A 57,671-nucleotide genomic window follows, 5' to 3' on the forward strand; every position below is an offset into this window, starting at 1 on the left:
TCACACCCGGCCCGATGTGCTGCCATCGTAGGCGGAATCATGCTCGCGGTGGCCGCAGGGCATCTGCTGGGTGGCTGCTTTCCGCAGTTCTTCATACAGATCCATCAGCGGATGCAATAGCTCGCGGGTCCTGCATGCTGACGCCTGAGGTCTCCAGTCAGGCGTAACAGGACGCTGGAATACATCCGTTCAGGTGTTGAATGCGACAGATGGAGGAAGGCGATGCAAAGCTTGAAGTCCCGGTTTGGGCTGAACGCAGGTCCACACGCCATGGACCGGCCTGAGCTTGGGGAACGCTCGATGCTAGGTCTCATTGCGGCAACGTCGCCCCACCAGCTGCCTTCATTCACCGCAGCGTTGGACGCGGCGATATCGCAGTGGATGAGCAAGGCGAAGGACGAATCCTTCGGTGGCTTGGAGCAGGAGCTGGCGCGTCTGCATGCCTTGAAGAGCGTGACCTCGGCGTTGGGCAGCGCCGAGGTAACGCTGGCCTGCGACGCATTGAGTGACTGTCTCCGCTCGGGTACAGAAGCGTACGCTGTGCGGCGGCGGGCATGCGCGTTGGCACTGTCCGCGCAGCGTCTTCTGCATCGTGCGACGACGTATTTCCGGATGGAAGGAGGCTGACGTGCACCAGCCCCGTGTGTGCTCGCAGGCTTCCGCACCGGCAGCATTGCTGCAGGCAGCCCGTGCGCTGGAGATGCACCGCCTGGCCTGGCTTCTGTCGTGCCTTCAGGAGCCACGCGCCAGCGGGTTCCGGGTCCTGCTGCAGGTACTGGTGGTGCTGTGGTGCTGGCAGTGGGTGGATGGCCCGCAGCCGGTTCTGGCCAATGAGGCGGCCCGCGTGCTGCCGGTGGCCGTTGCACTGCTCGCGGTATCCGGGACATGGGCACTTGTTGCAAGGCTCTGCATGGAGCGCTGCCACCGCTGGTGCGATGGGGTAGGCCTTCTGCTCAGCCTGGCAATGGTTGCGATCCAGGTGGACGCGGCGTTCATCCTGCTGATGACGCTCAATGCAGCCCTGCCTTTCCTCGTGATCTCCGCGACCGCGGTGTATGGCCGCAGGGCAATTGCTCCCGCGATTGCATCGACTGCGCTGGCATTGCTGTGGGCCGCGCCTGAAGGCTACTGGGTCTCTCGGCCCGCCTACCTCGCCTACGCGCTGGCATTGACGATCCTGTTGCCGCTGGTAGCGGCGTTGCTGGTAGCCGCGATGCGTGACATAGCGCTGCGTGCCATTGCTTCGCGTGAGGCGCAGGGCCGATTCGTCAGTACGATGAGCCACGAGCTGCGGACGCCGCTGAACGCCATCATCAGTGGGATCCAGCTGCTGGAAGTGGGGACGGCAAGTACGGCCCAACGGCATGCACTGGCGACGGTCGCAACGCAGGCGCAGGCGCTCAGGCACCGCATCGATGATGTACTGGACGCAGCCAGCATCGATGGTGGCCGGCTGCAGTTGCGGCTTCATCCTTGTTCGCTGCGGTCGATCATTGAAAGCGTGCAGGCGACCTGCATGCCGGCTGCCGCCGACAAGGGCGTACTTCTGCAGCTGGATGGGAGTGAGCCCGATGTCTGGATGCTGGCAGACGGCGGACGTATCGAACAGGTGGTGACCAATCTTGTCTGCAATGCCATCAAGTTCACCCCGATGGCGGGCGAGGTGTCGGTATCCATCGTTGCGGTCCGATCGGGTGACGACTGGCAGGTTCAGATCGAGGTCTGCGATTCCGGCACGGGGATCGAAGCCGCGGACCTGGAGATGATCTTCTCGCCGTTCGTACAGCTCAGCCAAGGTGAGGCACGCTGCGAGCAGGGTGTCGGGCTGGGGCTGTACATCGTGCGGCTGATTTCCGATGCCATGGGTGGGACGATCAGCGTGAGCCGCAATGAAGCAGGCGGTGCCTCATTCGCGTGGCGCTTCACGGTGGCCTCAACCACGGAGGTGGACCCTCTTCCTTCCCTTGAAGAACTTCTTCAGTCACACGCAGCGTCGGTGCGACCGCTGCACTGCCTGCTGTTCGAGGACGTGGAAACCAACCGTGACGTGGTAGAGCGCCTGCTGCAGAGCGCCGGTCATCGCCTCAGCTCCCGCCACGATGGTCACGACGCGCGCGCAGTAATCGCGGCAGTCGAGCCTGATGTGGTGCTGCTGGATCTGCACATGCCCGGCTGCAGCGGATGGGAGGTGCTGGAGTCGCTAGCCAGGGACCCCGGCGCGCCACCGGTTCTTGTAATGAGCGCGGATACGCGGGTACAGGTGATTGAAAGAGCCCGCGCGCTGGGAGCTGCCGGTTTTCTATGCAAGCCACTGGACATCCACGACGTGCTGGATATGTTGCGCGGTGTTGCCGAGCGCTGACCGTCCGGCAGGTGCCGACCTTGGTCGGCACGGTGTTTCATCGATCGATCAGACGTCTGCGCCGACCAAGGTCGGCGTCTACCAGAGCAGTCGCGCGCCGTCGTTGGAATCAATCCCAGGCCGGGGCGATGCCTTCCGGGTTGGCCAGGCGATGGCCGCGGTCGAGCTTGGCGATCTGTGCCATGTCTTCGTCGGTCAGGCGGATCGCTGCTGCTTCCAGGTTGCTCGCCAGGTTCTCGCGCTTGGTCGAGGACGGAATGACCGAGAAACCCTGCTGCAGCGCCCAGGCCAGCGCGACCTGCGCCGGCGTGGCCTGGTGGCGTCCGGCAATGGCCTGGATCACCGGGTCCTTGATCACCTCGCCGTAGGCCAGGCTCATGTAGGCGGTGATGTGGATGCCGTTGTCCTGCAGGAACTTCACCAGCAGGCGATTCTGCAGGTAGGGGTGGATTTCGATCTGGTTGGTGGCAATGGCACCGGCGCCGAGGATGCCGATCGCCTTGCGGGTCTGCGCGATGGTGAAGTTGGAGATGCCGATCTCGCGGGCCAGGCCCTGCGCCTTGGCTTCAGCCAGTGCGGCCAGGTACTCCTCCATCGGCACGTCGACCTTGTCGTTCGGCGATGGCCAGTGGATCAGCGCCAGGTCGACGTACTCGGTTCGCAGCTTTTCCAGGCTGGTGCGCAGGCTGGCCAGCAGCGCATCGCGCTTGAACGCGGTGATCCAGACCTTGGTGGTCAGGTAGATGTCGTCGCGCGGCACGCCGGAATCGGCGATGGCCTGGCCGACCTCGGCTTCGTTGCCGTAGATCTGCGCGGTATCGATGGCGCGGTAGCCGACCGCCAGCGCGTTGCGCACGGAGTCGATCACGGTCTGGTCTTTCAGGCGGAAGGTGCCGAGACCGAAGGCGGGGACAGTCATGGGGGCTCCAGCAGAGGGGGAGGGAGGCGGGAATGTCCACGAAAGGGTAGGCCAGCGGCCGTGTGCATGCCGGCAACGGTGCATTGCATCGACGTGTACGACGGCAGGTGGTGGTGGGTGCGGACCGTTGGTCCGCACTGTTCATGCCGCCACCCATGCAGCGTTGGACGCTGCCGGCCAGCGGCCGGCACTCCCCCTGTCTGCGCTCGACGGTAGTGCCGGCCGCTGGCCGGCAACCGGATCAATCAAGCCGCGCGTGCCAGCCCGCCCTTCGCCGCCGCCGTGGTCGACAGGTCGAACACATCCACCGCATCGATCAGGCGGTTGGCCTGCTGCTCCAGGCTGCGCGCGGCGGCGCTGGCTTCTTCCACCAGCGCGGCGTTCTGCTGGGTCGTGCCGTCCATCTGGATCACGGTCTGGCTGACCTGTTCGATGCCCGCGCTCTGCTCCTGCGAGGCCGCGGAGATCTCGGCCATGATGTCGGTCACGCGCTGCACCGATGCAACGATCTCGGCCATGGTGTCGCCTGCCTCGCGCACGCGCTGTGCGCCATGGCCAACCTGTTCCACCGAGGCTTCGATCAGTGACTTGATCTCCTTCGCGGCTGCCGCCGAGCGCTGCGCCAGCGTACGCACTTCGCTGGCGACCACCGCGAAGCCGCGGCCCTGTTCGCCGGCGCGTGCCGCTTCCACCGCGGCATTCAGCGCCAGGATGTTGGTCTGGAACGCGATGCCATCGATGACGCTGATGATCTCGGCGATCTGCCGCGACGAGGTCTCGATCGCGCCCATCGTCGCCACCACCTGGCCGACCACGCTGCCACCGTGCGAGGCGACCGTATGGGCGCCGATCGCCAGCTGGTTGGCCTGGCGCGCATGTTCGGCGTTCTGGCGCACGGTGGAGGTCAGTTCCTCCATCGATGCCGCCGTCTCCTCCAGGTTGGCCGCCTGCTGCTCGGTGCGGCGCGACAGGTCATTGTTGCCGGCGGCGATCTCCGCGGCGGCGGTGTGGATGTTGCCGGAGGCGTGCTTGATGTCGGTGACGATGGTCGCCAGCTGCGTGGCGGTGGTGTTGGCATCGCCGGCGATACGGGCGAACACCCCCTGGAAATCACCGTGCATGCGCGCGCCGAGACGGCCATCGGCGATGGCGCGCAGCATCGTCGAGACTTCGCCGAGGTTCAGTTCGGTGGTCTGCATCAGGCGGTTCAGGCCATCGACCATCGCGCGGAAGTCATGCTCGAAGCGCGCGCTGTCGCCACGCTGGCTGAAGTCTCCCGCGCCGGCAGCTTCGGCCAGGCGGCGGATCTCGCCATTGATCCTGCCGAGGTTGTGCTTGGCCATGTCCAGTGCTTCGGTGATCACGGCCTTCTCGCCGGGCAGGCGTTCCATGTCCTGGCTGAGGTCGCCGACCGCGTAGCGGCCCATGATCGAGATCGCGCGCATCTTCACCCGGATGTGCGCATCGACCAGTGCGTTGCAGTCGGCCACCATGGTGCCGAACGCGCCGGGGAAGGCAGCGGCGTCCATGCGATGGCTGATGGTGCCGGCTTCGTGCGCCTGCGCCATCGCGGCCTGTGCATCCAGCACGCTGCGCAGCGTGGATTGCACCGCCTGCATGGCCTGCGCGAGGCGACCGATCTCGTCGCGGCTGCGCACCTGTACTGCGTGCTGCAGGTCACCGGCGGCCACCGCGCGCGCCGCTGCTTCCACTGCCAGCACCGGCTGCACCACCGCACGCCGCAGCCACCAGGCCAGACCGATCAGCAGCAGCACGGCGGCCAGCACGGTCAGCACCGCGCACAGCAGCAGGGTCTGCCGCGCCTGCTGCGAACGGGACGCCACCGCCGCTTCAGCCACCTGCGTGGCGTGCGTGCTCAGCGCATCCAGAGCCATCGCCACCGGGCGATCCTTGCCGCGCACCAGGTTGTCGCCGGCCGCGGGATCGTAGCCGGCCGCGGCAAATGCCTGCAGCGCCGCGTGATAGTCCTGCTGCAGCTGCGCGTGCAGGCCAACGAACGCCTGCGCCAGCTCACGCGTGCGCGGGTCCGGGCTGGTGGCCAGACCCTTGGCCAGCTGCCCGACCAGGCGGCCTTCGCTGTCGAAGCCATCCAGGTGGCGTTGGCGCAGCGCATCGTCGTGCCCGCGCAGCAGCACGTTCTTCCATTCCTGCACCTGGCCACGGAACTCACGCTGCAGGCGTTCGGCATCGCGGCTGTGCGCGACTTCGGGCGGGACCTCGGTGGACAACTTCAACCAGGCGGAGACCAGGCCTGCCAGCGCGCACAGCAGGACCACGGCCAAGCCAACAGAAACCGCGCCGAGCAGCTTGGACTGCAGGCGCGGAGCACGGACAGACGCATTCATCGGGAAGCACTCTCGGGAAGGGGCAATGCGGTATCGACCCGCTACGCTTCCGCTGAAGTGCGACGAACATCACATTAGCGTTTCGTTTAGTGATGTGAAGGAAGTGTTTCATAGGACAAATGTGTCCATATGGAACAAATACGGACCCTGGACAGGGGATATAAATGTAACTACTGTGGTTACATGAAATCCGCGAACCCGCTCTCTGACGCCCTGCACGTGATGGCGCATCTGGTCGGCCAGGATGGCCCGCGCACCTCCGGGCAGCTGGCGTCCTGCCTGCCGACCCATCCGGTGGTGATCCGCCGTCTGCTGGCGCAGCTGCACAAGGCCGGCCTGGTACGCAGCACCCGCGGTCATGGCGGTGGCAGCCAGCTGGCCCGCGACGCTGCAACGATCACCCTGCATGACATCTATCTGGCCGTGGGCGCACCGCCGCTGGTGCAGGTCGGCGCCCGCGACGCCGGCGGCGGCTGCCCGATCCAGCAGCTGGTCAACAGCGCGCTGCTGGAGGGGGCACGCGAGGCACAGCGGTTGCTGGAGGCGCGCCTGCGGGCGACCACGCTGGACCAGCTCGGCGCCGACTTCGCACGCCATCTCGCCCATCACCGTTCCCTGGAAGGTCACCATGAATCCTGATGTGCTCATCGTCGGCGGCAGCTACGCCGGCATTGCCGCCGGCCTGATCCTGGCCCGTGCCCGGCGGCCGGTCACCGTCATCGATGCCGGTTCACCACGCAACCGCTTCGCCAGCCATTCGCACGGGGTGCCAGGGCTGGATGGCATCAGTGGTGCCGAGCTGCTGAAGACCGCGCGCCAGCAGCTGCTGGACTACCCCACGGTGCGCTGGGTGCATGCCGAGGCCGTGCAGGCCAACACCAGCGCAGAGGGCGTGGAAGTACGTACCGCCGATGGCCAGGTGCTGGCCGCGCGCAAGCTGCTGCTGGCCAGCGGTATCGCCGACCAGCTGCCGGAACTGCCCGGGCTGGCCGAGCGCTGGGGCAGCACCGTGCTGCACTGCCCCTACTGCCATGGTTACGAAGTGGGTGGCGGCGCCATCGGCCTGCTTGGCGGCCATCCGATGTCCGCCGGCAAGGCGCCGCTGTTTGCCGACTGGGGCAATGTCACCTTCTTCAGCATGGGACGGGACATCACTGATGAGGAACGCGCTGCCATGCAGCAGCGCGGCGTGCAGATCGAGACCTCGCCGGTGCTGGGCGTGCAGGGCGACCAGCCGACCTGGCTGGAGGTGGAGCTGGCCGACGGCCGCCACATCGCCCAGCGTGCGCTGTTCGTACCGGCCACCCAGGCGATGGCCACGCCATTGGTGCAGCAGCTTGGCTGCGCCTTGGTCGAGAGCCCGCTGGGGGTGCTGATCGAGGTCGACATGATGAAGCAGACCTCGGTGCCCAACGTGTACGCCGCAGGCGATGCGACGACGGTCGGCAACATCACCCTGGCCATGGCCGAAGGCGTGCGCGCGGGCATCGGCGTGCATCATGCGCTGGTGGCCGAAGACAGCGTGCCGCGCTGAATGTGCCGGGGTCAGATCCCTTTCGCAGAAAGCGATCTGACCCCCGACGCGACGTGCTGCTCTGGTAGAGGCCGGCCTTGGCCGGCACCGCTCCGTTACCCCTTCACGCACAGCACCTGGCGCAGGGTGTGCACCACCTCGACCAGGTCCAGCTGCGCTGCCATCACATCGTCGATCGACTTGTACGCGGCCGGTGACTCGTCCAGCACGCCGCTGTCCTTGCGGCATTCCACGTGCGCGGTGGCCTCGCGGTGCTGGGCCAGCGTGATCTGCTGGCGCGCCGTGCCACGGCTCATCACCCGGCCGGCACCGTGGCTGCAGCTGTGGAAGCTGTCGGCGTTGCCCTTGCCGCGCACGATGTAGCTGCGCGTGCCCATGCTGCCGGGAATGATGCCCAGCTCGCCTTCGCGCGCACTCACCGCCCCCTTCCGGGTCACCAGCAGTTCCTGGCCGTGGTGCGTCTCCTTCTGCACGTAGTTGTGGTGGCAGTTCACCGCCATCGCTGCCAGCTGGAACTTCGGCAAGCGGTGGCGCATCTCGGCCAGCACGCGCGACATCATCGCCTCGCGGTTCTGCCGGGCGTAGTCCTGCGCCCACGACACGGCTTCGACGTATTCATCGAACAGCGGCTCGCCTTCCATGAAGAACGCCAGGTCCTTGTCCGGCAGGTGGAAGCCGAGCACGCGCCGGGCCAGTTCCTCGCGCGCCTTCTCGATGAAGTAGGTGCCGATCAGGTTGCCGGTGCCGCGCGATCCGCTGTGCAGCATCACCCACACCGTGTCCGTCTCGTCCAGGCACAGTTCGATGAAGTGATTGCCGCCGCCCAGCGTACCCAGCTGGCGGTCCAGCTTGTCGGTGCGGATGCGGCGGTGCTTGTCCTTGATCTTCTCCAGGCCGGCGGCCAGCCCGGACTGCACCAGCCGGGTGTGGATGCTGTCGGGCATGCGGTGATGCTCGCCGCCGCGCCCGTTGCCCACCGGAATGCTGCGCTCGATGCTGTTGCGCAGCTGCCGCAGGTCATCGGGCAGGTCATCGGCGCGCAGCGTGGTACGCACCGCCGCCATGCCGCAGCCGATGTCGACGCCGACCGCGGCCGGGATGATCGCCCCGCGGGTCGGGATCACCGAGCCGACGGTCGCGCCCTTGCCCAGGTGCACGTCCGGCATCACGGCCACCCACGGCCCGACGAACGGGATCGCAGCGATGTTGCGCAGCTGCTCATGCGCCTGCGCTTCCAGCGGCACACCGTTGACCCAGCCCTTGATCGGCGTGGTGCCCTCGGCATGCAGCCATTGATAGTTCTGTTGAGTGTCCATGTCTTCCTGAATGTCCTTGATGGGCCGGCGGCGCGTCCCTGCGCCACCGCTACCCCCTACCTGATCGTCACCAGCTGCTTCAGCACGCCATCCAGGCCGCCGAACACGGTGAGCGTGTCGATCTTCTCGGTGACCTTCTCCAGTGCCTCCAGCTCCTTCAAGCGCATCAGCACCGGGTTGTCCTCGATCAGCTTTGCGGTGTTGAGCTGCGAACGCGTGGCGTTGGCCTCCTCGCGGCGACGGATCACGCTGGCCTGGGCCTGCTTTTCGGCCAGCACCACGCCGTTGAGGATCTCCTTCATCTCGCCCGGCAGGATCACGTCCTTGATGCCGACGCCGAGCAACCGCACGCCGTGGCCTTCGATCGCCGCCTGCACATGCGCAGCGATCTCGCCGTCCAGTGCCGCCTTGTCACCCAGCAGCTCGTCCAGGCTGCGCGCGGCAATTGCCTGGCGCAGGCCGAACTGCAGCTGCCGGTAGACGAACTCATCGGCATTGCTGAGCGTGCGGTGCGCACGCACCGGGTCGACCACCTGCACGGTCGCGGCCAGGTTCACCCGCAGGGTCACCTTGTCGCGGCTGAGCAGTTCCTGGCCGGACACGTCCAGTGAACGTGCGCGCAGTTCCACACGCTCCACCGACACGTTGCCGTTGAAGTTCCAGAACGCGTGCAGGCCGGCGTCCAGCGTCTGCCGCAGCGTGCCATCGATGAACAGCAGGCCGACCGACTCGCTCGGCACCGTGCTGATCACCGCCACACGCGGCAGCACGCCCAATTGACCCAGCCGCTGCTGCACGTCGGCCGGAATGCGCGGCTCGTCACCCAACGCCATTACCTGCACCTGGGTATCGACCGAACCGCGCCAGTACAGACGGCGGCTGCCCGGCGGCAGCACTTCATCGATGCGGCCGTTGCGCAGCAACAGGCCGACCTCGCTGGCGCCGACGTTGGCCAGCACGAAGTGCGTGTCCAGCTGTGCGCCCAGCGCTTCGATCAGGCTGTCCTGGTCGCTGCCGGTGTAGGCCGCGCCCTTCGATGCGGTGTGGATGTCCACGTGCGGGCGGCCGCCGAACGGCGACAGGCGGTGCACGCCCGGCAGCAGGATCTGCTGGAAACGACGGTTGCGATACACCAGGCCGCGCTCGCCGTCGCCGATCACGACCTTGATGGTCCAGAACATGGGAGTCTCTCCTTGTATGGCTCTGGTGGTTCGACCCGTTGCGGATGAATCGCCATGACCCGGGTCGATCCGGTCGTGGCGAGGCTGCCCGCACATCACGTGCAGGCAGCGGAAGAGGGCGGCCATCGGCGGACGGTCCGCGCGCGGAGCCTTCGATGCGCCGGCAGTGCTGCCATCGTCGTTCCCGGCAGGCAGCACCGGTGCGGAACGTGGCTGGCAGTGGCGGCGGGCCGGGGCCCGGCGTGAGGTCCGTTGCCTTCCACGTTCCTGCCCGAAGGCGATGTCGGTGGACGGCGACGATGGCCGCTGGGGCTTGCGCCCCGGGTGTTGCTTCAAGTCATGACGTGACAGGTCATGTGGTTTGGAGTGGGAATCGAACCCACGACAGACGGATTACGGATCCGTTGCTCTAACCAAGCTGAGCTATCCAGTTGGGGACCGCGCGGAATTGAACCGCGTACCGGCGAACCGGTGCCTGCCTCCAGCAGGCGATCCAGGCGATGGCATGTCCGCGACCTCCGGCATACGCCACGGCAACGCCGCGCGCACCAGCCCGTGGTTGAAACGGGACCGTTGGATAATCGAGGATGCAGGCCACCGACATTATCGGCGAGCGATAATGTTCTGATGCGATGCAGATAATGTCCAGGCGCTGCCAGTCGCGCGAAGTAAATCCTTCGGCGGGGCGGGAAAAGCCTGGGTCAGTGAGCGGCGGGTCGCCGCGCGGGGTGCAGTTCTGGCATCGCGGGTCCTTGTGTCGACGCAAACGAAAACGCCCCCGGGACTTGCGTTCCGAGGGCGTCGTCAGGCCTCGGAGATCGGGGTGGCCGATCTCCGCAGGGCGGGTATCAGGCCGTTGTCAGCTGGTCTTCCTTGCCGAACGCGCGCGCCGGCCCGTCCATGCGCAGGCATGGCAGCAGTTTGGCGATGGCGACGGAATGCGCGTTCAAGGGAAGTTTCCAGTGGTTGTTGAAACGAGGTGCGAACGATAAACCACGATTTAGTCGTGCGCAACCATTTTGTTCAATTATTTTCTGCGGTATGTGTGCAATGCCGGCCAGCGGCCGGCACTACCGGCCCTCACGCTTCCGCGCTGGCGGCATCCAGCTGCGCGACATCGTGCACGCTCAGCGACACGTTGGCCGCCGCCAGCAGATCGTGCAGTTGTTCGACGCTGGTGGCGCTGACGATCGGCGCGGTGATCGACGGCCGCGCGATCTGCCATGCCAGTGCGATCTGTGCGGCGCTGGCGTTGTGCTTGCTGGCCACGTCATCCAGCGCCTGCAGGATGCGCAGGCCGCGCGGGTTCAGATAGCGCTTCACCACCGTTTCGCCACGTGCCGGGCTCTTGGCCGCATCGGCCGGTGTGCGGTACTTGCCGCTGAGGAAGCCACTGGCCAGGGCGTAGTAGCCGATCACGCCGATCTGTTCGCGCTGCACCAGCGGTTCCAGCTCCTTCTCGTAGCCGGCACGGTCGTACAGGTTGTACTCCGGCTGCAGGGTTTCGTAACGCGGCAGCTTGTAGTCGGTGGACACCTTCAGCGCATCGGCCAGGCGCGTGGCGCTGTAGTTGGAGGCACCGATGGCGCGCACCTTGCCGGCTTCGATCAGGCGGCCGAACGCGGCCAGGGTCGCTTCCAGTGGCGTCGACTCATCATCCTCGTGGGCCTGGTACAGATCGATCACGTCGGTCTGCAGGCGGCGCAGCGAATCCTCGACCGCCGCATTGATGTTGTCCGGGGTCAGGCCGGGGCGTTCGGCCCATTTGGCCACCTTGGTCGCCAGCACCACCTTGTCGCGCTTTCCGCTGCGCGCGAACCATTTGCCGATCAGCGTTTCCGATTCGCCGCCGGTGTTGCCCGGCACCCAGGCCGAATACACATCGGCGGTGTCGACCAGGTTGAAGCCGGCGTCGACGAAGGCATCGAGCAGGGCGAAGCTGGCCTTCTCATCGGCGCTCCAGCCGAACACGTTGCCACCGAAGGCGAGCGGACGTACATGCAGGCCGGAACGGCCCAGTTCGCGGGTTGCCGTCATGGGCACGGACTCCTTGGGGGAAGTGCTCCAGAATAAAACGCGTAGTGTGACCGTGCTGCGGCGGCGACCACAAAACAGTGTTCCGCGATACGCACGCGGCTAACGTTTTGTGAACACCTGGGGCGCCGCGGCTGCTAGTCTCGCCGCATCTTCCGCTGGAGTCGCTCCGATGATGCCTGCTTCGTCCCTGCGTGGTTGCCGCCTGCTGCTTGCTTCGGCCCTGCTTGCCGCTGTTCCCGCGTTTGCCGCACCGGCCACGGTCGCGCCGGCGAAGATCCAGGTGTCGCCGGCCATCGACGCGGCGGTGAAGGCGCCCACCCGCGATGCCAACAACGTCAAGCGCGACGGTTTCCGCCACCCGGCGCAGACGCTGTCGTTCTTCAAGGTGACGCCGGAAAAGACCGTCATCGAGATCACCCCCGGCAACGGCTGGTACTCGGAGATCCTGGCGCCGCTGCTGCACGACAAGGGCCACTACGTTGCTGCGGTGGTCGATCCGATGGCGGTGCCCGAAGGCCGCGGCCGTGACTACCAGCAGCGCAGCCGCGACAGCCTGGAAAAGAAGTACGCCGCTGCACCGGCACAGTTCGGCAAGACTGCCGTGGTGGCCTACGATCCGGCCAAGCCGGTGTTCGGCCCGGCCGGTTCAGCCGATGTGGTGCTGACCTTCCGCAACGTGCACAACTGGCGCAAGGCCGGCCAGGCGCAGGGCATGTTCCAGGGCTTCTTCAACGTGCTCAAGCCGGGCGGCGTGCTGGGCGTGGTCGAGCACCGCGCCAAGGCCGACGTGGCCGACGACGATGACACCGGCTATGTCGGCCAGCAGCAGGTGATCGCGATGGCCGAGGCCGCCGGCTTCAGGTTGGACGCGCGCAGCGAGGTCAACGCCAACCCGCGCGACACCAAGGACCACCCGAACGGCGTGTGGACGCTGCCGCCGACCAACCAGCACGACAAGGCCGATGATGCGAAGTACCAGACGATCGGCGAAAGCGACCGCATGACCCTGCGCTTCATCAAGCCGTAAGAGGGGTGCCGGGCTGGCGCATGCTGACTCTGTAGAGCCGAGCCCATGCTCGGCTGCTGTTGCGTTCCGCCGTGCTGTGCGCGATGAGCCGAGCATGGGCTCGGCTCTACAGCCGAGTGGCACGTGGCGCGGCATGGGACAATGCGCCACCCGCCGACTGCCGTGCCCGCAATGCTGATCGCCTTCAACAAGTCCTTCAACGTGCTCTGCCAGTTCACCGACCGCAGCGTACCGCCGCGGCCGACGCTGGCCGGGTTCGGCCTGCCGCCGCGCGTGTATGCCGCCGGTCGCCTGGACCATGACAGCGAAGGCCTGCTGCTGCTGACGGATAACGGCACGCTGGCGCACACGTTGACCGACCCGAAGCACAAGGCCGACAAGACCTACTGGGTGCAGGTGGAAGGCACGCCCAGCGATGAGCAGCTGCAACGGTTGCGCGATGGGGTGGAGCTGAATGACGGGCCGACCTTGCCGGCGAAGATCGAGCGCCTCGATCCGGCGCCGTCGCTGTGGACACGCGATCCGCCGGTGCGCTTCCGCAAGACCGTGCCCGATGCCTGGCTGGCGATCACGATCCGCGAGGGCCGCAACCGCCAGGTGCGGCGGATGACCGCGGCAGTGAACCTGCCAACGCTGCGGCTGGTGCGGGTGGCGATGGGGCCCTACCGGCTGGACGACCTGCAGCCGGGGCAGTGGCGGCAGATCGGTTGAAACAGAAAGGGCCGGATACCTCGCGGCATCCGGCCCTGGCTCGGGGTCAGATCCCTTCCGCAGGAAGGGCTCTGACCCGGTCGGTCACACTCACGCGTCGCTGCCGATATCGCTGTGCTCGTCCACCACGGTGTCGTTGCGGCGGTCGCGTGCGTTGATGCGCTGCGCCTGCCCATTCACCACGTGGCCATTGGCAGCCTTCTTCTTCTGCTGCTTGCGGTACAGCGCATAGCCCAGCAGGCCGACGCCGACGGCAGCCGCGGCAATGGTCACGGCCGGGTTGCGGCGGGCGAACTTGGTGGCGACCTTGCCGCCGGTCTTCACTGCGCCGAGGGCGGCGCCGGTCTTGATCCAGTCCGCGTTGCGCAGGCTGCCACCGGCGCTCTTCAGGCCATCGCCGGCGGTGTGGGCCAGCTCCAGGGCGCGCTCCAGAGCGCGGTCGGTGATTACGGTCAGCTTGCTCATGCGGGGGTCCTTTGCCTCGGGTCGAAGTCCAGTGTCGCGTGTTGCCCGTAAACGGTATGTCAGTCGGGGACGCACGTGGTGTGACTTTACCGCAGCCATTCAGGATCAGGCAGGCTCCGCACCCGGTAGTGCCGGCCGCTGGCCGGCAATGCTCTCCGCCTGGTGCCAGGGGGCTGCCGGCCAGCGGCCGGCACTACCAATCAGGTTCCGCGCGGCTTGGCCCGGTGCGTGGCCGTCGCCGTCCACGGATCATCCGGCCATGGGTGGCGCGGGTAACGGCCCTTCATCTCCTTTTTCACTTCGGCGTAGGTGCTTTCCCAGAAGTTGCGCAGATCCTGGGTGACCTGCAGCGGGCGGCCGCCGGGGGAGAGCAGGTGCAGGGTCAGCGGCACGCGGCCATCGGCGATGCGCGGCGTGTCGGCCAGGCCGAACAGTTCCTGCAGCTTCACCGCCAGCACCGGCGGCAGCGAATCGCCGCTCTCGCTGTCCAGCGCATAGGTGATCGGCCGCTCCAGTCCGGACGGCACGGTGATGCGGGTCGGCGCATGACGCTCGACCAACTGCCGTTGTGACCACTCCAGTGGCGATTTCAGCGCCTCGCCGAAGCTGGATTCATCCAGCGCATCCAGTCGCGTCCTGCCGGCGAACGCGGGCTGCAGCCATTGTGCGCGCGTGGCCAGCAGGGCATCGTCGCTGCAGTCGGGCAGGCCGAGCTCGGGCATCCAGCGCCGCAGCGATTCCACCCGTGCCTGCCACTGGCGCAGGCCCTCGGTCCACGGCAGCGCCTGCAGGCCGAGCTCGGCCACCGCATCGGTCAGCGCCTGCGCGGCGTGCTGCGGATCGACCCGGCCGGCCGAGCGGCTGTCCAGCACGATCCGGTCGAAACGGGTCTCGCGCAGCGCCACCAGGGCGCGTCGCTCGCTGTCCCAGCGCACCACGTCTTCGGTGACGAAGCGCTCCGGCCATGCCTTGCGCAGCTGGCCTTCGTCCACCGGTGCGGCACGCAGCAGCAGCGCATCGCGCGCCTCGAAGCGCAGTTCGCTGGCCACCAGCCACGGCTCACCGCGCAGGTCACTCAGTTCGTGCAGGCGCGCGCTGCGGCCATTGGCCAGCAGGTAGCGCAGCGGATCGCCGGGATGCTGGAAACCGATCCGGTCGGGAAAGGCGTGTGCAAGCAGATCGCCCAGTTCGTGCGCCTCGATGCTGGCCGGCGGCGTAGCCTCGCAGCGCAGGCGGCGACGCCACTGCTTGGCGGCGGCATCAATGGCGGCCAGCCCGCTGCGGTTGGCATCGCCCGGCGCGCGGCCAGTGCGGAACGCGGCCAGTGCGCGCCAGCGGGCCGCCAGCGCGTCACCGCCCTGGCGCAGCGGGTCGCGCGCTTCCAGCAGGGCGGCCAGATCGGCGGCCAGCGCCTGCGCGCGGGCATCGGGCGCTGCCAGCAGCATCGCCGCCATCCGCGGGTGCGTACCCAGCGCCAGTACACGGCGCCCGAGTGCGGTGATCGCGCCCGAGTCCGACAGTGCACCCAGGCGTTGCAGCAGTTCGCGCGCCGCACCCATCGGGCCGGCCGGTGGCGGGTCGAGGAAGCGCAGGTCGCTGCTGCCCCACGCGGCCAGTTCCAGCGCCAGTCCGGCCAGTTCCACCTGGTCGATCTCCGCGCGGCGCTGCGGCTCCAGCCGCTGCGACTGCGGCCACAGCCGCCAGGCCACGCCCTCGGCCACGCGACCGGCACGGCCCGCGCGCTGGTCGGCCGACGCCTGCGCGATGGCCACCACGTCCAGCCGGGTGAAGCCGCTGTTGGGGTCGTAGCGCGGCTCGCGCGCCTGGCCGCTGTCGATCACCACGCGCACGCCGGGCAGGGTCACCGACGACTCGGCCACGTTGGTCGCCAGCACCACGCGACGGCGGCCATCGCTGGCGGCCTGCAACACGCGCGCCTGTTGTTCGACCGGCAGCTCGCCATGCAGCGCCAGCACCTCGACGTTGCCATCGAGTGACTCCTGCAGGCCGGCCTGGACGCGCGCGATCTCGCGCTGGCCGGGCAGGAACACCAGCAGGTCACCGGGGTGCTCGGCCAGCGCCTGCTGCACCGCGCGGCGCACCTGCAGTTCCAGGGCTTCATCGCGGCGCGCCGGGAAGTGGCTGATCGCCACCGGATAACTGCGGCCCTCGCTGCTCAGCCGCGGCGCATCGAGGAAGCGTGCCAGCCGCTCGCCGTCCAGCGTGGCCGACATCACCACCAGGCGCAGGTCGTCGCGCAGCTGCGCCTGCACGTCCAGCGCCAGCGCCAGGCCCAGATCCCCACTGAGATGGCGCTCGTGGAATTCATCGAACAGGATCGCGCCGACGGTTTCCAGCATCGGATCGTCCTGCAGCATCCGGGTCAGGATGCCCTCGGTGACCACCTCGATGCGGGTGCGCGCGGATACCTTGTTCTCGAAGCGGATGCGGTAGCCGACCGTGCCGCCGACCTCCTCACCCAGCTGCCGTGCCATGAACAGCGCCGCGCTGCGCGCGGCGACCCGGCGTGGTTCCAGCAGGATGATCTTGCGGCCCTGCAGCCACGGCGCGTCGAGCAGCGCCAGCGGCACCTGGGTGGTCTTGCCGGCACCGGGCGGGGCCTCCAGCACCAGCCGTGGTTGCACGGCCAGCTGCTGCTGGATCTGCGGCAGCAGCGGGGAAATCGGGAAGAGCGGGGCGTTCATATGCAAAGGATAAGGGGCCACGGCAGGCGCAGGTACAATGCGCGGGCACTTTTCCCCCGCGATGACCATGCACCTGATCGATATCGGCGCCAACCTGACCCACGACTCCTTCGACCGCGACCGCGATGCCGTGCTGGACCGCGCGCGCCAGGCCGGCGTGGTGCAGATGGTCATCACCGGTGCCAGCCGCGAGCACTCGCCACTGGCCCTGCAGTTGGCCCAGCAGCACCCCGGCTTCCTGTACGCCACCGCCGGCGTGCACCCGCACCACGCGGTGGAATACACCGAGGAATGCGATGCCGAAATGCGCGCGCTGCATGCCCACCCGGAAGTAGTGGCGGTGGGGGAGTGCGGGCTGGACTACTTCCGCGATTTCTCGCCGCGCCCGGCCCAGCACCGCGCGTTCGAGCGCCAGCTGCAGCTGGCCGCGGACAATGGCAAGCCCCTGTTCCTGCACCAGCGCGATGCGCATGCCGATTTCATGGCACAGATGAAGAACGTCGAAGGCCGCATCGGCCCGGCGGTGGTGCATTGCTTCACCGGTGAGCGTGACGAGCTGTTCGACTACCTGGACCAGGACTGGTACATCGGCATCACCGGCTGGCTGTGCGACGAGCGCCGTGGCGCGCACCTGCGCGAACTGGTGAAGAACATCCCGGCCAACCGCCTGATGATCGAGACCGACGCACCGTACCTGCTGCCGCGCACGCTGAAGCCGATGCCGAAGGACCGCCGCAACGAACCGATGTTCCTGTCGCACATCGTGGAAGAACTGGCGCGTGACCGTGGCGAGGACGTGGCAGTGACCGCCGCGAATGCAACGGCCGCGACGCGTACGTTCTTCCGCCTGCCCGGCACTACCGGAGCAGGTCGCGCAGGCCCTCACGGTAGCTGGGGAACCGCGGCGCCCACGCCAGTGCTTCACGCGTGCCACGGCTGTCGATGCGCTTGTTGCTCTGGTAGAAGCGTCGCAGGGTCGGGCTGAGTGCAGGGTCGTCCCATGCCACGGCAGGTGGCATCGCAAACCCGCCCAGCTGCGCGGCGAAGGCCAGTACCTCCTGCGGCGGTGCCGGCTCGTCATCGGCCGGCAGATACAGGCCATCCACGCACGGCCGCTGCATCGACGCGATAACGACCGTCACCAGGTCATCCACGTGCAGCCGGTTGAATAGCAGCCCGGGACGCACTACGTGGCGGGCACGTCCCTGCGCCAGCTGCAGCAGCGCATTGCGCCCCGGCCCGTACAGGCCGGGCAGGCGGAACACTGCCGATGCGATGCCGCGTTCTCCTGCAAGCGCACGCCATTGCGCTTCGGCCCGCAGGCGCTGCACGCCGGCTGCTTCAGTGGCATCGGCTGCGCTGCGCTCGTCGACCCAGCCGCCGGCGCGGTCGGCATACACCGAGGTGGACGACAGATAGCCCACCCAGCGCAATGCCGGGCTGGCCCGCAGCGCGGACAACAGCAGGCGCAGTGCAGGATCGCCATCGGCATCGGGTGGCACGCTGCACAGTACGGCCTCGGCCTGCGCGATCTCATCGAGCAGGGCGGGCGATGGCGTGGCATCGGCACCCAGCGGATGGCGACGCAGACCATCGCGTGGTGCCGATGCGGGATCGCGTACCGTGCCGGCGACGTGTGCGCCCAATGCCTGCAGATGTCGGGCCAGCGCACAGCCACTCCAGCCCAGCCCGAGGATCAGCACCCGCGAGGGCGATGCACTGGCGGCGGAGATGATGCTCACGCGCCGCGCAGTGCCTGGTAGGCCTGCAGGCTGCTGTAGGCGACCTGCAGCAGCAGGGCTTCCTGGTCGGCCTTGCGCGCGCGGGCCAGCATGTCGCCGACGATCTGTTCGGCCTCCACCTGTTGGCCGGCTTCCAGGTCACGCAGCATCGATGCCTTCAGTGCCGAGCCGGCCTGGGTCAGGGTGCCGCGCGCGGTGTCCTGCGCGGCCTCGGGAACCGGTTCACCGGCGGCTTCGGCCACGGCCAGGCATTCGTCGTACAGGCCGCGCACGATCGCCTCGCCATCATCGGTGGCAACGATGGTGCCGATGTCGGCGCGCAGCAGGCAGGTCGCCGCCGCCAGCGCGGTAAGGAAGGTGTACTTGATCCATTGTTCCTGGCCGATGTGTTCGCTGGCCAGGTGATCAAGATGGGCCTGCGCGCAGACCGCAGCGAAGGCGCGCACGCGCGTCGAAGCCAGGCCGCCGTCGCGCTCGCCGAAGGTGAGCTTGGCCGGTTTGCCCAGGTGCAGCACCGCACCGTCGGGGGCCTTGGTGGCGCTGATGAAGCACAGGCCGCCAAGCACGGCGTCGCGGCCGAAGCGCGCGTCCAGTGCGTTGTAGTGATGCAGGCCGTTGAGGATCGGCAGCACGGTGGTGCCTGCGCCCACGGCCGGGGCAATGGCGTCGATCGAGCTGTCCAGGTCGTAGGCCTTGCAGCTGAGGATGACCAGGTCGAACGGCTTCTGCGCGGCCAATGCGGGCAGTGCATCAGCGGTGACATGCTGCACGGGGAAGCTGGCATCGCCGAGCGGGCTGCGGATGACCAGGCCGTCGCGATCCAGCTGGGCGGCGCGCGCGGGGCGCACGAGGAAGGTCACGTCCACACCGGCCTGGGCCAGGCGACCACCGAAGTAACCGCCGGTACCGCCGGCGCCGAGGATCAGGATGCGCATTGCACGTTCACCGTGTTCTGGGGAATCAGGATTTCGATTGTGCCGGAGATCGCGGCCAACGGCGGTGCCCCTCGTGGTGGTTCGCGAAAAGCACGGTTCAGCGGGGGTGGCCGGGTGCGGCCACCACGGAAAACAGATCAGGAGCGGAAGCGGGTCGCTCGCTGCGCGAGCGCGTGTAGAACCGCGCTCAGGGCAGCTGTTCGCTGAAGCCTTCGGTGTATCCCAATAGAAGCGTGGTGCGGGAGGACAGCGTTGCAGCCAGTTGTGACCAGGTGTCGTGCGTTCCGGCAGCGTAGACGCGCTGCAGGTCCGCGACCAGAGCGTCCGCTTCCGCAGGCGACGGCGCGCTGTCACGCTGGAAGCCCAGCCACGATGCGCCAAGCCCGAACAGGCGGTAGTCGTAATGCTCTTGCAGGTGCCGGATCAGGGCGTGGTTCTGGAAGATGTTCCAGTCCGCGCTGAAGTAGCCGTTGGGCAGGGCGGCGATCAGCAGGTCGTCACGATCCACGGGCACCTGTTGCACGCAGACCACCTCGTCGACGATGGGGTCCGGTGCGGCATTGGCCGCGACCAATGCCTCGATGTCTGCGTCATTGCACATCAGCGTGCCCGCCAGCGCGCTCCATTCCAGCCGATGAAAGGAATGCTCGAGCTGCGCGACCACATGCGCCAGCAACCGCCCGCGTGCCGCCAACGCATCGTCGGGGGTTGCCGGGTCTTCGTCCTCGTAGAGCGCGATGCGCGCGTCGTCTGACGCGTGCATGCTGGTGTAGCGGCACTGGCCGGCATCATCGAGCGTGCACAGGTAGCGATACCGGGGATCAGCCGCGTGCCGCGAGGCCAGGTATTCCAGCACCTCATCCAGCGTGGGTGAATCGCCCAGCAACGCATGGCTGAAGGCATCGATGGGGCCGTCCGACACGGCTTTGTCCAGCGCAATGGAAGTGATCTTCATCGCCACAGCCTGGCTGCAATCCCGAACGAGAAAAGCGGAACATCGGCTTTGCCGTGAAAGCTCCATCCACGCATGGCGTCGATCCATCGTGTCGACCAAGGTCGACACCTACCAGCAGCAGCGGAGAACGACATCCCGGCAGATCGCCGGAATTTGTCGAAGGCGGGGTGGGTCCGATTGCGGGGGTGTCCGCGGCATGGATGCCGCGGCCAAGCCCCCAGGGATGGGTTTACGGCGTCCCCCGCAATCGGACCCACCCCGCCATCCCCCGGATAGTCAGCTTTTGCCGTTGCCGTTGAAGTTGACGTTGATTCAGCGGGTGCAGGGCCGCAGGCCCTGCAGGCCACCCTTAGCTGCGCATGCCCACGCCACGGCGCAGCAGCCACAGCGCCAGCGCCGTCAGCGCCACCACGAAGCCGATCATCAACCCATAGGCCACCGGCAGCGGCACATCGCTGCTGCCCAGCAGGCCATAGCGGAAAGCATTGACCATGTAGAAGATCGGGTTCGCGTGCGTGGCCGCTTCGGCCCAGCCCGGCAGCAGCTTCACCGAATAGAACACGCCACCCAGGTAGGTCAGCGGGGTCAGGATGAAGGTCGGCACGATCGCCACGTCGTCGAACTTCTTCGCATACACCGCATTGATGAAACCGGCCAGCGAGAAGATCGTCGCGCCCAGGATCACCGTGGTCAGCATCACCAGCGGGTGCGGAATGCGCACCGGGGTGAAGAACATCGCGATGATCAGCACGATCACGCCCACCATCAGGCCGCGCAGCACGGCGCCGGCCACGTAGCCCCACAGGATCACCCAGTTCGGCATCGGGCTGACCAGCAGCTCTTCCACGTGGCGGCCGAACTTGGCACCGAAGAACGAGGAACTGATGTTGCCGTAGCTGTTCTGGATCACGCTCATCATCACCAGGCCCGGCACGATGAACTGCATGTACGTGTAGCCGCCCATGTCACCCACGCGCGACCCGATCAGATTGCCGAAGATCAGGAAGTACAGGGTCATGGTGATCGCCGGCGGCACCAGGGTCTGGCCCCAGATGCGCATGATGCGGGCGACTTCGCGGCGCACGATGGTCATCAGTGCGATGCGGTTGCGCTGGCCGTCGGTCAGCTCGGTGGTGCTCATGCAGGCTTCTCCAGGTTGCCGGTGAGGCGCACGAACAGCTCCTCCAGGCGGTTGCTCTTGGTACGCATCGAACGCACGCGGATACCGGCCTCGTTGAGCGTGGCGAACACGCGGTTGAGGTCCATTGCGCGCGGCATGTCGATGTCCAGCGTGTGCGGGTCCGGCGCGGTCAGGGTCGCGCCCTCGATCACCGGCAGCTGCGCCGGCAGGTCACCGTCGATGTCCAGCAGGAAGCCCTCCACGTCCAGCTTGGCCAGCAGGGTGCGCATCGGCCCCTGCTCGACGATCTGGCCATGGTTGATGATCGCCAGGTGGCGGCACAGGTACTCGGCTTCTTCCAGATAGTGCGTGGTGAGGATGATCGTGGTGCCGGCAGCGTTGATCTCCTTCAGCACGCGCCACATGTCGCGGCGGATCTCGATGTCCACGCCGGCGGTCGGCTCATCCAGGATCAGCAGGCGTGGGCGGGTCATCATTGCGCGGGCGATCATCAGCCGGCGCTTCATGCCGCCGGACAGCGTGCGGCTCATCACCTGCGCCTTTTCCCACAGGTGGGCCCGCTTCAGTTCCTCTTCGGCGCGCTGCTCCGCTTCCTCGCGCGGCACGCCGTAGAAGCCGGCGTAGTTCACCAGGATGTCGAAGGGCTTTTCGAACAGGTTGAAGTTGATTTCCTGCGGCACCAGCCCGATCAGGCGCATGGTGGCGCTGCGGTTGCGCACCAGGTCGCTGCCGAACACCTCCACCTGGCCCTCGCTGAGGTTGACCAGGGAGCTGATGATGCCGATCAGGGTCGACTTGCCGGCACCGTTGGGGCCCAGCAGGGCGAAGAAGTCGCCCGGGGCCACTTCCAGGGAAACCCCCTTCAGGGCCTGGGTGCCGTTGTCGTAGGTCTTGCGCAGGTCGCGCACGCGCAGGGCGGGCGCCGTATCGTTCTGGGATGCCAAGCTCGAAGCCTTCGCGCCCATGGGCTGGCGCTGGAGAGGGGCGGGGAGGGGCTATTATAGAAGACCCCGAGGGCTTGCCCCGGCTACACACTGTCCCGAAAAGTCGTGCCTGTTCAATTCCCCCTCAAGCTGGTCGGCCGCCGCATGCTGGCCCCGACCGTCGGCCACTACCAGTTCGTGCGTGACGATGGGCAGCCGCTGGATTTCCAGCCCGGCCAGTTCATCCAGGTCCATTTCAGCTACGCCGATGGCACCGAAACCAAGCGCAGCTACTCGCTGGCGACCATTCACGACCACGCACTGGGCCCGGGCGAGGCGGTGGATATCGCGGTCAGCTTCGTGCCCGGTGGCGCCGCCACCGCGCTGTTCGAGGCGCTGGAGCACGGCGGCCAGATCAGTGCGTCCGGCCCCTACGGCCGCTTCTGCCTGAATCCCGGTGACCACAATGCCCGCTACCTGCTGATCGCCACCGGTACCGGCGTTACCCCGTACCGCTCGATGCTGCCGCTGCTGGAAAAGGCCATGGCCGAACGTGGTGCGCAGATCGTGCTGCTGCAGGGCGCGCGCAGCCCGGGCGAGCTGCTGTACAGCGAGGACTTCTACAGCTTCGCCGAAAAACACCCGAACTTCCGCTATGTTCCGTGCCTGTCGCGCGAACTGCCCGCCGATCCGCATCCGGACGTGCAGCACGGTTACGTGCAGCAGGCGCTGGCCGGTTTCACGCCGGACCCGGCCACGGACATCGCCTACCTGTGCGGCAACCCGGACATGGTCGATGCCTGCGCCGAGCTGCTGAAGGCCGCCGGCCTGGGCAACCCGCAGATCCGCCGCGAGAAGTACGTAAGTTCAACCCCTTCAAAGGCTTAAGTGGCCTATTGACCTTGGCGAACAGCGGGCGTACCGTCCGCTGCAGGTCAGCTCGGAGTCAATCCGATGCAAGTGGTTATGCCCCCTGAGGGAGCCTTTGCACACGCGCCTAAGTTGCAGCATGTACCGATTCTGATCGGTGACGATGGCTCATACCCAATTGAAGCCAACCGCTACCTCGATGAGCGCAGCAACGGGGAATGGCAACTTCCTCGCGACCGATCAAAAGCAAAAGCTGAGAGTGAGCTCTTTTACGGGCCCATCCCAACCTTGCGCTCGCGAAGAAACATGGCCGCAAGGCTTTCTATTTTTCTCGAATGGTGCATAGACCAAGCCACTGATTGGCGAGAAATTTCCTACAACGAGAATATCCTTCATCAGTATCAGCCGGCACTCCTGAGTGGAGACGGCTCCCCGAGTGGGAGGCAGTTGGATCCCGCTACAGTTAACCTCTACGTCAATGAGGCGTGTCTATTTCTGACCTGGGCCAGCGAGCGCGGCTATCGCCTGCCCATGCAGATACCTGTAAGAAAAGTTGCATACACCTACATATCGCCCACAAGCTCGCAAAGCGGAACACTGCGCTCAAAGACTGTGCGGATCGGGTCTCTAACTGCGCCGGAAGCTCCGATCATCCTCCCTCCTGACAGGGAGGTTGAGATGTGGTTGAAGTCGATTTCGGTGCGTGCGCCCGTAAAAATTCTGATCTTCGAGCTGATCATCCGTTCTGGCCTCAGGATCTCGGAAGCCAATCAACTACGGGTCACCTGTTTTCCAGCAAAAAGAACGAGCGAGAGAACCAACTGGCAACCCGACTGGATATTGGCTGGTGAGGTTCCGCTAGTGCTCAAGTATGGCACTAAGGGAGGCAAGGTCAGTCCTGGGTCAGACCTTGGCACAAGATGGCGTACGGTATTTGTGCCACTAGATCTTGCCGAAAGGATCTGGCACTACATTTCGGTGATTCGACCGACCCAGCTGACGAGATATCACATTGGTGATAGGAAACACACCAAGCGGACAGATCGTCTGTGGCTTGGAGAAGGTGTGAACCGACCTGTGAGCAATGAGATGCTTCGCCGGATTTGGACTTCCGATCGGCATTGTCCCAAAGGATGGCACCCTCATACAGGAAGGCACCATTTTGCGGTGGAGAAGATCTGCGCCCTGACGCGGGCGCAGTTGGCCCTCGCAGGCAACTCAGAGCTGAGTGGTGCTGACTTCGGTTGGTTGCATGGGCTCATGGCCGGACAGGTAAAGATGCTTCTCAGTCCGCTTATGGGGCACGTTGATGAGCGCACGACGATGCAATACTTGCGCGCTGCGGTAGCCAAAATTGGTCGTGATCGAGGGCATCCAGCAATTCGTTGGAATGCGATCATCGACGAGGCATTGACGTGAGAGCGCGTGAAGATACAGGGGGAATGCCTGGGAAATGGGTGGTGCCCTGTACACATCCGGACCTCATTAGCACGGGGAAGATCTATGACTTCTCGATTCTGGCGACTGGTGCAAGTGATGCCCCGCCCATTGCCGCAGTCAGGCATTCCTGGAAGGGGGGATTCACTGGTAGGCCGGAGCTGCTGCGCGATCTATGGCCTACGCTGAGCGCGAGTATTGAAGGCATCGCATCAGACGGTGCAGCTGCAAGAAGGGGGGCACTGGTGTCCTTCTGGAGATTCCTCGATGCACTTGAGGGATACATGGCCTCAAATGGAATTCCATTCAAACGGGTGGTTAGACTTCGCGATCTGACATCCCGGCACGTTGCCCTCTACACAAGCCCGGGTCCGGAGGGTGCATGGGATGCCACTATGGACAGCAGAGCTGCCGTCGTCCGCGCGATTATAAAGACCGCGATTAGCTACCATGAACTTCCAGAGCTAGTACTTCCAGTTTTCAGGATAGCCTCGAATCGCCGCGAGACCCCATCCGAAGAGCACGGATTGGCCGTCATTAGGCTGCTACGAGCGGAGGCACTGAAGGTTCTACAGCGGTGGAGGAGAACGGACAGACTCATTCCTCAAGGACGCGATCTGATCGAGTTGTACAGAGAGAATCCTGAGTTCATGAATGCCCCCGACTTCGTATGTACGGAAGCGGATGCGCACGCGACCTATCGCGCGCTCATAAGGCTGACGGGAAATCCAGTGCCTCGGCGATCTCAGTTGTTGGCGATCTTCGGCAAGCGCATCAAAAGACTCCCAAGCTGGTGGGCGCACTACCCCGATGACCACGAACGATCAGGAAGCGAGGTCGGCTGGCACGATCTGGTTGCCGGAACCTATCCTACTAGCGCAGATGTCTCAATTTTCTTCCTGCTCTTTGTAGCGCGGAGCGCCTGGAACCCCGCAACCGCAGCATCCATGAACTTGAGCGACTGGACGGCAGTCTATGATGAGCAGCATGCATGGATCTATGCGCCTAAGGACCGGGCCAAAGGGACCGCGCAATGGACTGTGTCACGGGTAGGCGATGCGACGGGCTGTCATTCGTTAGTTGAGCTTCTTCTGAAGCGGACAGAAGGGCTTCGAGGCCATATCGAAAGAAACCCGCGCCTGTGCCCTCTCCCAGACGTTGTCGCTCGTAGTCCATGGGTGGGCGTAACAGTGCGCGGACGGCGACAAGGGGTGTATGTAGTAAATCCCCGCACAACTCGAACTGCAAACAACTGGCTCGCCTCTCTGATAGAGCAACTCGATGACGGCACCCGTACAGCTTCCGAGACCATGTCAATTGGACAGTTCAGAGATGTCGCCGCGGCTGCGATCTTCAAGGATTCTCAATACTCGAACTGGGTAATGATGGTACTACTTGGTCACAAGAACCTCATGACCACTAGGCACTATGGCTACCGAAGATCTTCTTTTGAGGAATCCTTCTCGCTTGTGTCCGAAGTGATTGATGACTTGTTCTCCCAGCTTCGGGTCAATCGTGTGTTCGACGTAGCCTTGACGAGGGCGAAGCTCGCAAAGTTGGACGTCAGTGAAGCCGAGATCGAAAAGCTGAATCAAGCACGCCGTCATAAGACCTACGACGGAAGCGGATGTGCAGATCCTTACAGCCCGCCAGCAGTCATTGATCCAGGCAATCCGAGAGATGGATGCACTCTATGCGTCCAGCAGCATAGGTGTGCTTCCAGCGGCTGCCCCAACTGTTTTGTGTTCACGGACAGCCTGGACTTCATCTGCCGGCGTGTGGCAGAGCTAGAGGCAGTTCGGACCTCCGTAGGAATGGTTCGGTTCGATGCTGGATCAGATGCAAGTGACCTGGCGCGGCTTCGCCTAACCGTTCTTCAATGGCCAGCAGATGCAGTGAAGTTCGCCATTGATAAGTGGGCGGCAAGGATAGCCTCCGGTGAGCACATGCCAATCTACTTCGCAGGGCAGCACTGATGAAAATGGTCAACCGGTCTCTAGTAGCAGGCAACCATGAACTCCTAGCTCCTGACGTGGAGGTGTCGCTACTGTCGATTAGTCCGAATGAGCTGAGGTTGGCGCCGGAGGCAAAGCTGAAGCAGCTTCAGAAGCTTGTTGGAATGGGGGACAACTGGGGCGTTCTTCGTATTGACGACGAACATCAGTCTGGCCTACGGACCTCTGATCTCGATCTAAGGCTCTATTCTGGAAGGGGCAAGACGTGCAAGGGGAAGCACTCACCCTTCGTAGTTCGAGAGCTTATGAGGCTGGCGATCACGATGGCGATAATTCCAGGCAAAACCGGGAAGGTGTATAGATACACAACGATCCGGACGCTCATTGCCAATCTTAAGAGGGCGATCCAGCGTACAAATGTACGTCCAAGCTCCAAGAGACTCTGGAGCCTGGTCGAACGCGCTGGCCTGACGCAGAAGTACTCTGACTGCCTTGGGGTGGTTGAGTACTACCACCGACTGGGGTGTCTTCCCGATGGCCCCGCGCCCATGCGTCCAACGGTTCATGGAATGAAGGCTGCGCGAGATCGAACGGGTGAACCTGAGCATACAATCCCGGTCAGCATAGCGAAACCTCATCAGCCATACTCAGATGAGTTCGTCTCTGAAGCAGGCTCGATGGCACTGGTGATGATCGAAGTCGTTGGTCCTACTTTGTTGGATGCCGTAGAGGCCGCACTCGCCGCTACTGAAACTACTCGTGATCTGAAAGACGGTCCCTCGCCATCTCCCAGTCGCCGAGCTGCTCGCGTAAGCAATGCTGTGATCCGGTCATGGGAATGGCGGGGGCCTGACGGGGAGCCGCTTAGGGATGCCCCGCTTCAATTTTCGATGAAATCCGGGCGAAGTGGAAAAACCGTCGCATGGCCGCCTCGGACGTTACCCCAGGCCTTGCGCCTGATAGTGGTTCTACAGGGTGCACACGCTTTTCCGGTGGCTCTTTCTGGCGGTCCCCGACATGGTGAACTGCTAACGATGCAGATCGGCTCGCTTGGCAAGCGAGGTGGTTCCAGTGTTTACGAGTTCAGAACCTGGAAGTTTGAGAATCCCGGAGGGAGGCAGAGTGAAGCGCCAGCGCCGTCAATTGCCATTCAAGCGATTCTGCAGCAAGAGCGCCTAGCGAACATTTTTCGACGGCACCACGGCCTAAAGGGGAACGGCCTGTGGGTTTCCCCAAGATATCCAGATAAGGTGCCGAGCCTTGCGCATGTGTTCAATAGCTTCGTGGAGATACTTGGCCTGGAGCGCTGGCTCACCGATGGTGGTATGAACCCGCATCGATTCCGAAAGACCCTCGCTCGAATTGTTGCTCTAGCGCTTGTCCATGCGCCAAAGATTTTGATGGATGTCTTTGGGCACAGGGATGAACAAATGACAATCATGCGCTACATACTTTCGGATCCAGGAATTCTTTCCGAAGTACAGCAAGTTGTACGTGAGATGCTTATTCTAAAGGGAGTGGAGGCGATCAATAAGGCTGATGAGGTTCAGGGGGCCGGCGCAGAGAAGCTACGGGGGCGTGTGGCGCTGTTCGCGCGCCGGCTGGGTAAGTCCGCCCTTGATCCGCAGAACATCAGGGAGTTCGCCCGCGCGATGACTGCTGAGGGCTCTTCTTGGGCAGTTGTCGCACCAGGAATAGTGTGTACGAACTTCACCGATGGAGGCCTTTGCAACAAGGGGCATGGTCAGGCTAATCCACACTACTGTCATCCTGCATGTGAGAATCAGTTGATTCTCCCTGACGACGAGGATAAGGCGTCCAGAAGCGTTGTTCAGGCCATCGAGACAGTTCAGTACAATCTTGAGTTGCTAGAGCACGCTTTCGTGGATGATGACGTTATGCTCATTGCTCAGTTCCGGGGGCAGATCAAGTCCGTGCTCGGCAGGTGGAAGAAGGTGGACGAATACTTCTCGAAGAGCAGTTTGCTGACGCGCCTCGTACCCAATGTGGTACTTCTGAAATGAGACAAAAGAAGAGTCTTGCCGAGCTTGGAAAGGAGCGGACGGAGGCGTTCGTTGCACGCCTTCGATCAACTATGGCCGAGATTGACAGGGAGATATCGGAGAACGACGGAGTGTATCCACGGAACTCTGGTCGGCTGAATGTTGCAGAGCTGTGTCGGCGGGCAAAGGTAACAGCGGTATCGCTGCACGGAGAGAAGCATGCCGGCACCACAAAGCTCGAGGTGCAGGCCTGGCTCACGAAACTTCGAGTGGACGTTCCTACGAGCGTGAAGGCCGCCAGACGAAAGTCCTACTCACAAAGGCTGGGATGGAAAGAGAGGTACGACGGTATTTCTGCGCAGTTCAAGAACATGTACTCGATCGAGGTGGTGCAGCGAGATGCAAAGATCGCCGCCTTGAAGAAGGAGATTTCTGAGCTGAAGTCACAGATCAAGAAGCAGCGCGAGGCGGGCTCAAGGGTGGTTGGAATCGAGAGCGGGAGAAGGAGAAAAGCGAGTTCGTAATAGGGCATCTCGCAAGCTTCGAATGATGCCCCGCCAGAACTCTTAGGAGCGCGTTCGCACCAGCTCCTCAAGTCGATGAAACTGGTTGTTTCGCTCTAGGTCGGGAGCGGCGGCCCTTACTTGAGCTAGGCATTCATTCAGTCCTAGAGGCGCCCATTGTTGGGATCCAACAACGGCACCCAGCAAATCTAAAGCCTCAGTTGGCGACTGGCTACAAAGGCCAGATTCTAGTAGAAGATGGACGATGTAGTCCGAATTCGCTACCGGCTGAAGCCAGTCACGTACCGCCTTCAATGCGGAAGGGAACTCAACCCGGGCCGCGATGGCGAGTCGAGCTAAGGAGGCAGCAATGCTGGGTGTAGCTAGATTGCGCGATTTTGGCCAAATCTCCTGCCAGAAGGGTTGGACTCGATTTCTCCAGAAGTCTTCGCGTTGATCGCCTGCGGCCTCCAGTGCTTGGGAGAGCGATTGTGCGGACTTCTCCAGTCCATCCTGTGGAAGCTTGCCCAATGCAGATCTAAAGTCGTCCCGAGAGTAGCCTTCCAATTGCCCTAGGGCTGAGTGCGTTAGGAAAGCAGAGAACTGTCCTCGGTGTTCACCAAGGTCGGCGTAGTGACCGGCCGTCAATAGGAACTGCGACTTCAATGCCACCATCAATGGCTGGTACAGTCGCGGTGACCAAAGAAATCCTTCCCAGGCTGCTTTCGCTTCGACAGGGTTGGACCAATCGAAGAGCGGTAGTAGCGTCGCTTCGGTCCACGCCCGGTCTACGCGATACAGGGCGATGAGTCTAGATGCGAGCAACACCCTGCCATGGCGGAATCGATCTACTTCAACATCGCATATGGCGGAAAATGCCGCCTTAAGTTCAGGGGGAAGTAGGTCTCCATCGTTGGGCGCCCTCTTGAACCATAGATTGAGCAAGGCGCGCGTGGCATGCCCAATGGGGTGATTAATCGCCTCCGAGACAGGGTTATCGATTGGCTCGCCGTTCCTTGTCATGCCACTACTCAAGGGGATCGGAAGCGCAAGCACTCGACCGGCGAGAGTCAATAGGAGGTTCTCGCGATTCGCGCCGCTTCTTGAAGTGGCCTCCATCCACCACGCTACTGCAGGTGCGATCTCGGACAGAACTTCATCAGGCATTAGCAGTACCAAAGGCGATGCGTACTGCCAGGAGCGGGCTGCCATTGAATCGTCCGACCAAACCTGAAGCGCCTCGCGCCACCGAACTGCGGGCCAGACGTCTTGGTGAGCGAGGTCGCAGAGCGCGGCAAGGCTATGGAAGAAGCGAGTACGGCAGACATCCCGCCAAGTGTCCTCATAGAACGGTCTATGGGCAGGCCTCGGCGATTCAAGCCATTCAACTAGCTCCTTGCGAGTGCGAGGGGCGACATCGACCTCTCTGCCGTCCTCGAAATCCGGATCTCCGGTGCCGCTCATCCAGTGTGAGAATTCGTCCTTCTCGTTAGGGTCCAATCTCAACTCAGGATGCGCGATGGATATCTCCGCTAGGCGCCTTGCTGCAGACACACCAAGATGTAGGCCCGAGGACTCCAGCTTCGCTAGACGAATCCATACTGCGCGAGCAACCAGGCGATCCCAGCGTTCGGACTCCAGATCATCGCGATACATCTCGCGGGGAGGTCCTGCCAAGATGACATTCTCCAAGCGTGCTTGAGACGCGTTGTCTAGAATTCACCCCTGGAGAACAAGAAGCCTCAGCACTTCGCGTGCGGTGCACTGCGACCACAGCCACCGCCCCTCATCCAGTAGCAGCCAATCGACCCACTGCTCCTGCTCGATGCAATTGTCCTGGCTGGCCGCAAACAATGCCAGCCGCTTGAATGTGGGATACGGGATCTCGAACCATGCCTGAGCCATGAGCGTGGATCTCGACTCATCCGTAGCTCGAACTGCTAACCAAGCGTCGCGTAGCAGTTCAATCAGGCTAACCCAGTCTCGGAAGGACCGGTTCTGCCAATGGGGCGTGATTGATGGAAGGTCCCAGTAGGATCTATCGACAAGGTCATCTGCCTCTCCTAGATCTCGAAGAAGGCCCAGCGCGTCACAGAGCAGTTGCTGTAGGTCCGAATGCAGGAGCGGGAGTGCCTTCTCCCACTCACCCTTAGACTGATCCTGGAGGACCGCATGTACATTGTCCTCCGCAAGCACAAGGTCCCAGTCAACCAACTGCTTAATTCGCACTGTCTCGTCTGCACCATCGGCCACTTCGCCGTCCCAAACAAATGGACGCCTTAGTGTGATCTTTGGGCTGAGAAGGCTACGAAGTTCCATCCGAAGAGACGTGTTCAGTCCCTCACGTCTAAGACGCTTGATCCAACGATATAGCAGCCCCCCTGACAGTGGGGTCTTGAGTCGGCCACCGAGCACGATTCTCCAAAGAGTTCGCATCTTTGGATCGGGCACACCCTTTGGGGCGTCCAGGCGAATAAGATCCAGCTCCGAGACTTTGCCATCCCGTTCCAGTGTGGCCAGACGCTCAAGTTCGGAGTCGACTAGAGAGATCCAGCGACTATCCATCTGCCCGCCACGCTCTGCAATCCATATGATCAATCGTGGATCGTCCAGATGACGCACAAGCCAGCGTGCGAGCTGGAACATCAATCCATCCCATCGGCTGGCCATACTTCCAGAAGACGCCAGTGTCATAGGAGGAGCGTGATCATAAGGCGCAGGCCTACGAACCAAGCTGAATCTGAGTTCTGCATCCTCCTCCTTAACCGAGGAGAAGCCAAAGCGGGCTAGATCCCTCTGCAAGAATCGCTCATGGGAAAATGCCTCGAGGAGCCACTCAAGCGGGGGAACTGGATTGAACTCCGCGAAGCGCTTCGCGGGGAGGCCTGACTTGTCTGAAAGAGCCCACAGCATTCGTCCAACAAAATCGTCCTGGAGCGTGCTGTCCTGAGGTTGGGCCATGGCGTGCTTCGCAACAATGGCCTCTTTACCTTGAACTCCATCGCGATAGACATCTGCCCAAGTCCTGATTGTGTCGTGCAACGCAGAGTGGTCATGGGTAGCAGGCTGAACCCTGTAGAGGATAGGTCTAACGCCCTTAGCTTCCCATTCAATAGTCTTCAGATGCTCTTTCCCGGCTTCGCAATCTCCGAACGCCCACGCCTGCGGGGTAACCTCACCGAGCATTCGATCTGCTGCTAATGCGTCCATCATGTACCGGAGGACCGGATCGTCAATGCTGTATCCAATGAAGCAAACGACATAGTTGCGAAAAAGTTCGCTGACGAACCGCGCGGCCCAGCGTTCGGTCAAGTAAGCCAAGCCGAAGTCACCACTGGTGGCCACTAGTCGATGGAGTGCTGCATCATCCTCACTCTCCGGAAGCAGGCCATGCAGAAAGACAAGCCCATCCCAGCGGCTGCTCTTAGGGATCGGCAGCATTGGAGCGGGATAGGCCGGAAATGGTTGGCCCATGCGCTTCGCCGCCGCGTGGAAGGTTCGATCGAAGTTGGTAGTCACCAACCGCAACGCGCCATCCCGGCTTCGTGCTAACCGAAGAAGCGCTGCTTGGGTGTCAATTGCTCCCTTCCGACGAAGCTTGGGTCTCAACGATTTCGCTAGGGCGCGCCGAACCGCCAATCGCTGCCCAGGCAGTCGCCTTTCAAGTAGATCGAGAGTCGCGTCGAACTTTGAATGATCGAAGGCGGCACGCTCGATGTCCGTGAATGATGTCCCATTCGACGCATAGATTTGCTCAACCAGTCCTTTGAAACCAGGTAGTCCTGACGGGTAGGAGACTCCGGCGCCGCAGAAGAAGACTACTCGTCCTTCTTCGTGTGCCTGTAGAAGTGCTTCTGGGATGTCTGGCCCGTCGACGATGAACTGCATTGCAACTCCCTCTGAATGCTCTCGAACAGAGTGTAGGTTCAAATCAGATGGAATTGGCCAATCGCAGCGTCCAATTAAGTTCTTCTTTTGAAGTTTGTGCGGATTCAGTCTGATGGTCCAAGAGGTGAGATCTGTCCGAGCCCGCTCAACGCCTCGTCGTGGCAGTGCCAATCATTCTTCAGTAAATTCGGCTTCGAACTCGTGCTGATGTGGCAGTATTGAAGGTAGGGTTTTTGGTCTCATCCGCGTTTAGGAATGTTAAAGCCAACCACAGCGGAGGACCGCAACTTCAGCGCCTCAACAGTGGTTGGCAATTGAACGCTTCCATATGAAGGGACTGCATTCCGATACCCACTCATATGGACGAGGTGCTTATGGAACTAGCGAGTCCAGGGCATCCATTCTCGGAGTCCTCCGGACTGGCTCTGTCTGATGCCGGTGGCAAGAAGCGCTCTCATTGCCTCACAGCAACCTACATATGTGATCCAGAGGGAGAGTCTGGAGAGCACTCCGGTATCGAACTGGTGATGGAGTACGTTGGCAGACCATTCATGTCGATCCCAACTCCATAGTTTGGAGCATGTTTTAGCATGCATCGATCATCTGTGTCCGAATTACCTCCGCTAGCCCCTTGAGGCCGGGCAGGGATTGGCGACGAGTGGGGTAGTACAGCATGAATGGTGCGCCCATTGATGCCCAGTCTGGCATCACAACTTCAAGTGCGCCGGACGAGATTTCGTCCTGCACTCTGAGTTCCAGACAGTATGGCAACCCCAATCCCTGCAACGTTGCAGCGAGCAGAGAGTCGGTGCTGCTCACCCTCAGCATTCCGCTGGGAATTACCTTGACCATACGATCACCGTCGCCAAGTTCCCAGCGATAGATTGAGCCGTCGCCGATTCTGTTCTCAATACAAACATGCCGCCGCAGATCGCTTGGATTCTCAGGTCTCCCAGCATGTTGCAGATAGCTGGGCGCTGCCACGACCACCCACTTAAGCGGATGTGTAAGCTCCAGACCAACCATCCCCTCTGGCACTCGGTCACCGTATCGAATGCCGCCGTCAAAGCCTTCCGCTACTAAGTCCACCAGGCGTTCTTCTATCACTAGATCAAGATGGACGTTAGGCCAGCGTTGCTGAAAGCTCCACAGCACTGGCCAGAGTAGGAGGCGCGCCGCATCGTGTGATAGCGAGATCTTGAGCATCTGGATCTCTGACTGCTTCCGAGCCCGAATCGCGGCTAGACCCTCTCCAATTGTATCTAGGCCAGTGGCTGCATAGCGTTCCAGTTCGCGTCCTTCAACGGTGATCGAAAGCGCACGGGTCGTACGATTAACGAGACGCACACCCAGTCGATCTTCCAGCCGCTTTAAGGCGTGACTTAGAGCTGAGGCAGATAAGCCAAGTTCGAGGGCGGCGGCGCGCATTGATCCATGCCGAGCGATCTCGATGAACGCAGCTAGATCTGAAATGCTTATTCTCTCTAGATCACCTTTCAAGACACTTCACCCGGGTATCGATTACTAAACGTGCCAATGATCCGCCGCACAAAGCATGATTTATGGATCGAACGCAGTGCAGATGCTTCCCCATTATCGCCGAGGATGGCATGGCAAGAAGCTGCGCCGTCGACGCTTTCGATCATTTCTGAATTGAAAGAACTTCAGCAATAAAATTGCTACTTGCGCATGTTCGCCGCAGTAAAGTTGCGTCTCCTCCACGGTCGCTGTACTCAAATTTGCTTGGGCCAGAGTGACCAATCAACTGGGATGAACATGTCAAATTCGAATAGTGATTTGCCTGAGCACGACGATGAAGCCACGCCGGTCATCGGCCGCAGACAGTTTATTGCGGGAAGCAGTGTGGCCATCGCCAGCGGAATTGCTGCTTCCTCGGCATTCGGTGCTGTGCCCGCTGCGGTACTCTCGGAGGCGCAGGGTCAGGGCCGCCCGCGAGCCGGCCTGATCGACCCTCGGCAGGCATATCCTCGGCCACCCTACCCGCGCCAAGAACAGCCTTGGCCGGGGCTTGCGTCGAAGATGCGTCCGCTGCCGGACCACGGTGAGAAAACCTATCGAGGCAATCGGCGCCTTGAAGGCCGCAAGGCACTGATTACGGGAGGAGACTCAGGAATCGGTCGGGCCGCTGCCATTGCATACGCCCGCGAGGGTGCCGATGTGGCCATCAACTATTTGCCTGAAGAAGAGGAAGATGCGCGTGAAGTTATTGCGCTGATACGCGCAACCGGCCGTCAGGCATACGCTTTACCTGGTGATATTCGCAGCAAAGACTTTTGCCTGGATCTTGTGCGCAAGGCGGCATCGGCGTTGGGCTCGATCGACACCTTGGTGCTGAACGCGGCGTATCAGCAGCAGGAGCCGGACATTCTAAAGATTACCGACGAACACCTCGAGAACACCTTCCTTACCAACATCAATGCAATGGTATGGATGACCCAAGAGGCACTGCGTGTGTCTCTTCCGCCTGGAAGCGTCATCATCGTTACTACGTCTGAGCAGGGCTACGATCCGTCCCCCTACCTGGTCGACTATGCGATGACGAAGAGTGCGCAGGTTAGCTACGTTCGCTCGATGGCTAAGCAGCTTGGCCCTAAGGGGATTCGGGTAAACGGAGTTGCTCCAGGTCCTATCTGGACTCCGTTGCAGATCAGTGGCGGGACTGCATCCGAGAAGATTCCGAACTTCGGGGGGGACAAGCCGCTAGGACGCGCAGGTCAGCCTGCTGAGCTGGGTTCAATCTTCGTCCAACTTGCGGCAAGCGACGCCAGTTATGCGAACGGCCAGGTGTATGGGGCCGAAGGTGGCGCTGCACGCCCCTAACTTGCGTCACAGACGACCCCAACTCCTTTCATGACTCAACTACACCTGGTCGCCAACGAACGTAGGAGATAGACCTTGACAGAAGCAAGTTACAGCCTTAGAAACCGCTGCGTTGCCATTACTGGCGCCGGTTCGGGGATCGGACTGGCAACGGCGGAGATGATCTTACGCAGTGGTGGAAGCGTTCTTGGAGGATCCAGGCGTTTAGGTGACTTCAAGCGGCTACAGGATGAGTTCGGCGCTGATCGCGCCTACTGGATGCGTCTGGATGTGCGCGATCCGGATAGCGTGGGTGCCTTCGCATCTTGCGGCATTGATCACTTTGGAAGCGTACATTCGGTAGTGGCCAACGCCGGGGTTGGCTACTACGGCGGAGTCGCTGACGCAAGCGATGATCAAGTCATCGAAATGTGTGAAATCAACTATCTCGGAACGGTCCTCACGGTACGTGCTTTCCTCCCTCATCTTCGTAGCGTTGGTGGCGGGGATATTTTGATCGTATCGAGCGTCGCAGCTCATCGCAGTGGGGCGGACGAAGCCGTCTACGCAGGTACCAAGGCCGCCCAGCTCATTTTTGCGGGCGGCTTGGACCGAGAAGTAAGGAAAGATGGGATTCGCGTGAGTGCCATCTGCCCCGCAGGTACTCATACATCTTTTGCCGTGGGTCACGGTCGCACGGCCGACGATCCCCGTTTGAGCGAATTCATGGCCGCGCAGGATGTAGCCTCGCAGATTGTCTATTGCTTGCAGCAACCGCGGACCTTGCGGACCGGCGTATGGACGACTTGGAGCATGAGCCAGTCCAGCTGAGGTGCTGCCCAGACAGCATCGGTCGGCCACAGTTTGATACCTGACCTCAAGACGCAAGCCAGCCCTCGACCCGATATGGGCGTTTTCCGGAATCAAGCGAGGCAGCCATTCCCCAGCAATAATGCCCGTTACCGGATTACCCCGAGATGTCGCACACATACCTGAAGTCACGACTTGCTCTTCCCACGCTGACAGTTGCTATTGGTCTGGCCCTTTCTTCGCATGCCAGCGCTGAAGCTTTGACGCATGCCTCCTCCGTCAAGCAGTTGGACACCTTGGTCGTTACCGCCACCGGTGCCCAGCAGTGGATCAGGGATGCGCCAGCCAGCATTAGCGTTATCAGCCGCGAGGAGATCGAGCGTAAGCCGGTCACCAGCATCGGCCAGCTGCTGAGTACCGTCCCTGGAGTGACCGGTGGCTATGCACTGTCCGGAGCGCAGTCGAAGATCCGCCTGCGTGGACTGCCCGAGCAGTACACGCTGATCCTGATCGACGGCCGCCGCCAGGGCAACTCCTCCGGCGTGAACTACCGCGACGACCTGGGTCCGCAGGATCTGAACTGGCTGTCGCCGGACATGATCGAACGAATAGAAGTGGTGCGCGGCCCGATGTCGTCGCTATACGGTTCGGATGCGATGGGCGGCGTGATCAACATCATTACCCGCAAGATTTCCGACCACTGGGGCGGCTCGGTCACCTTGAACCACAGCGTGCCCGATTCATCCACCCGCGGTGATACCACGCAGATGGGTGCCCTTTTCAGCGGCCCACTGACCGACAACCTGGGGATCCGCATCGGGGCCAACGTGACCGACCGCAAGTCCGATCGCCTTGAGGGCCAGACTCCGGGCAGCAAGGCGGAGAATGCCAACCTGCAGTTCCACTGGCGCCTCAACGATGACCACGCACTGACCATAGAAGGGTCGCGCGGCGTGCAGCGCAACACCGGCAGCGGTGATGTATATGCCTGGGGTCTGTCCAAGCTGGTACAGACCGGTTACGTGCTGGGCCATGATGGCCGTTACGGCGACTCCACCACCTCCAAGACCACCCTTGTGCGGAACGACTACCAAGACAAGGGCAGTGCGGTGGGCAACCATTCGAAGGAAACGGTGTTCGATACTGCCTTCACCACCGCTTTCCATTGGGGCTTCGAGCACAGCCTGAACGTGGGTGGTCAGTGGAAGCGCGAGCAGCTGGAAAACAGCGACACCATCGGTACCGTACCTGTGACTTGGACCGGCAGCAGCCGCATCAGCCCGACCAGTGAAGCGGACTCATGGGCCTTGTTCGCCGAAGACCACATCACCCTGCACGAGCGCTTCGTGCTGACTCTGGGCGTGCGCTGGGACAACACCGACAACTACGACGACAACGTGAGCCCGCGCATCTACGGCGTGTGGCACCCGGCAGACGCATGGACAGTACGCGGCGGTGTCTCCAAAGGGTTCCGCGCGCCCAATCTTAAGCAGGGCACCGCTGGTGCGGCCACCCAGTCTCTGGGACGCGGCTGCGGCAGCCTGACCCCGGAAGGCTGGAACAGCCGGCTGATCAACGCCGACGGCACGACCGGCTGCTACATGGCCGGTAACCCGAACCTGAAACCGGAAACCAGCACCAACTATGAGCTTGGCGTGGGCTTCGACCAGAACGGCTGGTCCGCATCGGCCACCTACTTCCTGACCAACTTCGACGACAAGATCGAACAGGTGCCGCTGCGCGAGATCCCAGGCCAGAACACTAGCTTCGTAAACGGCTTCTGGTGGACGGTGGCGCAGAACATCCAGAAGGCTCGCACGCGAGGCGTGGAAGCCAGTGTGACCGTGCCGCTGCACGAGCGACTGAGCTGGACCACCAACGCCACACGCATGTTGGAATCGAAGAACCGCACCACCGGCGCCAGCCTGCTAGTGGTGCCGAAGATCACCGCCAACACTTCGCTGAACTGGAGCGTGTCCGATGCATGGTCGCTTAACCTCAGCGCGCAACACATCGGGAAGCAGCTTGTGTCTTCGTCCAGACCTACCTTCGCCAAGGCATACACCACGGTGGATCTGGTCACCGCTCTCGATGTGAACGAAAACCTGACCTTGCGCGTCGGCGTACAGAACTTGGGTGATGTTTCCACGCTTGAAGAAGGCAATAATTACGACGGCGGCGCACGCACGCTCTTTGTGGGCGCGACCGCGCGCTTCTAAGGCGGGTTGATCAGGTCAGGAGATTGCGTTCGGTTCAGCACGTTCGATCACGTCGATGATTGCAAATGAACTTTGCCGCACTCGGGTTTGGAGAATGTAAGCCCGAGTGCGGCTCTAATCGCAATCCTCCGGTCAAACGCTAGCATTCGAGAGCGAGCCTGTTGGAAGAATGAGGGTCTAACCGAGGTCTATTTGTAGGACGACGCTGGCACTATTCGCTTGGCTCAAGGGTAAAGACGAATGGTCCGACTTCACCCAAGCCGGACCATTCGCCGCAATCAATTACTTCTTCTTCGCAGCCGACTGCGCCTGAGCGTCGCACCTGTCCTTCAGCGCCTTGGTCTGAGGATCGGCAAGATCCACCTTGAACTTCGTCCGGTCAGCCAGCTGTTCACACGTAGCAGGCTTTGCCTTAGGCGCCTCCTTCACTTCCGACTCGGCATGAAGCGCCGGATCATGTGCGAAGGCCGATGCGGACGCTGCAATGGAAGCGAAAAGGACGCTGATGAGGGCAAAACGATTCTTCATGTTGCTTCTCCTAGGTTGATTTCGGCGTTATGCCGGGTGTCACGGCTGGTAGAGGTCGGCTTGGTAGCCGGTAATTTGCACCTCGATGATCACGGGGGTGCTGCCGCGGTTCTGCCAGTACCACCCATGGGTACCTTCAAAGGGAGCAATGAACGTTCCCTCGGCCTGACGCTGGGCGCCTTCAACGGCGTAGCTGGTCCAGGGGCCCTTCACGTCGGGACGCTCGCCGTGCATGTCCACGGCAACATCAGACGTGGCCTTCCAGCTGAAAACCATCCCAGCGCCCTGAGCCATATGGGCCTTCACCTCCTGGCCCTTACCAGGGGCAAGCTCGATCGTCAGTGAGTCCTGCCGTAAAGGAGTGCTGGCGAGAGAGACAGCGGCGGGTTCGAAGGCCTGCTTGCCATTGCTCCCGAAGGCAACCTTGGCCTTCTCGAACAGCGCCGAGACGGCTTCGGCGCTGCCAGCAGATGCCGGAACTGGGGGAGCTACGGCCTCTACCTGGTCAGTGGAGGCTAGGGCGTCCAGACCCAGAACCTTACCTACGCCCGTAGGGTCGATTCCGTACTCCGCGGGAAGCACGGTGGTGAGCAGAATCACCCCTGCAACGGCAGCGGCCAGGGCGGTGGATTTCAGCAGCTTGCGAGTGCTGGGCAGCTGATTGGAAAGCGTGATGGACATGAGTACCTCTGTAGATTCAGGAAACGAAGTAGCCGGTGAGCTGCATGCCAACAAGCACGAAGCCGGCGCACATAAGGGCGGTGTTGATGCTGTACGCCTGTCGATGGAATGACGGCAAGCGGCGCCAGAAGCCCATCACGATCAAGATGCCTGCGAGCGCGAGCAGCTGTCCGATCTCGACCCCCACGTTGAAGGCGAGCATGTTTGGGACAAGCCCGTCAGGTGAGAGCGAGAAATCCTGCAGCTTTGTCGCTAGACCAAAGCCATGGAAGAAGCCAAAGATCAGCACGGCGGCTTTGGTGTTGGGCTGTACCCCAAACCAGCGCTTGAACGCGCCCATGTTGTCCAGCGCCTTGTAGACAACCGACAGGCCAATGATTGCGTCGACCAGGTACGCATTCACATGCAATCCGCCCAGGACACCTAGCAGCAAGGTGGTGCTGTGGCCGATCGCGAACAACGTCACGTAGATGCTGACATCACGCATCCGGTACAGGAAGAAGATCACCCCGAACAGAAACAGGAGGTGGTCGTATCCAGTCACCATGTGCTTGGCGCCGAGGTACGTGAACGCGATGAGCTGCAGGCCGGTACTGTCTTCCAGGAAGGCCTGGTCGCCTTCACTGACGCCATGCGCCCAAGCAACGCAAGGCAGAAGGATGGCTGCAAGCAGGTAGAGCCACGCTTGGGTTCGTTTGGAAATGGTCAACTGCATGTTCCTGGGAGGGGTTGAGATGGACGGGTTCACGCTGCGTCCTCCTTCCGCTCATCCCCTTCGCGGTGGATGAGGCGATAGAGCGCCGGCAACACCAGCAAGGTCAGCAGCGTGGAGGAGATGATTCCGCCGATAACGACCGTCGCCAGCGGGCGCTGAACTTCCGCGCCAGCCCCAACGTTTAGGGCCATTGGCAGGAAGCCCAGGCTGGCAACCAGGGCCGTCATCAGCACGGGGCGCAGCCGGGTCAGTGCACCTTCGGTTACCGCTTGGTGCAGGGGAGTGCCCTGTTCCCTAAGGCTCTTGATGAAGCTGATCATGACCAGGCCGTTGAGCACGGCGACGCCCGACAGCGCGATGAACCCCACGCCTGCAGAAATGGACAGGGGTATGTCACGCATCCACAGAGCCACCACGCCACCGGTCAACGCAAGTGGAACGCCGCTGAACACGATGGCAGCATCCTTGCCCGAGCCGAACGCCATGAAGAGCAAGCCGAAGATCATCACCAGGACGACCGGCACGACCACGGACAGCCGCTTGCTGGCAGAGATGAGCTGCTCGAAGGTACCGCCATACTCAATCCAGTAGCCTTCCGGCAACTGCACCTCCTGACCAACCTTCTCTCGCAGCTCCTCTACGAACGAACCAAGGTCGCGACCACGTACGTTGCTGGTGATGACGACGCGACGCTTGCCGTTCTCGCGACTGACCTGGTTTGGGCCTGGCGCAACTTCAACTTTAGCCAGCTGCCCCAGCGGAACGAACGCTCTCTGTTCGCCGGAACTGGCCCCGACGGCGACGGCTACCGGTAGCGATGCGAGCGTCCGGGTGTCCTGACGCAGGTTCTCGGGCAGACGAACGACGATGTCGAAGCGACGATCACCCTCAAAGACCTGACCGACCGCCTCACCGCCCAGCGCAACAGAGATGGTCTTCTGGACCTCGTCGATCGAAACGCCATAGCGGGCCAAAGCACCCAGGTCAGGCGTGATGGTCATAAGAGGCAGACCACTGATCTGCTCTAACTTCACGTCTGCGGCGCCTGGGATGGAACCTGCGGCGTCCTCGATCTGGCTGCCGATCTGCGCCAGCTGATCCAGGTCGTCACCGTACAACTTCACCGCCACCTCGGCGCGTACACCGGCAATCAGCTCGTTCATGCGCATCTGCACGGGCTGGGTGAACTCGTAGTTGTTGCCGGGAATTGCTCGGACAGCCTTCTCCAGCTCAGCAATGAGCTGCGCCTTTGGCTTGCGGGGATCAGGCCATTGGTCGCGATCCTTGAGCATGATGAAGGTGTCTGCGACCGACGGTGGCATGGGGTCGGTCGCTACCTCTGCTGTGCCGATCTTTGCGACAACCTCATCCACCTCGGGGAACTTCTTGATGGTCGCTTCAAGCTGGCGCTGCATGCCGATGGCTTGCGTCAGACTAGTGCCGGGAATGCGCAGCGCGTGAAGCGCAATATCACCTTCGTCCAGATTCGGAATGAACTCAGTGCCCATGCGACTGGCCAGAAGACCCGCCAGTACGGTGAGGACGGCTGCACCACCCACAACCAGTTTGCGAGCACTGACTGCCCGCTCCAGCATCGGGCCATACAGCTTGGTTACGCCCCGCATAGCCTTGGTTTCCTTCTCCGAGACCTTGCCCGTGACAAACTGAGCAACCGCAGCGGGAACGAACGTGAGGGACAATGCCATCGCACCAGTCAGCGCGATAACGACGGTCAGGGCCATCGGGTGGAACATCTTTCCTTCCACGCCGGAGAGCGCAAAGATCGGGATGTAGACGGCGGCAATGATGAACAAGCCGAACAAGCTGGGCTTGATCACCTCGGCACTGGCGCTGGCGGCCAAAGCAAAGCGCTCATCCCGGGTCAACAGACGCCCCAGGGCGTGCTGACGCTCGCCGAAGCGGCGCAGACAGTTCTCAACAATGATGACCGCGCCGTCGACGATCAGACCGAAGTCCAGCGCACCCAAGCTCATCAGATTTGCTGAGACACGGTTCTGGACCATGCCGGAGATGGTCAGCAGCATGGTCAAAGGAATGACCGCGGCCGTGATCAGTGCGGCGCGAAGATTTCCGAGCAGAAGGAACAGCACCGCAATGACCAGCAGGGCACCTTCCAGTAGGTTCTTCTTGACGGTTTCAATGGTGCGGTCGACCAGCTCCGTACGGTCATAGACCGCATGCGCGCGGACACCTTCTGGAAGCGTCTCGTCGATCTCCTTCAGCTTGGCAGCGGTTCGCTGAGCGACTTCGCGGCTGTTCTCACCAATGAGCATGAATGCAGTACCAAGTACCACTTCCTTGCCATCTTTGGTCGCTGCACCCGTTCGCAGTTCGGTGCCCTCGTGAACGTCTGCGAGGTCACCGACGCGAAGCGGCAGCCCCTCGCGATTGGCGACCACGATCTTGCGCAGGCCGTCCATGTCCGCCACTTGGCCAGGAACGCGCACAAGGTACTGTTCACCACTCTTTTCAATGTAGCCGGCACCCACGTTCGCATTGCTGCGCGCCACGGCCTCCATCACATCCTGCATGGTCAGCTCGTACGCCTGAAGCTTGCGCGGGTCAGGCGTGATGTGGAACTGCCGCACATAGCCACCGACGGTGTTGACCTCTGTAACACCTTTCAGATGTCGCATCTGGGGGCGTACCACCCAATCCTGGAGGGTACGAAGCGCCATCGGCGTCCAGGTCTCTTCAGCACCCTTCTCGGCTTCCACGGTGTACATGAAGATCTCACCGAGACCGGTGGCGACCGGGCCCAGCGTTGGCTTCAGCCCAGTTGGGAGCTGGGATGCGGCTTGCTGCAAGCGCTCGGCCACCTGCTGCCGCGCGAAGTAGATGTCGGTACCGTCTTCGAATACAACGGTGACCTGGGAGAGACCATAACGCGAGATGGACCGCGTGTACTCCAGCTTGGCTAAGCCGGCCAAGGCTGTCTCGACGGGGAACGTTACCCGCTGCTCTGCCTCCAGTGGAGAGTAGCCCGGTGCTTCGGTGTTGATCTGGACCTGGACATTGGTGATGTCAGGGACGGCGTCGATTGGCAGCCTGCTGTAGTTCCAGATGCCCAAGCCTGACAGCGCCAGGACCAGAAGCAGCACAAGCCATCTATGCGCGATGGACGCGCGAATGATTCGCTCTAGCATGATGGATCCTTAGTGGTCGTGGCTGGCGCCAGACTTCTCGATGTCTGCACGGATCAGATAGCTCTGCTCGGCGACGTACCGCGTTCCGGGCTTCAGTCCGCCAAGAACCTCTGCCCACTCGCCATCACGCTTTCCAAGCTCAAGCATGCGCACCTCATAGGTATCGCCCACCTGCGCAAATACGACGGTAAAGTCGCGAAATCGCTGGAGCCCTGACTCTTTGACGGCCAGTGGAACAGGTGTCTCGGCAATGATGACCTCGGCCGAGACAGCCATTCCTGGACGCCACTTGCCGTCACCATTGGGGATACTCACGCGCGCAACCACGCTTTGGCCGCTGCTTGCCAGCGGAAGCAGGCTTTGGAGCCTACCTTCAGTCTCCAAGGCACCCGTGGCGGAACGGATCCGCACTGCTTGACCTGGAGCGAGACGCTCGGCGTCAGTGCCCAGAGCTCGTAGATCGACCCAGACCTCTGACAGATCGGCAACGTCGAACAGTGTGTTGTCGGCGGCCACATCACCAACACTGGTGTTGCGCGCAAGAACGATGCCGCTGAAGGGAGCAATCACCGCGTAGGTGCGCATGCTGTCATTGCCTTCAACCGTCGCCAGCGTCTGCCCTGCGGAAACGCGTTGGCCCATCTCGACCGACACGCTGCGGACAATACCTGGGAATCGTGCTTTGACGGCGGCCTGGCGGCCAGTGTTGACCGCGATGTTCCCCATCAGCGTGACCGTATCGCGGATAGTGCCAGCGGTAGCCTCTTCCACCACCACACCCGCATCCTTGGCAGCGCTTGGCTCGATGGTGGTACGGCCCTCATAGGACTGATAGGACCAGGTGTGTGTCTTTCCTCCTACCACTGCGTCTGCCTTCACGTCGAAAGAATGAGGTTCCACGACCTCGCCGTTCCCCACGAGATAGTCGTTTTCGGCGGTGAAAGTGAAATCATTGACCTCACCGTCGAGGCGCTTCAACTGCATTGTTGCCTTCACCTCATTCGGTGAGATCGGCTTGTCATTTCGATAGGCGTAGAGGCGGAACTGAGGAGGCGTGTTGGTTTCATAGACGGTGACTTCAAGTGCGAAATCACCATCGCGGAGCATGCGACCGCGGTTGGGGCCGCGCTCGTAGTCGCCGGCCGCGGCGGTGGACTCTGCGGCTTCTTTCTCAACCGGCTTTTCACCGCCACAGGCGGCCAGTGCCAGCGGAAGCAACATAAGAAGGGCGTAACGATTCATGGGCGGATATCCTGGGCGGAGGCGGTGAGGCGATCTGCCTCGACCAGCAATCGGAGATAGAGTGCGGCGGACTCGACTTCGCGCTCACGAAGGTCGAACAGCGTCTTCTGCGCCTGGCTCAATGCGAGATAGGAGAATCGACCCTCCTCGAAGCCACGACGGCTCTGATTCATCGCCTGCTCCGCCTTGGGGAGCTGCCGCTCACGAACGGAGGTGACCTCCAACTGCGCTTGGCGCAGCTGTTGATAGACTCCGAACAGCTCCTGGTTGAGCTCCAACATTTGTGCTTCACGGCGTGACTTGAGCGCACTCAGTTCGTAGTCGACTTCGGATACCGAGTAGGCTGATCGACGCCGGGTTCCCAAGGGAACCGAGATCGACATGACCAAGCCACTGTCCTTCGTTGCTTCAAGACGGCGAAGTCCAAATCCAACACTCACGTCAGGCTTCGCGCTGGAAACGGCGACATCGCGGCGCGCGGCAAGAATTCTGGACTGGGCATCGAAGGCACGTTGCTGTGGCGCGTTCTGAAGGCGTTCGGACAGCGTCTGGTAGTCATCCAGCGGGGGGAGGATGTTTGTATCGCCGGCGACGGTGTCGAAGTCAGCGGTGAAAGAGCCCCAGGAAGACGCAAGCGCCATGCGCGATGCCTCCAACCGCTGGACTGCTTGATCACGCTTGAGCTCTGCATCGGCCAGGGCGATTTCAGCGGCCCTCAGGTCTGAGTCCGGGTTCCGTGCCGCAGAGACCCAGCGGGCCACCTCTCGCTGGAGCGCGCGGGCCATACGAATCCGCTCTTCCGCATGCTCGACATGCTCCTGCGCCGCAAGCACGTCGATGAATCGACCAGCGGTGCGTGTGGCGATGGCCACCCGGGTCACATCAGCCTCTCGCTGGGCTGCATCGACCTCCGCGCCGCCAAGCGCTTGGCGGGCCGCCCGCTTGCCACCCAGTTCCAGAATCTTGGATACCCGGAACGTTGCCTCGGCAGCGTCCATACCTCGCACGCTGCCACTACCGGCCACGTTCTCCAGTTCTCCGCCGAGCACCAACGGGGCTGCTAAGCCCTCTCGCGCCGCACGGTTCTTTGTCGCCTCTATTTGTGCGGCATCTGCCTGCACGCTTGGGTGAGTGCCAAGGGCGCGGGCAACCGCATCCTCCAGGCGCAGCACTTCGGCGGCGTGGCCAGGAAGGGCCACACCGCAGGCGCCGGCAACAGCCAGCGCCCACACACTACGGAATTTCACGGAAGCCTCCGGAAAGAAAGTCAGAACGACGCGCCGCGTCCCGCTACACGGGAGGCGCGCTCAGGCTGCTAGAGCGCAGCTAGGGTCGTCAGACGATCGGAGGTCGGAAGGGTGACGCCGGGTGCCCTGCAGGCACCCTCAGAAGTCGCAGAGCATGGACTTCACCGGCCAGCGGTAGTGAAGCCAGGTAGACGTGGGGCGTGAACAAGCTTCCAGCGAAACTCGCGTCTGCCTGATGCAGTACCGCATGAGCGCCAGTGGCGTGATCCGGGTCCAGATTGTCGCCCGCACCGCCGGCATGTGAATGGCCATGATCCACCGCTGCTGCGATGTCATGTTCCAATCCGTGCAGTTCGCTGAGCTGGATCACCATCGGCCGCGCAACGACACTCAACAGCATCAGCGCAAAGAAGCTGATCCTGAGGGCAAGGCCGTGGCGGGCGGAAAGACGCATATGGGTTAGCTTAAGCGGGGCTGGCTGGGGTTGTCGAGGGGCCGAAACTGGGCGCAGCCCATCGGAAATACCCCACATAGGGCGGTGGCCGGGCCTTAAGCGCACCCGGCCACCGCTCACCGCTGCGGTTTACATCTTCTTGATCAACTCGTACTCCCCTCCGGTGCGGAGCAGAAGCGTTACGGGCTCCTCGCCCCTGTTGCGCCAGAACCATCCGTGGTTGCCATCGAAGGCAGCCAGGAGCACCCCCTGCTTGGTGGCTTCCCCTCGACCCTTCTCATAGCTGATCGCTCGACCGCCGCCGTCTCCGTGGGTGTCGAAGTTCACGACGCCGCCTTCAACAGACCACTGGTAGCTGGCGCGCTCGCCCGCCTTCATGACGAGCTTGATCTCGGTGCCCTGGCCCGGCGTCAGGACAACCTGTTCTTCGTCCCGCCATTCGGCAGCGGTGGCCGCATTACTCGCGGCAGGCTTCTGAGCAACTTCAACGGTCTTACGGTTCTGCGTGGACACCTGCGTCAGCAGGGCGGCTGCCTCGTCTTCGGCGGCCTTTGCGTCCATCGCAGCGTCAGCTGCCGCTTCCTCGGCAAGCTGTTCCTTGATCTCCCCCATTTCCTTCAGACCAAGTACCCGACCAACACCAGTGGGATCGATTCCGTACTCAGATGGCATCACCACTCCAACCAGGAGGATGATGGCGATGCCGGCGGCAATTGCGGTGGTGCGTCCCAGCTGGCGGCTGGTGGGAAGGTCGCCTTCGGCGGGCTTACTGTTGTACATGATGTAGTTCTCTTGAAAGTCAGGAAACGAAGTAGCCAGTGAGCTGCATGCCGATCAGAATGAATCCGGCGCAGAGCATGGCGGCATTGGCGGTGTAGGCGTGCTTGAAGAAGCTGGGCGTGCGGCGCCAGTAGCCCATTGCGATCAGAATCGCGCCAAGCGAGAGGATCTGGCCGATCTCCACGCCGACGTTGAACGCAAGCAGGTTGGGCAACAGACCATCGGGTGAGATGTCGTACTCGATGATCTTGGTTGACAGACCAAAGCCGTGGAACAGGCCGAAGATCAACGTCGCAACCTTTGTGTTTGGCTGGAAGCCGAACCAACGCTGGTAGGCGCCCAGATTGTCCAAGGCCTTGTAGACCACAGACAGACCAATGATTGCGTCGATCAGGTAGCTGTTGATGCCCACGTTGAACAGCACACCCAGCAGCATCGTTGTGGAGTGCCCGATCGCGAACAGCGTCACATACAGCGCGACATGCTTCATCCGGTACAGGAAGAACACCACGCCCAGGAGGAACAGGATGTGGTCATAGCCGGTGGCCATGTGTTTCGCGCCCAGATAGGCGAATGCGATCAGATTTACTCCAGATATTTCCTGGATGTAGCCCTTGTCGCCTTCGGCGATCGCGTGAGCCAACGCCCCGTCAGCTGTGAGTAGCAGCATGAACAGGGAAAGCAGTGCGAGTAGAGTTCGCGGCCAGTGCGACAGTAGTGGGGGTTGGAGAAGGACGCGCGAGAGCGTCCCGGATTCAGAACTGGGGATCATGATGAGGATCTACGAATGCGGTCAGCGGACCTCCGCCAAAGCTATCCGCTACGACACTGGGAACCGGCGCAACGTGCTACGAGTGCGCAGAAGGCGCGCACGGCACGTCACACGGATCACTGCGCGTAAGCGGGGTCCGGGCGGGGAACGAATGAATAATTTCTTGCAGCGACGAACGTCCAGTAAGGATTGACTGGACGGGCGCTGCCAAGCCTCTGCTCAGTGCGAGCACGAGGCCTGGGTCTCAGGCGATAGGAGGCCTGAACAGGGATGAGCGATGATGCTGAAGCTCTGCCGCTGGCTGGTGCCAGGGATGGATATCGCTCAGATCAACTCGAGCGGGTCCAGCAAGGCTGGCCAAGATGCCTACAGAAGCCGTCAGATCGGCCTGGTGCAACAGGCTGTGCAATCCAACCGCGTGTTCAAGATCACGGTCTGCGGCATCACTCACCCCAACATGGGGGTGACCATGTTCCACCGCAGCCTGCACGATGTGCTGCAAGCCGTGCAGCTCACCCAGATGATTCAGGACGGGTCGCACGAGCAGACTCGCCACCAGCATCATGAAGATGCAGCTGCGCAACAGCACGCTGGTTGGTAGACGAAGGGATCGCACGGGCAAAGACTAGAGGCTTGTTCTGGCAAAGTCGATATGACAACGTCGGGCGCGAGCGGTGAAAATGCCCTCTCGCGCCCCTTGTTCAAGTTTCCGTCATCCAGGCCAACGAGGGTGCACGTCGTCGATGACATACCGATGTGAATGCTTGCCGTTGGAAGAGGCGTGTTCCGCCCAGTGGGGATGGTCCGCAGCCAGATCGTCGTGACCGTGGGAAATCTCGTCCGGGTCATGGGCGGGCCAGATTCTCCAGGCGAACACGAATCCGGCGATGCCGACTACTGCCAGTGCCATGATCGCCACTGGCATTCCAAACTTCGCACCCACGGTTCCCGCCAGAGGGTAGGCAATCAGCCAACACACGTGGGAGAGAGAGAACTGCGCTGCGAACAGGAATGGCAGATCGGTGGATTCCGCTGATCGTCGCAGCAATCTGCCGCCAGGAGTCACCAGCCCCGCATAGCTCATCCCCAACAATGCCCAGCCGGCGAGCACGATGGGCCAACCTATGGAGGAGGGCGAGAGCAGCCAGGTAAGACTGAGGGTCACAAGTACAATGCACATTGCAAGGGCTGCGGAGAGCATCACACGCCTGTCAGCCACCCGATCGAGAACCTTGGGGAGGACAAGCGCCGTCAGCATCGAACCGCCACCGAAAGCTGCCAGCGCCCATGCCACCTGTGACTCTGCTCCGCCGAGAACGTTGCGCACCACGACGACAGTGTTCACGAACACCATGGCGCCGCCGGCGGCCGCACACAGATTAAGGGCAAGCAACCCTTTCAGCCTGGGCGTCTTCAGGTAGATCCGCATTCCTCGAATCGCGCGGGCGTAGGGACCGTCCTTTCTCAGGGAAGGAGCAACGAAGGGGAATGCAGTTGAGAACACCAGCATGGCGGATATCACGAAGCCTACGGACGTACCAGCGAACAGGCCGTGGAAGCTGATCAGCGTCAGCAGAGCAGCGGCCAACGCGGGACTCAGCAGGCTCTCCAGGTCATAGGCCAGGCGCGACAGGGACAGTGCTCGGGTGTAGTCGCGTTCCTCCTTCAGGATTTCCGGGATCGTCGACTGGAACAGAGGGGTGAAGCACGCCGAGGCCGACTGCAGCAAGGCAATGAGCAGGTACACCTGCCAGATCTGGTTGACGAACGGCAGACAAAGCGCCGCGCCCGCCCGCACCAGGTCGAGGGCAATAAGCACCGGTTTGCGTAGATTTGCCGGGACGATCGCTCCGGACAGAGGGGCCAACAGCACGTAGACAATCATCTTGATTGCCAGAGCCGTACCTAGCACAGCGCCCGCCTCAGCCCCCGCCAGGTCATAGGCCAAAAGAGAGAGCGCCACGGTAGCCAAGCCCGTGCCGATCAGCGCGATAACCTGCGCAGCGAACAGGTTCCTGAATGTTGGAAAGCGTAGGACCTCGATCATGGCTCACCTCTAGATGGAACAGTGGAAAGCGCCGCTGCCCTGCGGATCGTAATCCGATCCGTAGGGCAGGACGTGAAGCCGTGGAAGGGGCTTGTGCTCAATCGACTTCGGGTACCGGCAGGGGGTCTTCAATGCCCGCGGCCTTCCTGCGCGCAGTTCTTCGGAGTACCAGCCCGCACAGCGCAGGCAGCACGAACAGCGTCAGTACGGTTGCCGTGGCAAGACCCCCGATAACCACTGTAGCCAGTGGCTTCTGCACTTCGGCGCCCGTACCCGTTGCAATCGCCATCGGGACGAAGCCCAGGGAGGCAACCAGCGCGGTCATAAGAACCGGTCTGACGCGCTCCATTGCACCCAGTTCGACCGCCTCATCTGGCGGAAGCCCCTCGTGCAGGCGTTTCTTGATCGCGGAGATCAGAACCAGGCCGTTGAGCACCGCGACACCAGATACCGCGATGAAGCCCACAGCGGCTGAGATCGAGAAGGGGATTCCTCTCAACGCCAATGCGAAGAATCCACCGGCCAGAGCAAGTGGCACTGCAGTCAGTACCGTACCTGTCAGCAAACCGTTGCCAATCGCCATGTAGAGGACGGCCGCAATGAGGATGAAGCAGAGAGGCACAATGATCGCCAGTCGCTTCGTTGCTGCCTGCAGATTTTGGAACTGCCCGCCCCATTCGATCCAGGAACCGGTGGGCAACTGCACCTGCTGGCCAATAGCCGCCTTGGCGTCGTCAACGAAGCTACCCAGGTCACGCCCGACCACATTCGCTTCCACATAGATTCGACGTTTGCCATTGTCGCGGCTGACTTCGTTCAGACCCTGCGTGAAGCGGAAGCTGACCAATTCACGAAGCGGAACAGACTGACGGCCTTCCTGACTGCCTGGCGGCAGCATGACCGGAACGGCTCCCAGTACATCGAGATCGCTGCGGTCCACACGGGGCAGACGAACCACTACGTCGAAGCGCCGATCACCTTCGAAGATCTGGCCCGCCATGCGACCTGCCAGCGCAGCAGACACTGTGTCGGCCACTTCCTTGACGGTCAGTCCGTAACGGGCGATCGCGGCCCGGTCGAATGCCATGTCAAAGGTCGGGAAGCCTCCCGTTTGCGCCACACGGACATCCGATGCGCCCGGAATCTTCTTGAGGACGCTCGCAATCTTGTCAGCGCTGCCGGCAAGCGCCGTCAGGTCTTCGCCATAGATCTTGACTGCAACGTCGCTACGAACGCCGCCGATCAGCTCATTGAAGCGCATCTCGATGGGCTGGGTGGCGTCATAGTTGTTACCAACAAGAAAGGCTGTCTTCTCTCGAATCCTCTCGATCACCTGCTCTTTGGTCTTCACTCCATCCGGCCATTGGTCCTTGGGCTTGAGGATCACGTAGTTGTCGGACGCGTTGGGCGGCATGGGATCTGCGGCCAGGCTTGCGGTACCGGCCTTGGAGTACACCGTCTGTACCTCCGGCAACGTCATCAGTGCCTTCTCAAGAGGAAGGTCGATGGCGACGGACTGCTCGATCGATGTGGACGGGATGCGAACGGAGGACAGGTTGAGATTCTGCTCATCCAATGTGGGCATGAACTCCCGACCCACAAAGCCAAAGGCCACAACGCCGGCCACCAGGACGCCAAGACCACCGGCCAGGTAGGGCATGGGTTGGCGGATTGCGCTGCGAAGCATCGGCTGATAGCGGCTCTTGGTGGCAGCGACTACCCGTACTTCTTTCTCGGAAATGTGGCCCTTGAGCATGACCGCCACCATCGCCGGAACGAAAGTGAGGGAGAGCACGAATGCAGAGGCCAGCGCCAGCATCAGGGTAATTACCATCGGGGAGAACATCTTTCCCTCGACGCCCTGGAAGGTCAGGCATGGCACGAAGACCAGGAAGATGACCGCCTGCCCATACACGGTCGGGCGGACCATCTCCTTGGACGAGGCGATCGTTTCATGCAGCCGCTCCGATAGATTGAGTGGGCGCCCAAGTGCATGCTGTCGCTCTGCCAAACGGCGCAGCGCGTTCTCGACGATGATGACCGCGCCGTCGATGATCAGGCCAAAGTCGAGCGCACCCAGACTCATCAGGTTGCCAGAGATCCCGAGCTTGTTCATGCCGATCGCGGTGATCAGCAGGGACAACGGAATCACCAATGCAGCAATGACAGCAGCTCGCCAGTTTCCGAGCAATGCAAATAGGATGACCACGACTAGAAGAGCGCCTTCGGCCAGGTTCTTGGCGACGGTCTTGATCGTTGCGACAACCAGCTGGGATCGGTCCAGCGTGGGAACAATCCTCACGCCCGGCGGCATGGTCTTGCCGATCTCCTGCAGCTTGTCACCCACTGCGGCCGCCACAGTTCGGCTGTTGGCGCCAACCAGCATGAGTGCGCTGCCAACGACGGTCTCGTAGCCATTGCGGCTGGCGGCACCGCGGCGGAGCTCACCGTCAACGACCACACGTGCGACGTCTCCCACTGTTACGGGAACTCCGTTGCGATCGCCCACAACGGCACGGGCAATCTCGTCCACGGAGCGGATGCGGGCGTCTGCGCGCACCAGATAGGACTCGCCCGACCTCTGGATGTAGTCTGCTCCGACCGACAGGTTGGCATCCTGCAACGCGTCGGCTAGGTCGGTATAGGAGAACCCGTACTCTGCGAGCTTGCTCGCATTGGGCTCAACGACATACTCCTTGACGTAGCCGCCGAGGCTGTCGACGTCTGCTACGCCCGGCGTCGTGCGCAGCTGAGGCCGCACAATCCAGTCCTGGACTGTGCGCAAGTAGGCCAGACGTGCCATGTTGTCCGTCAGCCGTTCCCCCTGATCAGTCAGGAACGAACCGTCGCTTTGCCAGCCAGGCTTACCATCATTTCGCGGGGCATCTTTGCCATCTGGGTGGGTGAATTCAACGCTGTAGTGGAATACTTCGCCCAACCCGGTCGAAACCGGGCCCATCAGCGGTTCGGCACCCTCCGGCAACTGGGGCCGAGCCTGAGTCAGTCGCTCGGTGACCTGTTGGCGCATGAAGTAGAGGTCTGCGCTCTCATCGAAGATCACCGTGACCTGGCTGAAGCCGTTGCGCGAGAACGACCGGGTGTTCGCGACGCCCCGAAGTCCTGCCATCGCGGTCTCGATCGGGTAGGTAACGCGCTTCTCGACCTCCACTGGACTCAGCGTCGGGATGACGGTGTTGATCTGGACCTGCTTGTTCGTGATATCCGGAGTCACGTCGATCGGTAGCAGGTTCAGTTGCCACCCGCCGATCACCGCAATCACCAGTGTGATGAACAGAACCAGCCAGCGGTGCCGTACGGCACCCGTAAGTACTTGCTCGATCATTACTCGTCTCCGCCCGACTTTTTCATCTCGGCCTTCACCAGAAACGCATTACGGGTAGCAACCGGGGTTCCCGCAGTGACGCCAGAAAGGATCTGCGCCATACCACCGCTACGGAGGCCAATGAAGACCGGCTGTGCAGTGAACCCCTTACTGGTTCTGACGAAGAGGACGTCTTTTCCGTCGATGTTCTGGACCGCCTCTTCCGAGACAGACAGCCCCTCACCCGATCCGGAAGCGGTGACCAGCCGGACCTGCACACCGTCACCCACAACCAATCCGTTCGCCTCTGCGCTCGGGGTGATTACGACTGTGGCAGCCCTTGTCAGCCCACCTACGGCGGCAGCAACTGAACGGACCTTGCCTGAGGTGACGCTTCCGTCGGAGCGGGTAATGGACGCGCTGTCGCCGGCCTTGATCCGACCGGTGTCACCCGCACGAACGGAGGCCTGAATCTCCGCGCCATTGGAACCTGTGACCCTATAGAGGGAGGCCTGCGGCTCGACGAAAGCGCCCAGAGTCACTTGCGAGCTGCTGATGGTTCCATCGATAGGGCTGATGACGTTGACGCTACCTCCTCCATCCACATTGGCGGTGCGTGCCACCAGGGCAGCGCGTTGTGCTTCTGCTTGCGCTGTGAGATAAGCGGCGCGACTCGCCTCGGCCTCTTGTCGTGCCAACACGCCCTGTGCGAGCAACGACTCATCGCGCTTGACGTTCTTTTCGGCGAGGGAGAGGCTGGCGCTGGCCACACGAAGGTCAGCCGCAATACGGGCCCCATCAGGGCTGGCTACGCGTGCCAGCACTTCGCCCTTCTTCACCTTGTCGCCCACCTGCCGGATGACATCGGTGACGTTACCGGCCGCACGTGCCACCACGACGGCCTCACCACCGGGGATTGCCACGACCGAACCCGATGCGGTGATGTTCGCCGCTACCTGAGCGGAAGTGACGGGCTCCACCGAGATCCCCGCAGCGGCAACATACTCCTTGGGAATCGCGACTTCCTGAGCCGCCTCCGCCGGCGCACTGGCGCTGGCTTCGTCTTTCGCGGGGTCGACCACCGTCTCTGAAGGGGCGGATAAGCGTGCAATGCCAAATCCTGCGCCAAGCGCCAAGGTAGCCACGCCGATCATCGTCAGGGTGTTAACAGCCGGAATACTTCTCTTCATCTACATGTCTCCAAAGGCAATCTGACCGCTGGCCACGGCGAGCGATGCGTAGGCGGCAACGCGTGCGAGTCGTGCATCCACCACGCTCAGCCTCGCGTCCGTCAGCGTGCGACGGCTAAGCAGCAGCTCAACCAGTGGGGTTCTACCGGCCTCGTATCCCAAGCGCGCCATTCGGTAGGCTTCCGTGGCTGCTTCCTCTCCCTTGGAGGCAGCGATCAGTCCTCGCTTGGCGGCGTCAACACGCGCAAGCGCAGTCGCACGGTCCGCCTGGCTCTGGAGGCGTGCGGCATCCAATCGAGCACGGGCGGCGTCGCTCCGTGCTCGAGCCGCGCTGATCCCGCCACTGTTCCGGTCAAACAATGGGATGCTCAGAGACACGCCGACGACCAATGCGTCCCCACCGGCGGCGAAGTTGCGACGGCCTGCGGTGAGGTTCAGGTCCGGTGCCCGCTTGAAGCGTTCAGTGCGCAGAACCGCATCGCTCGCGTCGACGTCTGCCTTCGCAGACAGGACAGATGCCGAATCGACGTTCGCAATTGCGGGCGCAACCCACTCGCGCACCAGGAGTGACTCGGACGTGCCTGAGTAGGGTTCCGCTCTTCCCGCCAGTACTGACAGTTGCTCGAGAGCTGCAGCCGCCTCTGCCTCTCTTGAGGCGGCAATCGCTTCTGCTGAGCTCAAGCCTGCCTGGGCTTGTGCTACGCGCAGGCTGGCCTCCTTTCCTGCGTCAACCAGCGCCTGAGCTGCCTTCAGGTCGCCTCTGGCGCGATCAACATCTTCGGCAGCAATGTCGCGCCGTATCAGCCCAGCTTCGGAAGACGCGTAGGCAACAGCCAAGGCTGCGGCGAATTCGACTTGCGCCTGGTGCTGGCGAGCTTCGGCCGCCTGCAGCCCTTTCTCTCCCGCCTGGATTCGAGCCCCACGTTGGCCAAAGATCTCGAGTGGCTGGCTGATGGTGTAGGTCGTCTGCCGCTGGCTCGCGCCATTGCTGGGGGGAGCGTTGAGATTCTCTGCGAGGGCATCAATGGTGGGGTTACGTAGCGCTCGCGCTTGGCGGGCTTCGCCCGCAGCGGCAGCTGTGTCGAACCCCTTTTCCTGAAGGAAGGGGGATTGGGCCCTGCTCTGCTCGAGCAACGCGCTGAAGTTCGGGGCGTCCGAGGCATAGGCCGCAGAGATACTGGTCAGGGCCAGCATCACCGTCAGGGCAAGCAATGATGGTTTCATGAGGATCCGGTGCAGTGGGGCCGCAATCTCGGCCGTCTTTCTGCACTACGCGGCCTGCGCGGCCTTCCCCTCGAATCCGGCGAAAATTTATTTCCCGCGGCTCAGTGCATCTGTCAGTTTGGCCCGCGCTCTCAGGACGCGACCCTCTATCGTTTTGAGACTGATACCCAGGGCGGAAGCTGCTTCAACCTGGGAAAGGCCGACGAAGGCAGTCAGAACCAGAGCTTCACGCAGGCTCGGGTCGATCGTGTTGAGAACCCTTCTTACTTCTGCGAGCTCAAGCTGAGAACCGGCAACCTGCTCTGGCCCGGCCTGCTCGGAATGCAGGGCGCGTCCTTCCTCATCATCCAAAGGCTTGGCCCGAAACAGGAAGTGGCGGACGCGTCGAAACCGTTGCGTATCACGAACCTTGTTGATTCCAATACGCATCAGCCAAGGAAGTACCGAGCGCGTCGGATCGTACTCTGACAGGCCTCGCCAAGCGGCAACGAATGTCTCCTGCACGACATCATCGACGTCGGTTTCGGGCAGACCCATGCCTCGAACCATCTGCTTGATTGCTGGCGAGTGACGGCGGACCAGGCGAGCGAAGGCCTCAGCATCACCCGCCGCAGCTTCAACTGCCCAGTTGTTGTCGTCCTCGATGGTCACAACGTTTGTGGGGCTCAGGGAGAGTCGGTGCGAAGTGCTTCAAGGAGTGCCTTGTCGTAGGCCGGCCGGTGCTCGGGTTTCAAGCCCTCGCGCATCTCGAACACATGCTCGAGCGTGATGCGCTGGAGATCGCCCGCAGCCCGCTCCACCTCACGACTTGCACGTTCCACCTGGGGGTTCCATTTGGGGTCAGCCGCGATGGCGTCCGCCAGCTGGCGGTTGGCAATCCGCAGGCGCGCTTCGATCTCACCTCGCCTTGTTGCGAACAGCTGTTCCTTGGCCTGGAGGATCTGCTTCTCCGAGTCGTCCAGAGGCACCACGGCGTGAAGGCGTTCATGGAGATCGCTGTGCCCAGGATTGAGCGAGTGCCAGATCCAGCCGATAGCCAGCGCGCACACTACGCCAATGATGGCGCCAGCGATTGTTGCCAGCGGCAGCCTCATGAGGGGTCCGATTGCCATCAGCGTTCCACCAGTAGAGCGTATGGGGACATGGAAGCTGGGGCCGCGACCCATGTCGGGCGCGAGGGTGCCTGGGTGACAAAGAAGGCGGAGCCTACTCCTCCGCAGGTAAGCACCGCCGCGAGCGCCGCGCATGCGAGTGCCCGGCGGAACTCTCGCTTACCGGCCCATTGCGAAGGGGAAGCTTCCTGGGACAGGCGTCGGACCAGGCTATCGGTGGCCCGATCATGGCCGTCTGGCCTTGTAGCTGCCGAGGCTCTGGACAGCCAATCGTCTAGATCATTCATGTGGAGATCTCCTCATCCTTCCCTACTTATACGCCTGCCGTGGGGAGATCCCCTCAAACCTCTGATTGCTGACCTCCCC

The 57,671-nt window shown here is 62.4% G+C and carries 47 protein-coding genes, 1 tRNA gene and 1 pseudogene (1 of these 49 cut by a window edge); 17 read left to right on the forward strand and 32 right to left on the reverse strand.

Features of this window, described 5'->3' with window-relative positions; genetic code table 11:
- From VG556_RS11050 to VG556_RS11060, 3 genes are all read left to right on the forward strand, one after another.
- On the forward strand, nt 1-120 hold the 3' portion of the coding sequence (locus VG556_RS11050; RefSeq protein WP_238381495.1) for a hypothetical protein. Its footprint begins 216 nt before the window's first position; 120 of the gene's 336 nt are visible here — the last part of the coding sequence; its start codon lies off the left edge, out of view; the stop codon is at nt 118-120.
- Between the two features lie 102 nt (nt 121-222).
- Nucleotides 223-627, forward strand: a complete 405-nt coding sequence (locus VG556_RS11055) for a hypothetical protein (RefSeq protein WP_100450788.1) — start codon at nt 223-225, stop codon at nt 625-627.
- A gap of 1 nt (nt 628) precedes the next feature.
- On the forward strand, nt 629-2,362 hold the full coding sequence (locus VG556_RS11060; RefSeq protein WP_238381494.1) for an ATP-binding response regulator: 1,734 nt from the start codon (nt 629-631) through the stop codon (nt 2,360-2,362).
- A 109-nt stretch (nt 2,363-2,471) separates the two neighbouring features.
- On the opposite strand, the gene dkgB is transcribed toward VG556_RS11060, so the two are convergent.
- Both dkgB and VG556_RS11070 read right to left on the reverse strand, forming a co-directional pair.
- Entirely contained in the window at nt 2,472-3,281 is an 810-nt protein-coding gene (gene dkgB / locus VG556_RS11065) for a 2,5-didehydrogluconate reductase DkgB (protein ID WP_046433168.1), read from the reverse strand.
- 245 nt (nt 3,282-3,526) lie between these two features.
- A complete protein-coding gene (locus VG556_RS11070) occupies nt 3,527-5,647 on the reverse strand; it encodes a methyl-accepting chemotaxis protein (protein WP_100450787.1) in 2,121 nt (706 codons plus the stop codon).
- Nucleotides 5,648-5,830: 183 nt separating this feature from the next.
- Between VG556_RS11070 and VG556_RS11075 the strand changes: the two genes are divergently transcribed.
- Complete coding sequence (locus tag VG556_RS11075) at nt 5,831-6,286, forward strand: Rrf2 family transcriptional regulator (RefSeq protein ID WP_100450786.1); 456 nt, start codon at nt 5,831-5,833, stop codon at nt 6,284-6,286.
- A complete protein-coding gene (locus VG556_RS11080) occupies nt 6,276-7,181 on the forward strand; it encodes an NAD(P)/FAD-dependent oxidoreductase (protein ID WP_100450785.1) in 906 nt (301 codons plus the stop codon). Before VG556_RS11075 ends, VG556_RS11080 begins: the two co-directional genes overlap by 11 nt.
- A 95-nt stretch (nt 7,182-7,276) precedes the next feature.
- On the opposite strand, the gene VG556_RS11085 is transcribed toward VG556_RS11080, so the two are convergent.
- The 4 genes from VG556_RS11085 to VG556_RS11100 all read right to left on the reverse strand — a co-directional run bounded on the left by VG556_RS11085 (nt 7,277) and on the right by VG556_RS11100 (nt 11,715).
- On the reverse strand, nt 7,277-8,497 hold the full coding sequence (locus tag VG556_RS11085) for an RtcB family protein (protein ID WP_100450784.1): 1,221 nt from the start codon (nt 8,495-8,497) through the stop codon (nt 7,277-7,279).
- 56 nt (nt 8,498-8,553) lie between these two features.
- Nucleotides 8,554-9,678 (reverse strand): slipin family protein, encoded by a 1,125-nt coding sequence (locus VG556_RS11090; RefSeq protein ID WP_005411579.1) that lies wholly within the window; start codon nt 9,676-9,678, stop codon nt 8,554-8,556.
- 357 nt (nt 9,679-10,035) lie between these two features.
- Nucleotides 10,036-10,109, reverse strand: a tRNA-Thr gene (locus VG556_RS11095).
- Between the two features lie 649 nt (nt 10,110-10,758).
- Nucleotides 10,759-11,715, reverse strand: a complete 957-nt coding sequence (locus VG556_RS11100; protein WP_032961500.1) for an aldo/keto reductase — start codon at nt 11,713-11,715, stop codon at nt 10,759-10,761.
- Nucleotides 11,716-11,884: 169 nt separating this feature from the next.
- Here VG556_RS11100 and VG556_RS11105 point away from each other — a divergent pair, with 169 nt between their 5' ends.
- Both VG556_RS11105 and VG556_RS11110 read left to right on the forward strand, forming a co-directional pair.
- Nucleotides 11,885-12,742 (forward strand): class I SAM-dependent methyltransferase, encoded by an 858-nt coding sequence (locus tag VG556_RS11105; RefSeq protein WP_100450782.1) that lies wholly within the window; start codon nt 11,885-11,887, stop codon nt 12,740-12,742.
- A gap of 171 nt (nt 12,743-12,913) precedes the next feature.
- On the forward strand, nt 12,914-13,453 hold the full coding sequence (locus VG556_RS11110; protein WP_423179992.1) for a pseudouridine synthase: 540 nt from the start codon (nt 12,914-12,916) through the stop codon (nt 13,451-13,453).
- Between the two features lie 90 nt (nt 13,454-13,543).
- On the opposite strand, the gene VG556_RS11115 is transcribed toward VG556_RS11110, so the two are convergent.
- Nucleotides 13,544-13,918, reverse strand: a complete 375-nt coding sequence (locus VG556_RS11115) for a hypothetical protein (RefSeq protein WP_005411574.1) — start codon at nt 13,916-13,918, stop codon at nt 13,544-13,546.
- A 200-nt stretch (nt 13,919-14,118) separates the two neighbouring features.
- The gene (gene hrpB / locus VG556_RS11120) at nt 14,119-16,623 is read right to left on the reverse strand and encodes an ATP-dependent helicase HrpB (protein ID WP_100450781.1); all 2,505 of its coding nucleotides are present in this window, start codon (nt 16,621-16,623) and stop codon (nt 14,119-14,121) included.
- 67 nt (nt 16,624-16,690) lie between these two features.
- Between hrpB and VG556_RS11125 the strand changes: the two are divergent.
- Nucleotides 16,691-17,494, forward strand: a pseudogene (locus VG556_RS11125) (TatD family hydrolase); the annotation flags it as partial.
- Here the strand turns inward: VG556_RS11125 and VG556_RS11130 are convergent.
- The 5 genes from VG556_RS11130 to VG556_RS11150 all read right to left on the reverse strand — a co-directional run bounded on the left by VG556_RS11130 (nt 17,481) and on the right by VG556_RS11150 (nt 22,361).
- On the reverse strand, nt 17,481-18,365 hold the full coding sequence (locus VG556_RS11130; RefSeq protein WP_100450780.1) for an NAD-dependent epimerase/dehydratase family protein: 885 nt from the start codon (nt 18,363-18,365) through the stop codon (nt 17,481-17,483). The pseudogene VG556_RS11125 and the gene VG556_RS11130 overlap by 14 nt on opposite strands.
- Nucleotides 18,362-19,300 carry a 2-dehydropantoate 2-reductase gene (gene panE, locus VG556_RS11135; RefSeq protein ID WP_053496507.1) on the reverse strand — a complete coding sequence of 313 codons (939 nt, stop codon included), beginning with the start codon at nt 19,298-19,300 and terminating at the stop codon, nt 18,362-18,364. The genes VG556_RS11130 and panE overlap by 4 nt, the downstream gene beginning before the upstream one ends.
- 187 nt (nt 19,301-19,487) lie before the next feature.
- Complete coding sequence (locus VG556_RS11140) at nt 19,488-20,255, reverse strand: hypothetical protein (protein ID WP_100450779.1); 768 nt, start codon at nt 20,253-20,255, stop codon at nt 19,488-19,490.
- Nucleotides 20,256-20,604: 349 nt separating this feature from the next.
- Nucleotides 20,605-21,396, reverse strand: coding sequence for an ABC transporter permease (locus tag VG556_RS11145; RefSeq protein WP_014038898.1), 792 nt, complete (start codon nt 21,394-21,396; stop codon nt 20,605-20,607).
- Nucleotides 21,393-22,361, reverse strand: coding sequence for an ABC transporter ATP-binding protein (locus VG556_RS11150; RefSeq protein WP_005411567.1), 969 nt, complete (start codon nt 22,359-22,361; stop codon nt 21,393-21,395). Before VG556_RS11150 ends, VG556_RS11145 begins: the two co-directional genes overlap by 4 nt.
- 84 nt (nt 22,362-22,445) lie before the next feature.
- Between VG556_RS11150 and VG556_RS11155 the strand changes: the two genes are divergently transcribed.
- The 5 genes from VG556_RS11155 (at nt 22,446) to VG556_RS11175 (ending at nt 29,108) form a co-directional block, all read left to right on the forward strand.
- Nucleotides 22,446-23,207 carry a ferredoxin--NADP reductase gene (locus VG556_RS11155; protein WP_075075814.1) on the forward strand — a complete coding sequence of 254 codons (762 nt, stop codon included), beginning with the start codon at nt 22,446-22,448 and terminating at the stop codon, nt 23,205-23,207.
- Nucleotides 23,208-23,273: 66 nt separating this feature from the next.
- Entirely contained in the window at nt 23,274-24,608 is a 1,335-nt protein-coding gene (locus VG556_RS11160; RefSeq protein ID WP_125899101.1) for a site-specific integrase, read from the forward strand.
- Complete coding sequence (locus VG556_RS11165; RefSeq protein ID WP_125899102.1) at nt 24,605-26,602, forward strand: hypothetical protein; 1,998 nt, start codon at nt 24,605-24,607, stop codon at nt 26,600-26,602. Before VG556_RS11160 ends, VG556_RS11165 begins: the two co-directional genes overlap by 4 nt.
- Nucleotides 26,602-28,605 (forward strand): hypothetical protein, encoded by a 2,004-nt coding sequence (locus tag VG556_RS11170; protein ID WP_125899103.1) that lies wholly within the window; start codon nt 26,602-26,604, stop codon nt 28,603-28,605. The genes VG556_RS11165 and VG556_RS11170 overlap by 1 nt, the downstream gene beginning before the upstream one ends.
- Entirely contained in the window at nt 28,602-29,108 is a 507-nt protein-coding gene (locus tag VG556_RS11175; RefSeq protein WP_049459868.1) for a hypothetical protein, read from the forward strand. The genes VG556_RS11170 and VG556_RS11175 overlap by 4 nt, the downstream gene beginning before the upstream one ends.
- Nucleotides 29,109-29,150: 42 nt before the next feature.
- On the opposite strand, the gene VG556_RS11180 is transcribed toward VG556_RS11175, so the two are convergent.
- The 3 genes from VG556_RS11180 to VG556_RS11190 form a co-directional block, all read right to left on the reverse strand.
- Nucleotides 29,151-30,743 carry a hypothetical protein gene (locus tag VG556_RS11180; protein WP_008267133.1) on the reverse strand — a complete coding sequence of 531 codons (1,593 nt, stop codon included), beginning with the start codon at nt 30,741-30,743 and terminating at the stop codon, nt 29,151-29,153.
- A 63-nt stretch (nt 30,744-30,806) separates the two neighbouring features.
- Nucleotides 30,807-32,975, reverse strand: coding sequence for an SIR2 family protein (locus VG556_RS11185; RefSeq protein ID WP_197573146.1), 2,169 nt, complete (start codon nt 32,973-32,975; stop codon nt 30,807-30,809).
- Between the two features lie 585 nt (nt 32,976-33,560).
- A complete protein-coding gene (locus VG556_RS11190; RefSeq protein WP_220084159.1) occupies nt 33,561-34,475 on the reverse strand; it encodes a LysR family transcriptional regulator in 915 nt (304 codons plus the stop codon).
- A 276-nt stretch (nt 34,476-34,751) separates the two neighbouring features.
- On the opposite strand from VG556_RS11190, the gene VG556_RS11195 reads away from it, so the two are divergent.
- The 3 genes from VG556_RS11195 (at nt 34,752) to VG556_RS11205 (ending at nt 38,824) form a co-directional block, all read left to right on the forward strand.
- Complete coding sequence (locus VG556_RS11195) at nt 34,752-35,816, forward strand: SDR family oxidoreductase (RefSeq protein WP_008266446.1); 1,065 nt, start codon at nt 34,752-34,754, stop codon at nt 35,814-35,816.
- Between the two features lie 75 nt (nt 35,817-35,891).
- Nucleotides 35,892-36,626 (forward strand): SDR family oxidoreductase, encoded by a 735-nt coding sequence (locus VG556_RS11200; protein WP_075075813.1) that lies wholly within the window; start codon nt 35,892-35,894, stop codon nt 36,624-36,626.
- Between the two features lie 146 nt (nt 36,627-36,772).
- Nucleotides 36,773-38,824: a TonB-dependent receptor domain-containing protein gene (locus tag VG556_RS11205; protein WP_202909078.1), complete on the forward strand. Its 2,052-nt coding sequence runs from the start codon at nt 36,773-36,775 to the stop codon at nt 38,822-38,824.
- A gap of 282 nt (nt 38,825-39,106) precedes the next feature.
- Here the strand turns inward: VG556_RS11205 and VG556_RS11210 are convergent, their stop codons facing one another.
- The 9 genes from VG556_RS11210 to VG556_RS11250 all read right to left on the reverse strand — a co-directional run bounded on the left by VG556_RS11210 (nt 39,107) and on the right by VG556_RS11250 (nt 48,308).
- Nucleotides 39,107-39,352, reverse strand: coding sequence for a hypothetical protein (locus VG556_RS11210; RefSeq protein ID WP_008267212.1), 246 nt, complete (start codon nt 39,350-39,352; stop codon nt 39,107-39,109).
- Between the two features lie 39 nt (nt 39,353-39,391).
- Nucleotides 39,392-40,033, reverse strand: coding sequence for a hypothetical protein (locus VG556_RS11215; RefSeq protein WP_032961297.1), 642 nt, complete (start codon nt 40,031-40,033; stop codon nt 39,392-39,394).
- A 16-nt stretch (nt 40,034-40,049) separates the two neighbouring features.
- Complete coding sequence (locus VG556_RS11220) at nt 40,050-40,748, reverse strand: HupE/UreJ family protein (RefSeq protein WP_008264906.1); 699 nt, start codon at nt 40,746-40,748, stop codon at nt 40,050-40,052.
- Between the two features lie 29 nt (nt 40,749-40,777).
- The gene (locus tag VG556_RS11225) at nt 40,778-43,915 is read right to left on the reverse strand and encodes an efflux RND transporter permease subunit (RefSeq protein WP_049400892.1); all 3,138 of its coding nucleotides are present in this window, start codon (nt 43,913-43,915) and stop codon (nt 40,778-40,780) included.
- A 9-nt stretch (nt 43,916-43,924) separates the two neighbouring features.
- Entirely contained in the window at nt 43,925-45,157 is a 1,233-nt protein-coding gene (locus tag VG556_RS11230) for an efflux RND transporter periplasmic adaptor subunit (protein WP_040006894.1), read from the reverse strand.
- Nucleotides 45,154-46,404 (reverse strand): TolC family protein, encoded by a 1,251-nt coding sequence (locus VG556_RS11235; protein ID WP_075075812.1) that lies wholly within the window; start codon nt 46,402-46,404, stop codon nt 45,154-45,156. Before VG556_RS11235 ends, VG556_RS11230 begins: the two co-directional genes overlap by 4 nt.
- Nucleotides 46,405-46,492: 88 nt before the next feature.
- Complete coding sequence (locus VG556_RS11240; protein ID WP_075075811.1) at nt 46,493-46,858, reverse strand: hypothetical protein; 366 nt, start codon at nt 46,856-46,858, stop codon at nt 46,493-46,495.
- A gap of 129 nt (nt 46,859-46,987) precedes the next feature.
- Nucleotides 46,988-47,638, reverse strand: a complete 651-nt coding sequence (locus tag VG556_RS11245) for a hypothetical protein (protein WP_008264806.1) — start codon at nt 47,636-47,638, stop codon at nt 46,988-46,990.
- A 19-nt stretch (nt 47,639-47,657) separates the two neighbouring features.
- Nucleotides 47,658-48,308 carry a HupE/UreJ family protein gene (locus VG556_RS11250; protein WP_223224807.1) on the reverse strand — a complete coding sequence of 217 codons (651 nt, stop codon included), beginning with the start codon at nt 48,306-48,308 and terminating at the stop codon, nt 47,658-47,660.
- Nucleotides 48,309-48,687: 379 nt separating this feature from the next.
- On the opposite strand from VG556_RS11250, the gene VG556_RS11255 reads away from it, so the two are divergent.
- The gene (locus tag VG556_RS11255; protein WP_008264507.1) at nt 48,688-49,011 is read left to right on the forward strand and encodes a hypothetical protein; all 324 of its coding nucleotides are present in this window, start codon (nt 48,688-48,690) and stop codon (nt 49,009-49,011) included.
- Nucleotides 49,012-49,122: 111 nt separating this feature from the next.
- Here the strand turns inward: VG556_RS11255 and VG556_RS11260 are convergent, their stop codons facing one another.
- The 7 genes from VG556_RS11260 to VG556_RS11290 form a co-directional block, all read right to left on the reverse strand.
- Nucleotides 49,123-50,457 carry an MFS transporter gene (locus tag VG556_RS11260; protein ID WP_008267238.1) on the reverse strand — a complete coding sequence of 445 codons (1,335 nt, stop codon included), beginning with the start codon at nt 50,455-50,457 and terminating at the stop codon, nt 49,123-49,125.
- Nucleotides 50,458-50,554: 97 nt separating this feature from the next.
- Nucleotides 50,555-53,800 carry a CusA/CzcA family heavy metal efflux RND transporter gene (locus VG556_RS11265; RefSeq protein WP_423179987.1) on the reverse strand — a complete coding sequence of 1,082 codons (3,246 nt, stop codon included), beginning with the start codon at nt 53,798-53,800 and terminating at the stop codon, nt 50,555-50,557.
- Entirely contained in the window at nt 53,800-54,969 is a 1,170-nt protein-coding gene (locus VG556_RS11270; RefSeq protein WP_111144191.1) for an efflux RND transporter periplasmic adaptor subunit, read from the reverse strand. Before VG556_RS11270 ends, VG556_RS11265 begins: the two co-directional genes overlap by 1 nt.
- Nucleotides 54,970-56,193 (reverse strand): TolC family protein, encoded by a 1,224-nt coding sequence (locus VG556_RS11275; protein ID WP_008266451.1) that lies wholly within the window; start codon nt 56,191-56,193, stop codon nt 54,970-54,972. It abuts the gene before it with no gap.
- Between the two features lie 87 nt (nt 56,194-56,280).
- Nucleotides 56,281-56,844, reverse strand: coding sequence for an RNA polymerase sigma factor (locus VG556_RS11280; protein ID WP_049400889.1), 564 nt, complete (start codon nt 56,842-56,844; stop codon nt 56,281-56,283).
- Between the two features lie 14 nt (nt 56,845-56,858).
- Nucleotides 56,859-57,287 carry a periplasmic heavy metal sensor gene (locus VG556_RS11285; RefSeq protein WP_087786541.1) on the reverse strand — a complete coding sequence of 143 codons (429 nt, stop codon included), beginning with the start codon at nt 57,285-57,287 and terminating at the stop codon, nt 56,859-56,861.
- A 17-nt stretch (nt 57,288-57,304) separates the two neighbouring features.
- A complete protein-coding gene (locus VG556_RS11290) occupies nt 57,305-57,592 on the reverse strand; it encodes a CnrY/NccY family anti-sigma factor (protein WP_133308083.1) in 288 nt (95 codons plus the stop codon).
- Nucleotides 57,593-57,671 lie beyond the last annotated feature (79 nt).

Source organism: Stenotrophomonas sp. CASM106 (assembly GCF_049384825.1).
GTDB lineage: Bacteria > Pseudomonadota > Gammaproteobacteria > Xanthomonadales > Xanthomonadaceae > Stenotrophomonas > Stenotrophomonas muris.

Bases quoted from the DNA above. Each gene is read 5' to 3' on its own strand.
- VG556_RS11220 (WP_008264906.1), bottom strand. From the start codon at position 40,748: ATGCAGTTGACCATTTCCAAACGAACCCAAGCGTGGCTCTACCTGCTT.
- panE (WP_053496507.1), bottom strand. From the start codon at position 19,300: ATGCGCATCCTGATCCTCGGCGCCGGCGGTACCGGCGGTTACTTCGGT.
- VG556_RS11290 (WP_133308083.1), bottom strand. From the start codon at position 57,592: ATGAATGATCTAGACGATTGGCTGTCCAGAGCCTCGGCAGCTACAAGG.
- VG556_RS11090 (WP_005411579.1), bottom strand. From the start codon at position 9,678: ATGTTCTGGACCATCAAGGTCGTGATCGGCGACGGCGAGCGCGGCCTG.
- VG556_RS11180 (WP_008267133.1), bottom strand. From the start codon at position 30,743: ATGTATCGCGATGATCTGGAGTCCGAACGCTGGGATCGCCTGGTTGCT.
- VG556_RS11070 (WP_100450787.1), bottom strand. From the start codon at position 5,647: ATGAATGCGTCTGTCCGTGCTCCGCGCCTGCAGTCCAAGCTGCTCGGC.
- VG556_RS11195 (WP_008266446.1), top strand. From the start codon at position 34,752: ATGTCAAATTCGAATAGTGATTTGCCTGAGCACGACGATGAAGCCACG.
- VG556_RS11110 (WP_423179992.1), top strand. From the start codon at position 12,914: ATGCTGATCGCCTTCAACAAGTCCTTCAACGTGCTCTGCCAGTTCACC.
- VG556_RS11185 (WP_197573146.1), bottom strand. From the start codon at position 32,975: ATGCAGTTCATCGTCGACGGGCCAGACATCCCAGAAGCACTTCTACAG.
- VG556_RS11170 (WP_125899103.1), top strand. From the start codon at position 26,602: ATGAAAATGGTCAACCGGTCTCTAGTAGCAGGCAACCATGAACTCCTA.
- VG556_RS11105 (WP_100450782.1), top strand. From the start codon at position 11,885: ATGATGCCTGCTTCGTCCCTGCGTGGTTGCCGCCTGCTGCTTGCTTCG.
- VG556_RS11275 (WP_008266451.1), bottom strand. From the start codon at position 56,193: ATGAAACCATCATTGCTTGCCCTGACGGTGATGCTGGCCCTGACCAGT.
- VG556_RS11230 (WP_040006894.1), bottom strand. From the start codon at position 45,157: ATGAATCGTTACGCCCTTCTTATGTTGCTTCCGCTGGCACTGGCCGCC.
- VG556_RS11160 (WP_125899101.1), top strand. From the start codon at position 23,274: ATGCAAGTGGTTATGCCCCCTGAGGGAGCCTTTGCACACGCGCCTAAG.
- VG556_RS11085 (WP_100450784.1), bottom strand. From the start codon at position 8,497: ATGGACACTCAACAGAACTATCAATGGCTGCATGCCGAGGGCACCACG.
- VG556_RS11270 (WP_111144191.1), bottom strand. From the start codon at position 54,969: ATGAAGAGAAGTATTCCGGCTGTTAACACCCTGACGATGATCGGCGTG.
- VG556_RS11080 (WP_100450785.1), top strand. From the start codon at position 6,276: ATGAATCCTGATGTGCTCATCGTCGGCGGCAGCTACGCCGGCATTGCC.
- VG556_RS11255 (WP_008264507.1), top strand. From the start codon at position 48,688: ATGATGCTGAAGCTCTGCCGCTGGCTGGTGCCAGGGATGGATATCGCT.
- VG556_RS11075 (WP_100450786.1), top strand. From the start codon at position 5,831: ATGAAATCCGCGAACCCGCTCTCTGACGCCCTGCACGTGATGGCGCAT.
- VG556_RS11150 (WP_005411567.1), bottom strand. From the start codon at position 22,361: ATGGGCGCGAAGGCTTCGAGCTTGGCATCCCAGAACGATACGGCGCCC.
- VG556_RS11055 (WP_100450788.1), top strand. From the start codon at position 223: ATGCAAAGCTTGAAGTCCCGGTTTGGGCTGAACGCAGGTCCACACGCC.
- VG556_RS11205 (WP_202909078.1), top strand. From the start codon at position 36,773: ATGTCGCACACATACCTGAAGTCACGACTTGCTCTTCCCACGCTGACA.
- VG556_RS11145 (WP_014038898.1), bottom strand. From the start codon at position 21,396: ATGAGCACCACCGAGCTGACCGACGGCCAGCGCAACCGCATCGCACTG.
- VG556_RS11260 (WP_008267238.1), bottom strand. From the start codon at position 50,457: ATGATCGAGGTCCTACGCTTTCCAACATTCAGGAACCTGTTCGCTGCG.
- VG556_RS11215 (WP_032961297.1), bottom strand. From the start codon at position 40,033: ATGTCCATCACGCTTTCCAATCAGCTGCCCAGCACTCGCAAGCTGCTG.
- VG556_RS11250 (WP_223224807.1), bottom strand. From the start codon at position 48,308: ATGCTGCTACTCACAGCTGACGGGGCGTTGGCTCACGCGATCGCCGAA.
- VG556_RS11265 (WP_423179987.1), bottom strand. From the start codon at position 53,800: ATGATCGAGCAAGTACTTACGGGTGCCGTACGGCACCGCTGGCTGGTT.
- hrpB (WP_100450781.1), bottom strand. From the start codon at position 16,623: ATGAACGCCCCGCTCTTCCCGATTTCCCCGCTGCTGCCGCAGATCCAG.
- VG556_RS11175 (WP_049459868.1), top strand. From the start codon at position 28,602: ATGAGACAAAAGAAGAGTCTTGCCGAGCTTGGAAAGGAGCGGACGGAG.
- VG556_RS11245 (WP_008264806.1), bottom strand. From the start codon at position 47,638: ATGTACAACAGTAAGCCCGCCGAAGGCGACCTTCCCACCAGCCGCCAG.
- VG556_RS11140 (WP_100450779.1), bottom strand. From the start codon at position 20,255: ATGAAGATCACTTCCATTGCGCTGGACAAAGCCGTGTCGGACGGCCCC.
- VG556_RS11100 (WP_032961500.1), bottom strand. From the start codon at position 11,715: ATGACGGCAACCCGCGAACTGGGCCGTTCCGGCCTGCATGTACGTCCG.
- VG556_RS11285 (WP_087786541.1), bottom strand. From the start codon at position 57,287: ATGAGGCTGCCGCTGGCAACAATCGCTGGCGCCATCATTGGCGTAGTG.
- VG556_RS11210 (WP_008267212.1), bottom strand. From the start codon at position 39,352: ATGAAGAATCGTTTTGCCCTCATCAGCGTCCTTTTCGCTTCCATTGCA.
- VG556_RS11240 (WP_075075811.1), bottom strand. From the start codon at position 46,858: ATGCGTCTTTCCGCCCGCCACGGCCTTGCCCTCAGGATCAGCTTCTTT.
- dkgB (WP_046433168.1), bottom strand. From the start codon at position 3,281: ATGACTGTCCCCGCCTTCGGTCTCGGCACCTTCCGCCTGAAAGACCAG.
- VG556_RS11115 (WP_005411574.1), bottom strand. From the start codon at position 13,918: ATGAGCAAGCTGACCGTAATCACCGACCGCGCTCTGGAGCGCGCCCTG.
- VG556_RS11225 (WP_049400892.1), bottom strand. From the start codon at position 43,915: ATGCTAGAGCGAATCATTCGCGCGTCCATCGCGCATAGATGGCTTGTG.